Origin of the sequence: Ideonella margarita, assembly GCF_038066635.1 — a bacterium.
Classification (GTDB): Bacteria; Pseudomonadota; Gammaproteobacteria; order Burkholderiales; family Burkholderiaceae_C; genus Ideonella; species Ideonella margarita.
The window spans coordinates 1-57,671 of sequence record NZ_JBBUTI010000015.1 but is presented as its reverse complement, the minus strand read 5'-3'; the positions used below and the strand labels follow the sequence as shown (position 1 = coordinate 57,671).

The 57,671-nt window shown below is 66.5% G+C and carries 40 protein-coding genes (1 of these 40 running past the window's edge); 14 read left to right on the top strand and 26 right to left on the bottom strand.

Annotation, left to right across the window (positions count from 1 at the left end; translation table 11 throughout):
• Nucleotides 1-341 carry the 3' end of a dienelactone hydrolase family protein gene (locus AACH00_RS18105; protein ID WP_341400585.1) on the top strand. 406 nt of this gene lie to the left of the window's left edge, so 341 of the gene's 747 nt are visible here — the last part of the coding sequence; its start codon lies off the left edge, out of view; its stop codon occupies nt 339-341.
• A gap of 69 nt (nt 342-410) precedes the next feature.
• Here AACH00_RS18105 and AACH00_RS18100 read toward each other — a convergent pair whose 3' ends face one another.
• Genes AACH00_RS18100 through AACH00_RS18090 form a run of 3 tightly spaced genes read right to left on the bottom strand, consistent with a single transcriptional unit; the run spans nt 411 to nt 6,245 of the window.
• On the bottom strand, nt 411-1,808 hold the full coding sequence (locus AACH00_RS18100) for an efflux transporter outer membrane subunit (protein WP_341400584.1): 1,398 nt from the start codon (nt 1,806-1,808) through the stop codon (nt 411-413).
• Entirely contained in the window at nt 1,805-4,990 is a 3,186-nt protein-coding gene (locus AACH00_RS18095; RefSeq protein WP_341400583.1) for an efflux RND transporter permease subunit, read from the bottom strand. The genes AACH00_RS18100 and AACH00_RS18095 overlap by 4 nt, the downstream gene beginning before the upstream one ends.
• Nucleotides 4,991-5,006: 16 nt before the next feature.
• Nucleotides 5,007-6,245, bottom strand: a complete 1,239-nt coding sequence (locus AACH00_RS18090) for an efflux RND transporter periplasmic adaptor subunit (protein WP_341400582.1) — start codon at nt 6,243-6,245, stop codon at nt 5,007-5,009.
• A gap of 152 nt (nt 6,246-6,397) precedes the next feature.
• Here AACH00_RS18090 and AACH00_RS18085 point away from each other — a divergent pair, with 152 nt between their 5' ends.
• A complete protein-coding gene (locus AACH00_RS18085) occupies nt 6,398-7,012 on the top strand; it encodes a TetR family transcriptional regulator (RefSeq protein WP_341400581.1) in 615 nt (204 codons plus the stop codon).
• A gap of 3 nt (nt 7,013-7,015) precedes the next feature.
• On the opposite strand, the gene AACH00_RS18080 is transcribed toward AACH00_RS18085, so the two are convergent.
• The 18 genes from AACH00_RS18080 to AACH00_RS17995 form a co-directional block, all read right to left on the bottom strand.
• Complete coding sequence (locus tag AACH00_RS18080; protein ID WP_341400580.1) at nt 7,016-7,201, bottom strand: hypothetical protein; 186 nt, start codon at nt 7,199-7,201, stop codon at nt 7,016-7,018.
• A gap of 22 nt (nt 7,202-7,223) precedes the next feature.
• Nucleotides 7,224-8,159 carry a UDP-3-O-acyl-N-acetylglucosamine deacetylase gene (lpxC, locus tag AACH00_RS18075; protein ID WP_341400579.1) on the bottom strand — a complete coding sequence of 312 codons (936 nt, stop codon included), beginning with the start codon at nt 8,157-8,159 and terminating at the stop codon, nt 7,224-7,226.
• A gap of 345 nt (nt 8,160-8,504) precedes the next feature.
• Nucleotides 8,505-9,740 carry a cell division protein FtsZ gene (gene ftsZ / locus AACH00_RS18070; protein WP_341400578.1) on the bottom strand — a complete coding sequence of 412 codons (1,236 nt, stop codon included), beginning with the start codon at nt 9,738-9,740 and terminating at the stop codon, nt 8,505-8,507.
• Nucleotides 9,741-9,836: 96 nt separating this feature from the next.
• On the bottom strand, nt 9,837-11,066 hold the full coding sequence (gene ftsA, locus AACH00_RS18065; RefSeq protein WP_341400577.1) for a cell division protein FtsA: 1,230 nt from the start codon (nt 11,064-11,066) through the stop codon (nt 9,837-9,839).
• A 7-nt stretch (nt 11,067-11,073) separates the two neighbouring features.
• Entirely contained in the window at nt 11,074-11,853 is a 780-nt protein-coding gene (locus tag AACH00_RS18060; RefSeq protein WP_341400576.1) for a cell division protein FtsQ/DivIB, read from the bottom strand.
• A 5-nt stretch (nt 11,854-11,858) separates the two neighbouring features.
• On the bottom strand, nt 11,859-12,845 hold the full coding sequence (locus AACH00_RS18055; RefSeq protein WP_341400575.1) for a D-alanine--D-alanine ligase: 987 nt from the start codon (nt 12,843-12,845) through the stop codon (nt 11,859-11,861).
• Nucleotides 12,842-14,248, bottom strand: a complete 1,407-nt coding sequence (gene murC / locus AACH00_RS18050; protein WP_341400574.1) for a UDP-N-acetylmuramate--L-alanine ligase — start codon at nt 14,246-14,248, stop codon at nt 12,842-12,844. The genes AACH00_RS18055 and murC overlap by 4 nt, the downstream gene beginning before the upstream one ends.
• Nucleotides 14,245-15,321, bottom strand: coding sequence for an undecaprenyldiphospho-muramoylpentapeptide beta-N-acetylglucosaminyltransferase (murG, locus tag AACH00_RS18045; protein WP_341400573.1), 1,077 nt, complete (start codon nt 15,319-15,321; stop codon nt 14,245-14,247). The genes murC and murG overlap by 4 nt, the downstream gene beginning before the upstream one ends.
• A complete protein-coding gene (gene ftsW, locus AACH00_RS18040) occupies nt 15,318-16,601 on the bottom strand; it encodes a putative lipid II flippase FtsW (protein WP_341400572.1) in 1,284 nt (427 codons plus the stop codon). The genes murG and ftsW overlap by 4 nt, the downstream gene beginning before the upstream one ends.
• Nucleotides 16,598-18,403 carry a UDP-N-acetylmuramoyl-L-alanine--D-glutamate ligase gene (gene murD / locus AACH00_RS18035; protein WP_341400571.1) on the bottom strand — a complete coding sequence of 602 codons (1,806 nt, stop codon included), beginning with the start codon at nt 18,401-18,403 and terminating at the stop codon, nt 16,598-16,600. Before murD ends, ftsW begins: the two co-directional genes overlap by 4 nt.
• Before the next feature lie 9 nt (nt 18,404-18,412).
• The gene (mraY, locus tag AACH00_RS18030; protein WP_341400570.1) at nt 18,413-19,594 is read right to left on the bottom strand and encodes a phospho-N-acetylmuramoyl-pentapeptide-transferase; all 1,182 of its coding nucleotides are present in this window, start codon (nt 19,592-19,594) and stop codon (nt 18,413-18,415) included.
• On the bottom strand, nt 19,585-20,979 hold the full coding sequence (locus AACH00_RS18025; RefSeq protein WP_341400569.1) for a UDP-N-acetylmuramoyl-tripeptide--D-alanyl-D-alanine ligase: 1,395 nt from the start codon (nt 20,977-20,979) through the stop codon (nt 19,585-19,587). The genes mraY and AACH00_RS18025 overlap by 10 nt, the downstream gene beginning before the upstream one ends.
• Before the next feature lie 11 nt (nt 20,980-20,990).
• Nucleotides 20,991-22,499 carry a UDP-N-acetylmuramoyl-L-alanyl-D-glutamate--2,6-diaminopimelate ligase gene (locus AACH00_RS18020; RefSeq protein WP_341400568.1) on the bottom strand — a complete coding sequence of 503 codons (1,509 nt, stop codon included), beginning with the start codon at nt 22,497-22,499 and terminating at the stop codon, nt 20,991-20,993.
• Between the two features lies 1 nt (nt 22,500).
• Nucleotides 22,501-24,276, bottom strand: a complete 1,776-nt coding sequence (locus AACH00_RS18015; protein WP_341400567.1) for a peptidoglycan D,D-transpeptidase FtsI family protein — start codon at nt 24,274-24,276, stop codon at nt 22,501-22,503.
• Nucleotides 24,273-24,563 carry a cell division protein FtsL gene (gene ftsL, locus AACH00_RS18010; RefSeq protein ID WP_341400566.1) on the bottom strand — a complete coding sequence of 97 codons (291 nt, stop codon included), beginning with the start codon at nt 24,561-24,563 and terminating at the stop codon, nt 24,273-24,275. Before ftsL ends, AACH00_RS18015 begins: the two co-directional genes overlap by 4 nt.
• Nucleotides 24,560-25,489 carry a 16S rRNA (cytosine(1402)-N(4))-methyltransferase RsmH gene (gene rsmH / locus AACH00_RS18005; RefSeq protein ID WP_341400565.1) on the bottom strand — a complete coding sequence of 310 codons (930 nt, stop codon included), beginning with the start codon at nt 25,487-25,489 and terminating at the stop codon, nt 24,560-24,562. Before rsmH ends, ftsL begins: the two co-directional genes overlap by 4 nt.
• Nucleotides 25,490-25,499: 10 nt before the next feature.
• A complete protein-coding gene (locus tag AACH00_RS18000) occupies nt 25,500-25,928 on the bottom strand; it encodes a division/cell wall cluster transcriptional repressor MraZ (RefSeq protein WP_341400634.1) in 429 nt (142 codons plus the stop codon).
• A 315-nt stretch (nt 25,929-26,243) separates the two neighbouring features.
• A complete protein-coding gene (locus AACH00_RS17995) occupies nt 26,244-29,057 on the bottom strand; it encodes an alpha-1,6-glucosidase domain-containing protein (protein WP_341400564.1) in 2,814 nt (937 codons plus the stop codon).
• A gap of 148 nt (nt 29,058-29,205) precedes the next feature.
• Between AACH00_RS17995 and AACH00_RS17990 the strand changes: the two genes are divergently transcribed.
• Both AACH00_RS17990 and AACH00_RS17985 read left to right on the top strand, forming a co-directional pair.
• Entirely contained in the window at nt 29,206-30,921 is a 1,716-nt protein-coding gene (locus AACH00_RS17990) for an alpha-amylase family glycosyl hydrolase (protein WP_341400563.1), read from the top strand.
• Nucleotides 30,922-30,933: 12 nt separating this feature from the next.
• Nucleotides 30,934-32,706, top strand: a complete 1,773-nt coding sequence (locus AACH00_RS17985) for an alpha-amylase family glycosyl hydrolase (RefSeq protein ID WP_341400562.1) — start codon at nt 30,934-30,936, stop codon at nt 32,704-32,706.
• Between the two features lie 105 nt (nt 32,707-32,811).
• On the opposite strand, the gene malQ is transcribed toward AACH00_RS17985, so the two are convergent.
• The 4 genes from malQ to AACH00_RS17965 all read right to left on the bottom strand — a co-directional run bounded on the left by malQ (nt 32,812) and on the right by AACH00_RS17965 (nt 41,362).
• Nucleotides 32,812-34,338, bottom strand: coding sequence for a 4-alpha-glucanotransferase (gene malQ / locus AACH00_RS17980; protein ID WP_341400561.1), 1,527 nt, complete (start codon nt 34,336-34,338; stop codon nt 32,812-32,814).
• Nucleotides 34,339-34,438: 100 nt separating this feature from the next.
• Nucleotides 34,439-36,571 carry a glycogen debranching protein GlgX gene (gene glgX, locus AACH00_RS17975; protein WP_341400560.1) on the bottom strand — a complete coding sequence of 711 codons (2,133 nt, stop codon included), beginning with the start codon at nt 36,569-36,571 and terminating at the stop codon, nt 34,439-34,441.
• Between the two features lie 34 nt (nt 36,572-36,605).
• Nucleotides 36,606-38,795: a 1,4-alpha-glucan branching protein GlgB gene (glgB, locus tag AACH00_RS17970; RefSeq protein ID WP_341400559.1), complete on the bottom strand. Its 2,190-nt coding sequence runs from the start codon at nt 38,793-38,795 to the stop codon at nt 36,606-36,608.
• Nucleotides 38,796-38,851: 56 nt separating this feature from the next.
• Nucleotides 38,852-41,362 carry a glycogen/starch/alpha-glucan phosphorylase gene (locus AACH00_RS17965; RefSeq protein WP_341400558.1) on the bottom strand — a complete coding sequence of 837 codons (2,511 nt, stop codon included), beginning with the start codon at nt 41,360-41,362 and terminating at the stop codon, nt 38,852-38,854.
• A 290-nt stretch (nt 41,363-41,652) separates the two neighbouring features.
• On the opposite strand from AACH00_RS17965, the gene AACH00_RS17960 reads away from it, so the two are divergent.
• Genes AACH00_RS17960 through AACH00_RS17935 form a run of 6 tightly spaced genes read left to right on the top strand, consistent with a single transcriptional unit; the run spans nt 41,653 to nt 50,498 of the window.
• Nucleotides 41,653-42,777: an ABC transporter ATP-binding protein gene (locus tag AACH00_RS17960; RefSeq protein ID WP_341400557.1), complete on the top strand. Its 1,125-nt coding sequence runs from the start codon at nt 41,653-41,655 to the stop codon at nt 42,775-42,777.
• 4 nt (nt 42,778-42,781) lie between these two features.
• The gene (gene malE, locus AACH00_RS17955) at nt 42,782-43,987 is read left to right on the top strand and encodes a maltose/maltodextrin ABC transporter substrate-binding protein MalE (RefSeq protein WP_341400556.1); all 1,206 of its coding nucleotides are present in this window, start codon (nt 42,782-42,784) and stop codon (nt 43,985-43,987) included.
• The gene (gene malF, locus AACH00_RS17950; protein WP_341400555.1) at nt 43,984-45,582 is read left to right on the top strand and encodes a maltose ABC transporter permease MalF; all 1,599 of its coding nucleotides are present in this window, start codon (nt 43,984-43,986) and stop codon (nt 45,580-45,582) included. The genes malE and malF overlap by 4 nt, the downstream gene beginning before the upstream one ends.
• Before the next feature lie 4 nt (nt 45,583-45,586).
• Entirely contained in the window at nt 45,587-46,477 is an 891-nt protein-coding gene (gene malG, locus AACH00_RS17945) for a maltose ABC transporter permease MalG (RefSeq protein WP_341400554.1), read from the top strand.
• Nucleotides 46,478-46,479: 2 nt separating this feature from the next.
• On the top strand, nt 46,480-48,120 hold the full coding sequence (locus tag AACH00_RS17940; protein ID WP_341400553.1) for an alpha-amylase family glycosyl hydrolase: 1,641 nt from the start codon (nt 46,480-46,482) through the stop codon (nt 48,118-48,120).
• Between the two features lie 14 nt (nt 48,121-48,134).
• On the top strand, nt 48,135-50,498 hold the full coding sequence (locus AACH00_RS17935; RefSeq protein ID WP_341400552.1) for a glycoside hydrolase family 13 protein: 2,364 nt from the start codon (nt 48,135-48,137) through the stop codon (nt 50,496-50,498).
• A gap of 87 nt (nt 50,499-50,585) precedes the next feature.
• On the opposite strand, the gene AACH00_RS17930 is transcribed toward AACH00_RS17935, so the two are convergent.
• On the bottom strand, nt 50,586-52,331 hold the full coding sequence (locus AACH00_RS17930) for a tannase/feruloyl esterase family alpha/beta hydrolase (protein WP_341400551.1): 1,746 nt from the start codon (nt 52,329-52,331) through the stop codon (nt 50,586-50,588).
• Nucleotides 52,332-52,494: 163 nt separating this feature from the next.
• Here AACH00_RS17930 and AACH00_RS17925 point away from each other — a divergent pair, with 163 nt between their 5' ends.
• From AACH00_RS17925 to AACH00_RS17910, 4 genes are all read left to right on the top strand, one after another.
• Nucleotides 52,495-52,986 carry a MarR family winged helix-turn-helix transcriptional regulator gene (locus AACH00_RS17925; RefSeq protein ID WP_341400550.1) on the top strand — a complete coding sequence of 164 codons (492 nt, stop codon included), beginning with the start codon at nt 52,495-52,497 and terminating at the stop codon, nt 52,984-52,986.
• Nucleotides 52,987-53,138: 152 nt separating this feature from the next.
• Nucleotides 53,139-53,816 carry a CPBP family intramembrane glutamic endopeptidase gene (locus AACH00_RS17920; RefSeq protein WP_341400549.1) on the top strand — a complete coding sequence of 226 codons (678 nt, stop codon included), beginning with the start codon at nt 53,139-53,141 and terminating at the stop codon, nt 53,814-53,816.
• Between the two features lie 177 nt (nt 53,817-53,993).
• Complete coding sequence (locus tag AACH00_RS17915; protein ID WP_341400548.1) at nt 53,994-57,143, top strand: type I restriction endonuclease subunit R; 3,150 nt, start codon at nt 53,994-53,996, stop codon at nt 57,141-57,143.
• On the top strand, nt 57,133-57,591 hold the full coding sequence (locus AACH00_RS17910) for a hypothetical protein (RefSeq protein WP_341400547.1): 459 nt from the start codon (nt 57,133-57,135) through the stop codon (nt 57,589-57,591). Before AACH00_RS17915 ends, AACH00_RS17910 begins: the two co-directional genes overlap by 11 nt.
• The last annotated feature ends 80 nt before the right edge of the window (nt 57,592-57,671 follow it).

Below are 57,671 nucleotides of genomic sequence, written 5' to 3'. Positions count from 1 at the left end.
CGCTGGGCTTCTGCATGGGTGGACGACTGGCCTGGCAGGCCGCCGCCGCAGGCGGTGTGGACGCGGCCGTGGCCTGGTACGGCGGCGGCATCCAGCAGCAATTGCAGCTGGCCGATCAGATCAAGGTGCCGGTGCAGTTTCACTACGCCGAACACGACGACCACATTCCCTTGAGCGCCGTGGCCGAGGTGCAGGCCGCGATGGCCGGCAAGCCGCATGAGTGCCATGTCTACCCGGGCTCGAAACACGGCTTCAATTGCTGGGCGCGCGCCTCGTGGCACCCGGCCAGCGCCGCCCTGGCCAACAGCCGCAGCCTGGGCTTCTTGAGCCACCTGTTCTGAGGGGCCGAGTACCGGCCCACCATGAAAAAACCCGCCACGGTGGGCGGGTTCTGCTGGGGCACTTCAGGCTCAGCGCTGCTGGCGGGCTTCGTCGCCGCCCAGCGCCTTGTACAGCGCCATGCGGTTGAGCAGTTCGGCCAGCTTCACCTGCACCAGCGCCTGTTCGGCACTGGCCAGTGAACGCTCGGTTTCCAGCGTTTCCAGCAGGCTGGCACTGCCCACCTGCAAGCGCAGACGAGTCAGGCGCGTGCGCTCACGCTCGGCCGCCACCAGCTGTTGCTGGGCCTGCACCTGCTGCGCCCAGCTGCCCTGCGACACCAGCGCATCAGCCGCTTCACGGAAGGCCGTCTGCACCGCCTTTTCGTACTGCGCCACGGCGATGTCGCGGTTCACCTCGGACACCTTGATGTTGGCCTGGTTGCGGCCAGCATCAAACAGCGTCATGGCGGCGTTGGCCGTCATGGTCCAGGCGAAGTGGCCACCATCAAACAGCGTCGACAAGCTGCTGCTGACCTGACCCGCACTGCCCGACAGCACGATGCGCGGGAACATCGCCGCGCGTGCTGCGCCGATGTTGGCATTGGCGGCTGCGAGTTGCTGCTCAGCCTGGATGACGTCCGGGCGGCTCAGCAAGGCGTCAGACGACACACCGGCCCGCACCGGTGCCAGCCAGTCGCGGCTGGTCAGCTCGGCCGAGGGCAGCAGCTCTGCCGGCACGCCCTTGCCCACCACCAGGTCCAGCGCCAGCTTGTCCTGCGCCTTCTGGCGCTCCAGCTGCAGCGCGCTGGCCTTGGCCGCAGCCACCAGCGACTGTGCCGACTGCAGGTCGAGCGCAGAGGCGGCGCCCACGCGTTCACGCAGAGCCGTCAGACGCAGCGTTTCCTCGCGGGCCACCAGCTGTTGCCTGACGCGCGTCAGCTGCTCCTCGTCGGCGGCCAGCGTCAGCCAAGCGCCAATGGTCTGGCTGACCAGCGCCAACCGGGCGCTGCGCGCAGCGGCTTCGGTGCCCATCAGGCTGGCCGAGGCAGCGTCGCTCGCATTGCGCAGGCGGCCCAGCAGATCAATCTCATAGCTGCTGAGCTGCAAGCCGGCCTGCAAGGTGGTGGCTTGCACACCCTCGCTGTTGGGTGCACGTTGCCCAATCACGGCCGCCGACAGCGTGGGCCAGCGGTCGGCATCGGTCAGCCGCAGCTGCGCCTGGGCCCGCTGCACGTTCAGCAGCGAGACCTTCAGATCGCGGTTGTTGGTCAGCGCCAACTCAACCACCTGGCTCAGGTTCGCGTCTTGCACCACCGATTGCCAGGTGGGCTGGGCCACAGCGCCAGCCGCAGCGCCTTCCACCGCGGGCAACTGGGCCGGCACGGGCAGCGCCGGGCGCTCCAGCGTCGGTGCCAGGTTCACGCAGCCAGTCAGCCACAGGGCGGCCACCAGCGGGGTGGCGCGCATCAGGTTATGGAGCCGGTTCATGCCTGGCCCTCCTTCGAGTTCTTCAGAGCTTCAGTCGCGGCAGCGTCTGTTGCGGGTGAGGACAGCGGCGTGCCGTGTGGCAATTCATGGCCACCCGGGAACAGCTTGCGCACCACGACATAGAACACCGGCACCAGCAGCACGGCCAGGAAGGTGGCCGTCAGCATGCCCGCCACCACACCCGTGCCGATGGCACGTTGGCTGGCCGAGCCGGCACCACTGGCGATGGCCAGCGGCATCACGCCGAGGATGAAGGCGAACGAGGTCATGATGATCGGGCGGAAACGCAGGTGGCAGGCTTCCAGCGTGGCTTCCAGCAGGCCCTTGCCTTCGGCTTGCAGGTCCTTCGCGAACTCGATGATCAGGATCGCGTTTTTCGCCGACAAGCCGATGATGGTGATCAGGCCGACCTTGAAGTACACGTCGTTCGGCATGCCGCGGAACCACACGCCCATCAGCGAGCCCAGGATGCCGAGCGGCACCACCAGCAGCACGGCCACCGGAATGCTCCAGCTTTCGTACAGCGCAGACAGGCACAGGAACACGGCCAGCATCGAGAACGCCAGCAGGATGGTGGCCTGCGAGCCGGAGAGCTTCTCCTCACGCGTCTGGCCGGTCCACTCGAAGCCGAAGCCCGTCGGCAGTTGCGACACCAGCTTTTCCATCTCGATGACGGCGTCACCGGTGGAATAGCCAGCCGCAGCGTCACCGCTGATCTTCATCGCCGGATAGCCGTTGTAGCGCACCGTCTGGATCGGGCCGGTCACCCAGCGGGTGCTGGCGAACGACGACAGTGGCACCAGCTGGCCACGGCTGTTCGGCACCTGCAGCTTCAACACGTCTTCCGGCTGCATGCGGGCACTGGCTTCCGCCTGCACCACCACGCGCTGCAGGCGACCTGCATTCGGGAAGTCATTCACATAGCTGGAACCCAGCGCCGTGCCCAGTACGTTGCCGACCGTGTCGAAGGACACGCCGAGTGCGGCGGCCTTGTCGCGGTCGATGTCGAGCTGCAGCTGTGGCGCATCTTCCAGGCCGTCAGGGCGCACGCCCTGCAGCACCTTGCTCTGGCTCGCCATGCCCAGCAACTGGTTGCGGGCAGCCAGCAGCGCGGCATGGCCCTGGCCGGAGCGGTCTTGCAGGCGGAAGCTGAAGCCGGTGGCCGTGCCCAGTTCAGGGATCGGCGGCGGGCTGAGCGGGAAGGTGAAGGCATCGCGGATGCCCATCAGCGCGCCAAACGCACGGCCGGCCAGCGCCTGCGCACTGTGCTCGGCGCCCTTGCGCTCATCCCACGGCTTGAGCGGCACGAAGGCCAGCGCGGCATTCTGGCCAGAGCCGGAGAAGCTGAAGCCCAGCACGCCGACGACCTTGTCCACCTCAGGCTGGGCCAGGAAGAAGCCTTCGACCTGCTGCATCACGGCTTCCGTGCGCGACTGTGCGGCGCCCGGGGGCAGCTGCACGTTGACGATCAGGTAACCCTGGTCTTCATTCGGCAGGAACGACGTCGGCAGGCGCTGGTACATCACCGCCACCGCAGCCAGGATGGCGGCGTAGATCAGCAGGAAGCGACCGGCGCGCGGCAGGATGCGGCTGACCATCGACTCATAGCGCACGGTGCTGCGCTTGAAGCCGCGGTTGAACCAGCCGAAGAAGCCCTTCTTGTCATGGTGACCCGGAGGAATCGGCTTGAGCAGCGTGGCGCACAGCGCCGGCGTCAGCGACAGCGCCATCAGCGCCGAGAACAGCATCGACGACACCATGGCCAGCGAGAACTGGCGGTAGATGTTGCCGACCGAGCCGCTGAAGAAGGCCATCGGCACGAACACCGAGACCAGCACCACGGTGATGCCGATGATGGCGCCGGTGATCTGACCCATGGCCTTGACCGTGGCGTCGCGCGGCGACAGCCCTTCCTCGGCCATGATGCGCTCGACGTTTTCCACCACCACGATGGCATCGTCCACCAGGATACCGATGGCCAGCACCATGCCGAACAAGGTCAGCACGTTGATCGAGAAGCCCAGCGTCAGCATCACCGCGAAGGTGCCCATCAGGGCCACCGGCACGACGATGGTCGGGATCAGCGTGTAGCGGATGTTCTGCAGGAACACCAGCATCACGATGAACACCAGCGCGATGCCTTCGATCAGCGTCTTGACGACCTCCTCGATGGAGATCTTCACGAACTTGGAGCTGTCGTACGGCACGTCATAGCTCACGCCTTCAGGCATGAACTTCTGCAGCTCGGCCATCCGTTCCTTGACCGCCGTGGCCGTGGCCAGCGCGTTGCCGCCCGGCGACTGCTGGATGCCCACGCCGGTGGCGGTGACACCATTCAGGCGCGAGGAGCTGGCGTAGCTCTGGCCGCCCAGCTCGAGGCGGGCGACATCCTTCAGACGCACGGCAGAGCCGTCGGCGTTGGCGCGGATGACGATGTTGCCGAACTGCTCGATGCTGCTGAGCTGGCCGTTCACGGTGATCGACGCATACAGCGTCTGCTCGGCCGTGTTGGGCATGCCACCGATGCTGCCCGCAGAGATCTGCAGGTTCTGCGCACGGATGGCGGCATTCACATCCGCCGTGGAGAGGCCGAAACCCACCAGCTTGGCCGGATCGACCCAGACGCGCATCGCACGCTCGGTGCCGAACAGCTGTGCCTGGCCCACGCCCTGGATGCGCAGCAGTTCCGGCACGATGTTGCGGGCCGCGTAGTCACCCAGCGCCACGGGGTCGTAGGCCGGGTTCTTCGAGGTCAGCATCACGAACAGCAGGAAGTTCGAGCGGGACTTGTCGACCCGCACGCCCTGCTGCGTCACCGCGCTGGGCAGGCGCGGCGTGGCGCGGCTCAGGCGGTTCTGCACTTCGATCTGGGCAATGGACACGTCCGTGCCCGGCTCGAAGGTGACGGTGATGGTGCCGGAGCCGGTCGCTTCAGCGCTCGACTCCATGTAAATCATGCCCGGCGCGCCATTGAGCTCCTGCTCGATGACGGCCAGCACGCTGTCTTCCAGCACCTGCGCCGAGGCACCCGGGTAAGCCGCGCTGATGACGATGGCGGGCGGCGCCACCGTCGGGTACTGGGCGATGGGCAGCTTGGTGATGGCGGCTGCGCCCAGGATCACGACGAAGAACGCGATGACCCACGCAAAGATGGGTCTGTCGATGAAAAAACGGGAATTCATGCGGATGCTCCCGGGCTCAGCGGCTGGCGGCCGAGGCTGGTGCGGCGGCCGACGCTGGCGCAGCGGCTGATGCCGGCGCCGAAGCCGGCGACCACGGCACCGGGTTCACCGGCGCCTTCGGACGGATCTTCTGGAAGCCGTCGACCACCACCTGCTCGCCGGCCTTCAGGCCACCCAGCACCACCCACTGGCCGTTGCGTGAGCCGCCCAGTTGCACGGTGCGGTTCGAGGTCGTCTTGTCGGCGTCCACCACCAGCACGGTGTCACCGGCGGTGCCACGGGTCACGGCCTGCTGGGGCAGCAGGATGGCGCTGTCGCTGCGGGCCGCATCAATCCGCACCTTCACATACAGGCCCGGCAGCAGCTCGCCCTTGGGGTTGGGCAGCTCGGCGCGCAGGGTGACCTGGCCGGTGCCGCTGTCCACCTGCAGGTCGCTGAACAGCAGCTTGCCGGTCTGGGCATATTCGCTGCCGTCTTCCAGCACCACGCGCACGGCGGCCGAACCGCTGGCCTTGAGCTTGCCGGCTTCCACGGCACGCTTCAGCGCCAGGGCTTCGCTGGCCGACTGCGTGAAGTTCACGTAGAGCTTGTCGGTTTGCTGGATGGTGGCCATCAGCGTGGCTTCAGCTGCGCTCACCAGCGCGCCTTCCGACACCGTCGCGCGGCCGATGCGGCCACTGATAGGTGCGGCCACGCCGGCGTAGTCGACGTTCAGGCGGGCTTGCGTCACGGCAGCACGCGCCGCGGCCACATCGGCCTGCGCCTGCTTGTGGGCCGCCTGGGTAGCCACCCAGTCCTGCTGGCTGATCGCCTTGGCTTCAGCCAGCGGGCGGTTGCGCTCCAGCGTGGCGGCGGCCTGGGCCAGCACGGCTTCGCCCTTGGCCAGGCTGGCCTGGGCGCTGTCGAGCGAAGCGCGGTAAGGCGCTGCATCGATGTCGAACAGACGCTGGCCGCTCTGGACCAGGGCGCCCTCGGTGAACAGGCGCTTGTTCACGACGCCGGTGACACGAGCACGAACCTGGGCCGTGCGGAAGGCTTCCAGCCGGCCGGGCAGCTCGGTGGTGAGGTTCACGCCGCTTGGCTGAACAGTCACCACACCGACGGGCGTGGGCGGCATCTGCGGCGCGCCACCAGCGGCGTTGTCGCCCTTGCTGCAGGCGGCCAGCACGGCCAGGGTGGTCGCCGCGAACGCGAGGCGAAGGCCGGCACGTGCCGGGTTGGAAACGATGACAGTGGCGGTCGTCTGGTCAGACATGGGCTTCCTTTGGTGGCCACGCAAGCTCAGAGCGGCTTGCAGGTGCGCCACGAACGCGCGACAAAGAGGGTGATTGCACGAAGCGGCGAAGTATACATACAATCACGAATGTATTTAATGACACAAGGGCTTTGCCTTTGTGGCCAAAAACCATGGTTCGCAAAACAAAAGCAGAGGCGCAAGAGACACGCCAGCAGATCCTCGACGCCGCCGAGCAGGTGTTCGCCACCCGGGGCGTGGCGCGCACGTCCCTGCAAGACATCGCGGGGGCCGCCGGCGTCACGCGTGGCGCCGTCTACTGGCATTTTCAGGACAAGGCCGATCTTTTCGAAGCCATGTTGAACCGTGTGGTCATGCCGTGCGAGTCGGCGCTGGAGCAGGCCTTGGCCAACCCGCCGGAAAGCACGCTGAGCAGCCTGCTGGACATGGTGCTGGTGCCGTTTGAGGCGCTGTCGACGAACGCGCAAACCCAGCGCGTCTTCACGGTGGCCATGCACTACACCGAATACACCGGCGACATGGCGATCGCCCAGCAGCGACACAACGATTCACTGGCGGGATTCATCGAGCAGATGCACAGCGTGATGCTGCGCGGCCAGGCTGCGGGGCAGATCCGCCCCGATCTTGACGCCAGAGGCGCGGCCATCGGCCTGTTCGCCCTGGTGGACGGCCTGATGCGTCAATGGACGCTGGCGCCCGACAGCTTTGACCTGCTGCAGGTGGGCCGGCAGGCTGCCCTGAGCTATTTGTCAGGCCTGCAGCCCTGAGCTTCAGAGCATCACGGCCAGTCGCTCGAGAAACACCACGGCGAAGAAGCCCAGGCCGGCCAGCACCGTCCATTTGACGAGCACCACACCGCGGGCGCGCCAGCGGGCGTCGCGCGTCACCACATAGACGCCGAAGCAGAGGATGCCGGCCAGCAGCAGCAGGCCGAACACGAGTCGGAAAATCAGCATCGCAGCCTCCCGGTGCCTTGGGTTACCAAGCCGGCGCGAGTTGCGCGAACCCGGCCGGTGCACGGGCTTCGTCGTCGAAGCTCACCAGCTCCCACGCTTCCTTGTCGGCCAGCAGCACGCGCAGCAGCTTGTTGTTCAGTGCGTGCCCGCCCTTGAACGAGGTGTAAGCCGCCAGCAGGGGGTGGCCGGCGATGTAGAGGTCGCCGATCGCATCGAGGATCTTGTGCTTGGCGAACTCGTCGTCATAACGCAGGCCGTCGTGGTTGAGCACGCGGTAGTCGTCGATCACGATGGCGTTGTCCATCGAGCCACCCAGCGTCAGCCCGCGTGAACGCATGGCTTCCACGTCCTTGGTGAAGCCGAAGGTGCGCGCCCGGGCAATCTCCTGCTTGTAGGTGCCGCTGCCCATGTCGAAGGTGACCTGCTGGCCCGTGGCGTCAAGGGCCGGATGATTGAAATCAATCTCGAAGGTCAGCTTGTAGCCGTGGAAGGGCTCCAGGCGCGCCCACATCAGGCGGCTGCCCTCGCCTTCACGCACCTCGACCGTTTTCTTCACGCGCAGGAATTTCTTCGGCGCGTTCTGCAGCTCGATGCCGGCGCTCTGCAGCAGGAAGACAAAGCTGGCGGAAGAGCCGTCAAGGATCGGGACTTCATCAGCCGTGATGTCGACATACAGGTTGTCGAGCCCGAGGCCGGCACAGGCCGACATCAAGTGTTCGATGGTCTGCACCCGCGGGCCGTCCGGCACGCCACCGGGGGTGATGGTCGAGGCCATACGCGTGTCGCTGACCGAATCAAAGCGCACGGGAATATCCACCGGCTGCGGCAGATCAACCCGCCGGAAGACGATGCCGGTGTCGGGCGCCGCCGGCCGCAGGGTCAACTCCACCCGCTGGCCGCTGTGAAGGCCCACGCCGACGGCGCGGGTCAGGGACTTGAGGGTGCGTTGCTGGAGCATGTGAAAGCGGTGATGGGGGCCGGAAAAACGACCGGGGCGGGCACTCCCTCGGTCGGTGACGACGAGTCGGGATTGTCTGCGAAACCGGTAAATCTTGCAGGGCGGTGGTCAATGGCAGGCAATGGCTGCTCCGCCGGGCACCGTATTTCCGGAAGCGCGGGTCCGGTTTCGAGCACCGGTAAAAACCCCCGCCGCATCAGCAAACGAGCGAAAGGTGCAAACCCGAATCGCCTGTGGACAACCAGGATTCGCGATATTCAACCTGTGGAAAAGATGTGAAAAACTCGCGCCCACGAAAAAGGGGCCCCGAAGGGCCCCTGAAAAATGCAATCGAAACTGGCGGGCTCAATCTGCCTGCTTGCGCAGGAAAGCCGGAATCTCGATTTCGTCCATGCCGTTCGAGCTCAGGGCTTCGACCTTGGCCGCGGCCTGGGTGCGACCCGTGCGCCAGACGCTCGGCGTGGCCATGGAGCTGAAATCTTGCTGGGGCATGGCGGCCGAAACCACCGGAGCCGCCGACATACCACCTGCCGCAGCCATCGGCTGGGTCATGATGGGCATATTGTCGGTACCGGTGCGCAGCACCTGGTGGGTTTGAATCACGGTCAGCGGTGCAGCAGCACGGCGGGCCGACGACAAACCGGTGGCAATCACGGTCACGCGGAGCTGGTCGCCCAGGCTGTCGTCATAAGCCGTGCCGTAAATGACGTGCGCGTCTTCAGCGGCGTAGCGACGGATGGTATTCATCGCGTTCTTGCTTTCGGCCAGCTTGAAGGTCGAGCGCGCAGCGGCGATCAGCACCAGCACGCCACGGGCGCCGGACAGGTCGATGCCTTCCAGCAGCGGGCAGGCCACGGCTTGCTCAGCCGCCTTGGTGGCGCGGTCCGGGCCAGAGGCCATGGCCGTGCCCATCATCGCCTTGCCAGGCTCGCTCATCACGGTCTTGACGTCTTCGAAGTCGACGTTCACCAGGCCCGGGATGTGAATGATGTCCGAGATGCCGCCAACGGCGTTCTTCAGCACGTCATTGGCATGCGCGAAGGCTTGATCCTGGGTGACGTCGTCGCCCATGACTTCCAGCAGCTTCTCGTTGAGCACCACGATCAACGAATCAACGTTGGCTTCGAGTTCCGAGACGCCCAGATCGGCTTGCTTGCTGCGGCGACCGCCTTCGAAGTCGAAGGGCTTGGTCACGACACCCACCGTCAGGATGCCCATTTCCTTGGCCACGCGGGCAATCACGGGGGCAGCGCCGGTACCGGTACCGCCGCCCATGCCGGCGGTGATGAACAGCATGTGCGCGCCGGCGATGGCGTCGCGGATGCGGCCTTCGGCTTCTTCGGCGGCTTGCTTGCCCACATCAGGCTTGGAGCCTGCGCCCAGACCCGTCGCGCCCAGCTGGACCAGCTGTGCGGCGGCGCTGCGGTTCAGCGCCTGGGCGTCGGTGTTGGCGCAGATGAATTCCACGCCCTGGACACCCTGGGTGATCATGTGCTCGACGGCATTGCCACCGCCACCACCCACGCCGATCACCTTGATCTGGGTGCCTTGGTCAAATTCCTCGATCATCTCGATGGGCATGTGGAACCTCCTAAGTCTCGATTGCAGTTGCCGTGTCTGGACCAGAACTCAAAAAAACGCTGGAATTTCGGTCGAATTCCTGAGTTCGTATTGTCGCTAGAAATTACCCAAAAACCAGTCCCTGGCCTTACCAAATAACGTTTTTACTGAGCCGGCTTGTTGCGCCGCCTTGTGGCCGCGGGTGTGTGCGACCCGGGCTTCCTCCAACAAACCCATCACGGTGGCCGACCGGGGATTGGCGACCATGTCGAAAAGCGGGCCGGAATACGTCGGCAATCCCTTGCGCACGGGCTTGAGGAAAATATCCTCGCCCAACTCCACCATGCCCGGCATGACGGCCGTTCCACCGGTGATGACAATGCCCGACGAGAGCAATTCCTCGTAGCCGGATTCCCGAATCACCTGGTGCACCAGCGAATAGATTTCCTCGACCCGCGGCTCAATCACGCCGGCCAAAGCCTGTCGGCTGAGCATCCGGGGTACCCGGTCGCCCAGACCGGGCACTTCCACCTGTTCGTTGGGATCTGCCAACAGTTGTTTGGCCACCCCATATTCCACCTTGATCTCTTCGGCGTCCTTGGTGGGGGTGCGCAAGGCCATCGCGATATCGCTGGTGATCAGATCGCCGGCAATTGGAATCACCGCAGTATGGCGAATCGACCCACCGGTGAAGATGGAAACGTCGGTGGTGCCGGCGCCGATGTCGACCACCGCCACACCCAGGTCCTTCTCGTCGTCGGTCAGCACGGCGGCGGCGGCGGCGGTGGGCGACAGGCAAAGCTGCTCCACTTCCAGGCCGCAGCGGCGCACGCACTTGACGATGTTCTCGGCGGCGCTCTGCGCGCCGGTGGCGATGTGCACCTTGACTTCCAGGCGGCTGCCGCTCATGCCGATCGGCTCTTTCACCTCATGGCCGTCGATGACGAATTCCTGGGACTCCACCAGCAGCAGGCGCTGGTCGTTCGGAATGTTGATGGCCTTGGCGGTTTCGATGACGCGGGCCACGTCGGTCGGCGTCACCTCGCGGTTGTCGCGCACGATGACCATGCCGGTCGAGTTCTGGCCGCGGATGTGGCTGCCGGTGATGCCCGTATAGACCCGCTCGATCTTGCAGGCGGCCATCATCTCGGCCTCCTTCAAGGCCTGCTGGATGCTCTGCACCGTGGCGTCGATGTTCACCACCACGCCGCGCTTCAGCCCATGCGACGAGGCTACGCCGAGGCCGGCCACCCGCAATTCGCCGCCGACGACCTCGGCCACCACCGCCATCACCTTGGCGGTACCGATGTCGAGCCCGACGACGAGATCCTTGTAATCCTTGGCCATGTCTTCCTCAATTCAAAGCTGTGGCGCCATTGGCAGCCGGGGTGACAGGGCCTTTCAACCGCAGCGCGTAGCCGTCGGCATGGCGCAGGTCGGCGTGGTCCCAGGCCCGGCGCTGACGCGCTGCCACCTGTGTCACCGTTCGGACAAAGCGGGCCGTCCGGGCCAGCACTTCTTCATCACTGCCCCGACCCAGCGCCAGTTGCGCGCCGGTGTCGAGTTCCACATCCCACGATCCGCGGCCTGACAGGCTGATGCGCACCGGGGTGGCGTCGAGGGGCCCGAGCAGCGGCACCAGGCGGCGGTACATCGCCAGCATCTGGGCTGCCTCTTCTTCGGGCCCGTGAAATTCAGGCAGGCGGTCGTCGTCCACGTCGCCCAGGTTGGCTTCGAAGATCTCCCCGAAGCTGTTGACCAGACGATCGTTGCCTTCGTCACCCTTCCAGACCGCAGCCGGCCGGTGCTCTTCCAGCCGCACCACCAGGCGATTCGGCCAGACGCGGTGCACCACTGCATGGCGCACCCAAGGCACGGCTTCGAAGGCCGACCGGGTGTTGCGCAGGTCAAGGGTGAAGTAGTTGCCGGCCAGCTTCGGGGTGGCATTGGCCCGCACCGTGGCCACGCTGTTGCGGCTGACGTCGCCTTCCAGACGGATGCTGGCGATGGCGAACTTCGGCTGGCGTGTCACCCAGGCTGCGCCTGCCGCCAGCAGCACGCAGCCGCTCAGCGCCAGCACCGCCACGGCGGTGGCGTTCATCACGCGGACATCTGGGGGCAGCGACACGGCCATGTGTTTCAGTCTTGCGCAGCGCGGGTGCTGTCGAGGCGAGCGCCGGCCAGCAGGTGCAGGCACAGGTCTTCGTAGCTCAGGCCGGCGGCCCGGGCCGACATCGGCACCAGCGAGTGACCGGTCATGCCCGGCGAGGTGTTCATTTCCAGCAGGAAAGGCTTGCGGTCGCTGGCGCGGATCATCAGATCGGCGCGGCCCCAGCCGCGGCAGCCCAGCAGGCGGTACGCCGCCACCACGATGCGCTGGATGTTGAGTTCCTCTTCCGCGGGCAGGCCGCTCGGGCAGAGGTATCGGGTGTCATCCGAGTGGTACTTGTGCTCGAAGTCGTAGTTGCCGTCGGGCGCCTGGATGCGGATGACCGGCAGGGCGACGGCGTCGTCCCCGTCTCCCAGCACCGGACAGGTCACTTCTTCGCCATCGATGAATTCTTCGCACAGCACGTCGGGGTCGTATTGTGCCGCGTGGGTCACGGCTTCCAGCATCCCGGAATACCCCGCCACCTTGGTCACGCCGAAGGACGAGCCCTCACGCGCCGGCTTGACGATCAACGGCAGACCCAGCGCATCGGGCACGTTGCGCACCACGGTGGCACCGTGCTGGCCGAGGGGCAGCAAGCGCCACTGCGGCGTCGGCAGGCCTTCTGCCACCCAGACGCGCTTGGTCATCACCTTGTCCATGGCCACGGCCGAGGCCATGACACCCGAGCCGGTGTACGGGATGCCCATCAGCTCGAGGGCGCCCTGCACCGTGCCGTCTTCGCCGTGGCGGCCATGCAGTGCCACGAAGCAGCGGCTGAAGCCTTCAGCCTTCAGGTCTTCGAGCGGACGTTGCGACGGGTCGAACGCATGCGCATCCACGCCCTTGGACAGCAGCGCCTTGAGCACGCCGTCGCCCGACATCAGCGACACCGGCCGCTCGGCCGAATCACCGCCCATCAGCACGGCGACCTTGCCGAGTGCCGCCACGTTCACATTGCGTTGCTTGATGTTCATGCTGCTTGTCCTGCCAATTCCACGATGCGGCCCGGCACCGCGCCGATCGAGCCTGCGCCCATGGCGATCACCACATCGCCCGGCCGCACGAAGTCGAGCACCTGCTGTGCCAGCTCGCCCACGTCGTCCACGAACACCGGATCCACCTTGCCAGCCACGCGCAGGGCGCGGGTCATGGCGCGGCCGTCGGCGGCCACGATGGGCGACTCACCGGCGGCGTACACCTCGGTCAGCAGCACGGCATCGGCCTGGCCCATCACCTTGACGAAGTCTTCGAAGCAATCGCGGGTGCGGGTGTAGCGGTGCGGCTGGAAGGCCAGCACCAGGCGACGGCCCGGGAAGGCGCCACGGGCCGCGGAGATCACCGCCGCCATTTCCACCGGGTGGTGGCCGTAGTCATCGACCAGCGTGAACTGGCCATCCGCGCACGGCACTTCGCCCCAGCGCTGGAAGCGACGACCCACGCCGCCGAACTTCATCAGCGCCTGCACGATGGGCTCGTCAGGCAATTCGAGCTCGGTGGCCACCGCGATGGCCGCGAGCGCGTTCTTCACGTTGTGCTCGCCGGGCAGGTTCAGCGTGATGTCGATGTCGGGCATCACCACGCCGTTGCGGCGCTGGCAGGTGAAGCGCATCTGGCCGCCTTCCAGCGCCTGCACGTTCACGGCGCGCACCTGGTTGCCTTCGTCGAAACCGTAGGTCACCACCGGGCGCGACACCATCGGAATGATGCTCTTCACGCCGGGGTCGTCTCCGCAGATGATGGCCGCGCCGTAGAACGGCATGCGGTGCAGGAAGTCGACAAACGCCGACTTCAGCCGCGCGAAGTCATGGCCGTAGGTGTCCATGTGGTCGGCGTCGATGTTCGTCACGACCGACAGGATGGGCATCAGGTTCAGGAAGGACGCATCCGACTCGTCCGCCTCGACCACGATGAAGTCACCCGACCCCAGGCGCGAGTTGGCGCCGGCCGAGTTCAGCTTGCCGCCGATCACGAAGGTCGGGTCGACACCGGCTTCCGCCAGCACGCTGGTCACCAGCGAGGTGGTGGTCGTCTTGCCGTGCGTGCCGGCAATCGCGATGCCGCGTTTCAGACGCATCAGCTCGGCCAGCATCACCGCACGCGGCACCACCGGGATGCGCTTGTTGCGCGCCGCGATGACTTCCGGGTTGTCGCCCTTCACCGCGGTGGAGGTGACCACGGCTTCGGCGCCGCTGATGTGCGCGGCGTCATGGCCGATGTGGATGCGGATGCCGAGCTCGGCCAGGCGACGCGTCACCGCGCCGTCGGCCTGGTCGGAGCCCGACACCACGTAGCCGAGGTTGTGCAGGATCTCGGCGATGCCGCTCATGCCGGCGCCACCAACGCCCACGAAATGGATGTGCTTGACGGCGTGCTTCATGGTTTCACCATCTTCTCGATTTGATCGGCCACCGCAGCGGCAGCCTTGGGACGCGCCAGCCCACGTGCGGCCTGGGCCATGGCCAGCAACTGCTCACGCGTCATCTGTTGCAGCAGCTGCGCGAGCTGCTGCGGGTTCATTTCAGCCTGCGGCAGGTGGCGGGCGGCGCCGCGCTCGGCCATCCAGGCGGCGTTGTCACGCTGGTGCGAGGTGGTCGACACCACCAGCGGCACCAGCACGCTGGCCACGCCTGCGGCGCACAGCTCGCTCACGGTGATGGCGCCTGCGCGGCAGACGATCACATCGCAGTCCGCCAGGCGCTGGTCCATGTTGTCGATGAACGGCAGGATCTCGGCCTGCACGCCCAGCGTGGCGTAGCGCGCACGCACGTCATCGAGGTGGGCCATGCCGGTCTGGTGCGTCACCAGCGGGCGTTGGTCTGCGGGCATCTGGGCCAGCGCGGCGGGCAGCGTTTCGTTCAGCACCTTGGCGCCCAGGCTGCCGCCCACCACCAGCAGGCGCAGCGGGCCACTGCGGCCTTCAAAGCGCTGGGCGGGTTGGGCCATCTGTTCGATCTCGGCGCGCACCGGGTTGCCAGTGACCAGCGACTGGCGTACGCGCGACACCGCCGGACCATCAAAACCGAAGGCAACCTTGTCGGCCACCGGCAGCAGCGCCTTGTTGCTCATCAGCAGCGCGGCGTCGGCGTTCACCAGCATCAGCGGGCGGCCCATCAGCTTGGCCACCAGGCCACCCGGGAAGCACACATAACCGCCCATGCCCAGCACGGCATCGGCGCGGCGCGCGCGCAGCACGCGGGCGCTGTCCCAGAAGGCCTTCAGCAAACGGAAGCCGCCTGAGATGGTGTGCGTCAGGCCCTTGCCACGCAGCCCCGAAAAGCCGAGGCGGTCGAGCGGAATGCCGGTCGGCGGCACCAGCCGGTTTTCCATGCCACCTTCGGTGCCGAGCCAGCTCACGGTCCAGCCGCGCGCCTGCATCTCACGGGCCACGGCCAGGCCGGGAATCACGTGGCCGCCGGTGCCGGCCGCCATCACCACCAAATGCCGGCTCATGCGCGGCCTCCCCGCATCAGTTGCCGGTTTTCCTGGTCCACGCGCAGCACGATGGCCAGCGCCACCAGGTTCATCAGGATGCCGGAGCCGCCGTAGCTCAACAGCGGCAAAGTCAGACCCTTGGTCGGCAGCACGCCGAGGTTCACGCCCATGTTGATGAAGCTCTGCCCGCCAAACCAGATGCCGATGCCCTGGCTCATCAGGCCTGCGAACACGCGGTCGAGTGCAATGGCCTGGCGGCCGATCACGAAGATGCGACGGGTCAGCCAGAAGAAGGCGACGATCACGCCGACCACCGCGACAAAGCCGAGCTCCTCGCCGATCACCGCCAGCAGAAAGTCGGTGTGGGCTTCAGGCAGGTAATGCAGCTTCTCGATCGATGAGCCCAGACCCTGACCAAACAACTCGCCCCGGCCAAACGCAATGAGAGAGTGGGTGAGCTGGTAGGCCTTGCCCTGGGCGTATTCCGGGTTCCAGGGGTCGAGGTAGGCAAAGATGCGCTGGCGACGGAATTCGCTGAAAACGATCATCAGCACGAAGGCGCCCACCAGCACGGCCACGCTCAGGAAGAACATGCGGCCGTTCACCCCACCGAGGAACAGGATGGCCAGCGCCACCGCAGCAATCACCATGAAAGCGCCCATGTCGGGCTCGGCCAGCAGCAGCACGCCGATCACCATCAAGGCCACGGCCATCGGCCACACCGCCTTGAAGAAGTTTTCCTTCACGTCCATCTTGCGGACCATGTAACTGGCGGCATACATGGCCATGGCCAGCTTGGCCAGCTCGCTCGGCTGGAAGTTCATGATGCCCAGTGGCACCCAGCGGCGTGCGCCGTTCACGCCCTTGCCGATGAAGGGCACGAGCACGACGATCAGCATCGCGAGCGAGGCCGCGAACAGCCACGGCGCCCACTTCTCCCAGACGCCGATCGGGATCTGCAGGGTCACCAGCGCCGCCACGAAAGACACGCCGATGAACATCGCCTGGCGGTTCAGGAAATAGGTGGCCGAGTACTTGGCGAACTTCGGGTTGTCGGGCAGCGCCACCGATGCCGAATACACCATCACCAGGCCCAGGGCCAGCAGGCACACCACCACCCACACCAGCGCCATGTCGAAGCCGGCCACTGCGGTGGGCTTGCCACTGCCGGTGTTGACCCAGTCGCGCACCGGCACCGCACTGGCGTTTTCTTCGCTGCGCCCCAGCAGGCCACGCAGGCGCGACCAGCTGCCTTGCAGGCTGTCGCGCCAGGCGGATGCGGCGGTGGACACGCTCATACCAGCAGCTCCCCGCGCTCAGCGGCCAGCGCATGCACCGCGTCAACGAAGACCTGCGCACGGTGCGCGTAGTTGCGGAACATGTCGAGGCTGGCGCAGGCCGGGCTGAGCAGCACGGCGTCGTGCCCTTGCGCCTGCGCGAAGCACCAGGGCACCGCGGCTTCGAGCGTGTCGTGACGCTGGATGACCACGCCTGTGCCGGCCAGCGCTGCTTCGATCGCGGCGGCGTCACGGCCGACGGTGGCCACGGCGCGCACATGCCGCGAGACGGGCTCGGCCAGCGGCGCGAAATCCTGCCCCTTGCCGTCGCCACCCAGGATGACGATGAGCTTGGAGGTCAGCTTGTCAGCGCCCAGGCCGTTCAGAGCCGCCACGGTGGCGCCCACGTTCGTGCCCTTCGAATCATCAAAGGCTTCGATGCCGCTGACCTGGCCGATGAGCTCGACCCGGTGCGGCTCACCGCGGTATTCGCGCAGGCCGTGCAGCATCGGCGCCAGCGGGCAGCCGATGGCGGTGGCCAGTGCCAGCGCGGCCAGCGCATTGCTGGCGTTGTGGCGGCCGCGGATGCGCAGCGCGTCGGCCGGCATCATGCGTTGCAGGTGAATTTCCTCGACCTCGTCCTTGCGGCGCTTGATGGTCTCGTCAGCCGGCAAGGCGCGCACCAGCCAGGCCATGCCGGCTTCGGTCACCAAGCCAAAGTCACCCGGCCGCTGCGGTGCATCGAGGCCAAATCGAACAACCGCCCGACCCACCGCCTTGCTCGGACGACCACGACCGCCCTTCACCATCACCGGGGCCGGGATCATCGCCTCGACCATCGCGTCATCGCGGTTCACCACCATCAAGCCGTGCTGGCCAAAGATGCGGGCCTTGGCTGCCGTGTAGGCGGCCAGGTCACCGTGCCAATCGAGGTGGTCCTGCGAGATGTTCAGCACCGTGGCGGCGCTGGGCTCGAAGCCTTGCACCTCGTCCAGCTGGAAGCTCGACAGCTCCAGCACCCAGACTTCGGGCAGGGCTGAAAACACGGCGGCCTTCGGGGGCGGGGGGGCCAGCTTCACTGGCTCGGCGGCGGTGGCGTCGTCGTCGGCTTCGAGGGGCAGCGCAGCTTCAGAAGCTTCAACGGCCTCGCTCGCCATACCAACCTCGGCTTGCGCCTCGTCATCAGCAGCCTGCGCAGCTGCCTCACCTTCGTGGGCCGCGGCGGCATCTTCCGACACGGTCTCCAGGTCGTGCGCCTGCGCATCGGCGTCAGCCACCGGCGCTTCGTCGTCGGCCGTCGGCCAGGTTTCGGCACTCAGTGCGTCGCTCAGCGTGTCGAGCAAGGTCGGGCCGATGTTGCCAGCCACGGCCACGCAGCGGCCGCAGCGCTCCACCAGCATCGCCGTCAGCGAGGTGGTCGTCGTCTTGCCGTTGGTGCCGGTGATGGCCAGCACCTTCGGCTCGTACCGGCGCTCTGCAGCCAGGTCCTGCAGCGCGCGGCTGAACAGGTCCAGCTCACCCGCCACCGCAATGCCGGCAGCGCGGGCGGCGTTCAGCAAGGGTAGCAGCCGCTCGTCCAGCGGCGACAGACCCGGGCTCTTCAGCACCAGGCGCGTCGTGCCCAGGGTCTCGGCCGTGAGCGCACCGCTGAAGAACTCCGCGCCCGGCACTTCGGCGGCCAGGGCAACCGCCTGCGGCGGCGTGGCACGCGAATCCCACACGCGGATGTGCGCCGCGCCGTGGCGGGCGCACCAGCGGGCCATCGCCAGGCCGGAATCGCCCAGGCCCAGAATCAGAACGTGCAGATCGCGCAGGTGGTTCACGGTGCTCTCTCAGCGCAACTTCAGGCTGGCCAGGCCAATCAGGCACAGCAGCATGGTGATGATCCAGAAGCGGATGACCACCTGGGTTTCGTTCCAGCCCGACTTCTCGAAGTGGTGGTGCAGCGGCGCCATCTTCAGGATGCGCCGGCCCTCGCCGTACTTCTTCTTCGTGTACTTGAACCAGCCGACCTGCACCATCACTGACAGCGCTTCAGCAACGAACACACCACCCATGATGCCCAGCAGGATTTCCTGGCGGGTGATGACCGCCACGGTGCCGAGCGCACCACCCAGCGACAGCGCGCCGACGTCGCCCATGAACACCTGCGCCGGGTGCGCGTTGAACCACAGGAAGGCCAGACCGGCGCCGCACATGGCCGCGCAGAAGATCATCAGCTCACCGGCGCCCGGGATGTAGGGGAACAGCAGGTACTTCGAATAAACCGCGTTGCCGACCACGTACGAGAAGATCGCCAGCGCGCCCGACACCAGCACCACCGGCATGATGGCCAGGCCATCCAGACCGTCGGTCAGGTTCACCGCATTGCTGGCACCAACGATGACGAAGTAGGTCAGGCCGATGAAGCCGAACACACCCAGCGGGTAGCTGACCGACTTGAAGAACGGCAGCATCAGACCGGCCTTGGGCGGCAGGTCGTTCGAGAAGCCGCTCTGCACCCAGCGCAGGAACAATTCCAGCACGCGCAGGTTCGAGGTTTCCGACACGCTGAAGGCCAGGTAGAGCGCCGCGACCACGCCGATCAGCGACTGCCACAGGAACTTCTCCTTCGAGGCCATGCCTTCCGGGTTCTTGTCGACCACCTTGCGCCAGTCGTCGGTCCAGCCGATCGCGCCGAAACCGAAGGTGACGATCATGACGATCCACACGAAGCGGTTGCTCCAGTCGCTCCAGAGCAGCGTGGCCACCCCGATGCCGATCAGGATGAGCGCGCCGCCCATCGTCGGCGTGCCGCGCTTCGCCAGGTGGCTCTGCATGCCGTATTCACGGATGGGCTGGCCGATCTTCAGCTCGGTCAGCCGGCGGATCACCCATGGCCCGAAGGCCAGGCCGATCAGCAGCGCCGTCATCGCCGCGAACACCGCGCGGAACGTGAGGTACTGGAAGACGCGCAGGAACCCGAATTGCTCGGGGTACAGGCCTTGCAGCCATTGGGCCAGGCTCAGCAGCATCCCGTGTTCTCCTTGGTTGGCGCCGCGCGCAGGGCCGCGACCACCTTTTCCATGGCCATGAAGCGCGAACCCTTGACCAGCACCGCCTTGAAGGCAGGCTCGTTGGTCAGGGCGGCGATGACAGCCGTGTTGTCCGCAAAATGTTGTGCGCCGGCGCCATAGGCGCGGGCCGCATCGGCCGCCAGCACGCCGGCACACCAGACATGCTCGATGCCGCGTGCGCGGGCATAGCTGCCCACTTCCGCGTGGAAAGCCGGGCCCTGGTCGCCCACCTCACCCATGTCGCCCAGCACCAGCCAGCGCGGTGCCGGCAACGCGGCCAGCACGTCGATGGCGGCGCGCACGGAATCCGGGTTGGCGTTGTAGCTGTCGTCGATGAGGGTGACCGGCACACCTGCGCGCGTCAGCGGCTGCACTTGCGAGCGGCCCTTGACCGGCTCGAAGGCCGTCAAGCCCGCCACTACGGCGTCGAGGCTGATGCCCGCACCCAGTGCGCTGGCCGCAGCGGCCAGGGCGTTCTTCACGTTGTGCAGGCCGGCAATGCGCAGGGCCAAGGTGGCCGCACCGGCCGGGGTACGCAGTTGCACCTGCCAATGGTCAGCCACCCAGTCGGCGTCGGCGGTCACATCAGCACCGGCGTCATTGCCCAGCGCAAAGGTGATCACGCGGCGGCCTGCCGCCAGCTCGCGCCACAGTGCGGTGTAGGTGTCGTCGGCCGGGAAAACCGCCACGCCATCGGCGGGCAGCGCAGTCAGCACGGCGCCGTTTTCGCGGGCCACGGCTTCCACCGTATGCATGAATTCCTGGTGCTCGCGCTGGGCGTTGTTCACCAGCGCCACCGTGGGCATCGCGATGGCGGCCAGCTCGGCGATCTCGCCCGGATGGTTCATGCCCAGCTCGATCACCGCGACGGCATGCGCATTCAGGCGCAGCACCGTCAGCGGCACACCGATGTGGTTGTTCAGGTTGCCCGCCGTGGCCAGGGCCGCATCGCCGTGCGCAGCGCGCAGGATGCTGGCAATCATCTGGGTCACGGTCGTCTTGCCGTTGCTGCCGGTCACACCAATCACTGGCAGCGCCTGCGTGGCGCGCCATGCGGTGGCCAGTTGCTGCATCGCCAGCAAGGTGTCGGGCACTTCCAGGCCGCTCAGGCCAGCCTGGGCCAGGCCGTGGTGGGCCAGGGCTGCCGCCGCTCCGGCATCACGCGCCTGCGGCAGAAAGTCATTGGCGTCGAACTTCTCGCCCTTCAAGGCGACGAACAAGTCACCGGCCTTCAGGCTGCGGGTGTCGGTGTGCACGCGAGCAAAGGCCAGCGCACCATCACCCACCAGCACCGCGCCGGGGATCATCACCTGCGCCTGGGCCAGCGTCATCAACGAAGACATGCCGAGACCGCTCACTGCACACCTCGGGCTTGCAGCGCAGCCAAGGCCTGTGTCACATCCGAGAACGGGTGACGCACACCCTGCACTTCCTGGTAATCCTCGTGGCCCTTGCCGGCCACCAGGATGACGTCGCGCGCCTCGGCTGCCGCCACGCATTGATGAATGGCCAGCTGGCGGTCCACCTGCTGGCTCACATGGGCGGCCGCGCCGGCAGGCACACCGGCTGCAATCTGCGCCAGGATCTGCTCGGGCGCTTCGGTGCGCGGGTTGTCGCTGGTGATCACCACCTGCTGCGCCAGACGGGCCGCAATGCCGCCCATCAAAGGCCGCTTGGTATTGTCGCGGTCGCCGCCGCAGCCGAACACGCACCACAGGCGGCCACCGCGGCTGGCGGCCAGCGGCACCAGCGCGCCCAGGGCCTTTTCCAGTGCGTCCGGCGTGTGGGCGTAGTCCACCACCACTTCGGGGCCGGCGGCGTTGTCGGCCACGCGTTGCATGCGGCCGGGCACCGGCGTCACGCCGGCTGCGGCCTGCACGGCCTCCAGCAGCGGCACGCCCAGAGCGCGCAGGCCGCCGATCACCACCAGCAGGTTGCTGACGTTGTAGTCGCCGATCAGGCCGGTTTCAATGGCAGCCTCGACGGTGCCTTCCATCACGCTGAAGGCCAGACCGCCATGGCGATAACCCACGTTCACGGCGCGCAGACGGGCTTCGCCCTGCACCGACACGGTCCACAGATCAAGGCCCTTGCCAGCCAGCTCGCCCACCAGCGCAGCGCCCTGCGAGTCGTCCACATTGATGACGGCGCTCTTCAGGCCGGGCCAGGCGAACAGCTCACGCTTGGCCGCCCAGTAGGCGTCCATGCTGCCGTGGTAATCGAGGTGGTCTTGCGTGAAATTGGTGAACAGCGCCACATCGATCTGCGTGCCCACCAGACGCTGCTCGACGATGCCGATGGACGAGGCTTCCATGGCGCAGGCCTTGAAGCCCTGGTCCAGCATGGCGCGCAGGCCGGCCTGCAGCACCACGGGGTCCGGGGTGGTGAGCCCGGTGTAGCGGATATTGCCTTCGGTGATGCCCGGCCGGGGCGGCTCGCCCACGCCCAGCGTGCCGACCACGCCGCAGCGCTGGCCCAGCTCGCTCATGGCCTGAGCCACCCACCACGCAGTCGACGTCTTGCCGTTGGTGCCGGTGGTGGCCACCACGCGCAGCGCCTGGCTCGGGTGCCCGTAATAGGCGTCAGCGATGCGGCCCGTGGCGGCCTTCAGGCCGGGCAGCGTGGCGATGCGCGCGTCCTCAAATCCGAATTCTCCGACACCGTCGTCTTCCACCAGGCAGGTGGCCGCACCCGCAGCCAGCGCGGCCTGCACGAAGCGGCGGCCATCGGTGCCGTAACCGGGCCAGGCGATGAACGCGTCGCCGGGTTGCACCTGGCGGCTGTCGGTGCGCAGGGCGCCGGTGACCCACGAGGTCAGCCAGCGGGCTGCGGCGTCGGAACTCTTCAGACGGGTGAGCGGCATGTCAGTGCTGCGCCTTGATGGCGGCGGGCGTGGCTTGCGCCATCACCTGCGGCTTGATTTCGAGATCCGGTGGTTCACCGAGCGAGCGCAGGGCCTGCTCCACCACCACCTTGAAGACGGGCGCGGCCACGAGACCGCCGTAGTAGACGCCCGTGGGCTCGTCCACCATCACCGCCACCACAACCCGCGGCTTGCCAATCGGCGCAAAGCCGGCAAACCACGCGCGGTATTTGTTGCTGTTGTAGCCACGGCCTTCCATCTTCTCGGCCGTGCCGGTCTTGCCGCCGGCCGAGTAGCCCACCGGCTGCGCCAGCGGTGCGGTGCCGTCCTTGCTGACGGTGCCGCGCATCATCTGGCGCATCTTCACGGCCGTCTGCGGCTCGAAGATGTGGGCGCCGGCCAGGGGCTCGCTGCCCTTCACCAGGGTGATCGGGGCCATCTCGCCGTCACGTGCGAGCGCCGTGTAGGCCCGGGCGATCTGCAGCAGCGACGCCGACAGGCCGTAGCCGTACGCCATCGTTGCCTTCTCGACCGGCTTCCAGGTTTTCCAGGGGCGCAAACGGCCGGTGGCGGCACCGGGGAAGCCGATCTGCGGCTTCTGGCCAAAACCGAGCTGGGCATACAGCTCGCCCATCGTGCGGTCATCCAGCTTCTGGGCTATCTTCACCGTGCCGACGTTGCTCGACTTCTGCACCACCTGCGACACCGTCAGCGACGGATGGCCGTGCTCGCCGTCATTCACCGTCAGCGGGCCGACCTTGAACGGGCGCGTGTCCATCACCAGGTCCGGGTTGATCATGCCGAGCTCCAGCGCCTTGGCCACCACGAAGGGCTTGACCGTGGAGCCCGGCTCGAACACGTCGGTGATGGCGCGGTTGCGCAGCTGCGCGCCCGTCAGGTGCTTGCGTTCCGCCGGCACATAACTCGGGTAGTTGGCCAGCGCCAGGATATCGCCGGTCTGCGCGTCGAGCACCACCACGCTGCCGGCCTTGGCCTTGTGGTCGACCACGGCGTCACGAATGCGCTGGTAGGCCAGCGCCTGCACCTTGGAGTCGATGGTCAGCTGCACATCGCGTCCATCGTGTGGGTCCACCGGTTCACCCAGCTCTTCCACCACGCGGCCCAGGCGGTCCTTCACCACTTCGCGTGAACCGCCACGGCCTTGCAGCATCCGCTGGTAGGTCAGCTCGATGCCTTCCTGGCCGAAGTCCTGGATGTCGGTGAAGCCGACCACGTGCGCTGCCGCTTCGTTTTCAGGGTAGCGGCGCAGATAGCCCGGCTCCAGCGTCAGGCCCTTGATACGCAAGGCGCGGATCTGCTGCGCGATGCCGTCGTCGATCTGGCGGCGCAGCACGGTGTAGGCGCCGCCGTCGGCCAGGCGCTGCTCCAGCTCTTTCGGCTTGAGCTTGAGCAGGTTCGACAGCTCGCGCTTGTTCTCGTCGGTGGTCTTGAACTGCTGCGGGTTGATCGACACCGTCGGTGCGTTCACGCTGATCGCCAGGATCTGCCCGTTGCGGTCAAGGATGCGGCCGCGGCTGGCCGACAAGGTCAGCGTGGAGGCATAACGCTCCTCGCCCTTCTTCTGGAAGAAGTCGGCTTGCAGCACCTGCACGTACAGGGCGCGGCCGATCAGCAGCGCAAACGCGGCGCCCACCAGAAACACCAGAAAGCGGCTGCGCCAGGGCGGCGTCTTAGAGGCCAGCAGCGGGCTGGTCGAGTAATTCACGCCGCGCACCGACTGGGCGGCTGCGCTTTGGCGACGCGGGAACAGACTCACGGCTGGCTTCCTGATGCGGCGCCACGCGCCTCGGACACATACACCGTCGTTTCGGGGCTGGCCATGCGCATCTGCAGGCGCTGGCGTGCATCACGTTCCACGCGCAGCGACGTGCCTTCGCTGCGGCGTTCGGCTTCCAGGCGCTTGGTGTCGGCCTGCAGCTGCAGCTCTTCAGCCTTGGCGCGTTCAATCTCGACAAACAGGCGGCGCGCCTCGTAGCTGGTGTTGACGAGCACCAGCCCGCTGCCCACCAGCACGATCATCATGAGGAGCGCCAGACGGTTCATTCAAGCCGCTCCGCCACACGCAGCACCGCCGAGCGTGAGCGCGGGTTGGCGCGGATCTCGCCTTCACTCGGCTTGATGCGGCCGAGTGCCGCGAGGCGCAGCGGCTTGACCGGCGGCGCAAACGGCGCGCGACGGTCCACTTCCGCCTTGCTTTCGCGGGCGATGAAGGTCTTGACGATGCGGTCTTCCAGCGAGTGGAAGCTGATGACGGCCAGGTGGCCGCCGGTGCCCAGCAATTCCAGCGCTGCGCTCAGCCCTTGCTCCAGCTCTTCAAGTTCGGCGTTGACGAAAATCCGTAGAGCTTGAAAGGTGCGCGTGGCTGGGTTTTGCCCCGCTTCGCGGGTCTTGACGACACCAGCCACGAGTTCGGATAGCTCAGCGGTGGTGCGAGGGGTGCGTCCTGCCTCACGGCGAGCAACAACCGCCTTTGCAATCTGGAAAGCAAACCGCTCTTCTCCATAGTCGCGTATCACCTGTGTGAGAAGGCGCTCATCGGCGCGGGCCAGGAAGTCCGCGGCACTTTCGCCGCGGGTAGTGTCCATGCGCATGTCCAGCGGGCCGTCGAAACGGAAGCTGAACCCGCGCTCGGGGTTGTCGATCTGTGGCGAGCTCACGCCCAGGTCCAGCAGCACGCCGGCCAGCGGCAGGCAGCCCTCGGCGCGCAGCACCTCGGCCATGCGCGCGAAGCTGGCATGGCGGATGGAGAAGCGCGGGTCGGTGATGGCGGTGTCGCCGGTGGTGGCTGCAGCCACCGCCTCGGGGTCTTTGTCGAAGGCGATCAGGCGGCCCTTCGGCCCCAGCTTGGCCAGCAAGGCGCGTGCATGGCCGCCGCGGCCAAAGGTGCCGTCGACATAAACGCCATCGGGGTCGCTCAGGGCGCCGTCGACGGTTTCGTCGAGCAGCACGGTGACATGGGAAAAACTCATGGCGAAGGCCTCACATCACCATGTTGCGCAGGCCATCAGGCATGGGCTGCGACAGGGTCAGGTTCTCATTGGCGAGATAGCGCTCGCGATCCCAGATTTCCATCCGGCTGCCCATGCCCACCAGCATGAGGTCCTTGCCCAGCCCGGCCCAGGCGCGCAGCTCGGGCGAGAGCAGCACGCGCGAGCCGGCGTCGATGTCGACGTCCATCGCGCTGCCCAGGAACAGGCGACGCCAGGCTTCGGCGTCCATCGGCAACTGCAACAGCTTGCTGCGGAACTCGACCCAGGCGGGGCGCGGAAACAGCAGCAGGCAGCGGCCGGGGTGCTTGGTCACGGTCATCTGACCCGTGCACAGGGCGCTCAGGGCGTCGCGGAACCGAGCTGGCACGGTGACCCGCCCCTTCCCGTCCAGCGTCAACGCTGATTCGCCCTGAAACACAAAATCTGACACGTGACCCCACAAAAGTGCACTTTCCCCCACTTTAGCGCACGAGGTTTGTAACGTCAATGAACAGGATTGGAAAAAATCAATGAAATCAAATACTTACGCCCGGTTTGAAATAATCATTCCGGAAAATAAGCTTTAAAAGCAAAGACTTGCGGAGGGCTTCAAAAGTGAACCCTCAACAGCTCACCGGGATTCAGGCGCATCTGGCCTGTCCGCACGGTGGCTGGGCGGGCCCGGGAGGGCCGCCGATGAAACCTGTTCGGGGGCAGGCCGCGATTGTCGCCTACACCCAGCCGAGGGCCGGTTTCAACGCTTGATCACGAAGACCACCGCCGTGCGCGCCGGCACACTGAGCTGGCCGGCGCTGTCCAGCACCGCCTCGCGGGCGCGGGCATCGGCCGCCCCGGCCGCCAGGTGCACCGGGTGCAGCTGCCAAGGCAACCCGGCCAGGGCCGGCAGAGTCAGGCGCTGGGCCTGCTTGTCCACATTGATGACGTACACCAGCTGCTCGAAGCCGGCACCCGCACCCCCACCCGCTTCGAGCGGCAAGCCGGCACCATCCAGCTGCCCCACCAGCACGGTGGCCTGCTGACCGGGGCCGACATTCAAAAAGCGCAGGCGCCGCTGCACCTCGTCCGCGGTGCGCAGGCGGAACAGCGACGAGCTGGCCCGGATGGCGAGCAGGTCACGGAAAGCGTCGCGGGCGAAGGCGATGTCGGCCGGCGTGGGCGCAATGCCCGGGTCAGCCAGCAGCGGCTGCATCAGCGGCCAGTCGTTGCGGTTGTCATCGGCCGACGGCAGGCCGGTGCCGAAGTGGTTGGTCTGGTAGCTCCAGTCGAGGCGGTTGAACCAGTCGCCCGAGTTGAAGCTGTTCCGGTCGAGCGACTTGCTGCGCAGGATGTCCTGGCCTGCATGGAAGTACGCCACACCCTGGCTGAAGGCATTGATGGCAGAGGCCAGCACCTGCACCCGGGCGCGGTCGTGGCGTGAGGTGCCGCGCGGCAGCTTCATCACGTTGTTGTCGAACAGGGTCTGGTTGTCGTGGTTCTCGACGTAGCTCACCACCTCGGCGGGCTGGCTGGCGTAGCCCGCCGGCTGGCCCGCATAGTCGATCTGCGAGAGCGGCTTCACCGTGCCGTCCCAGGTGGTCATGCGGTAGTCGCGCAACGCGCCGGCCAGGCCCACGCGCACCAGGTCGGCGGTGCGCATCAGGTCGGCCATCGTCGCCGGCGCGGCGCGGTCGTTGGGGTCGTAGTGCTGGCCGTTCACATAGCCTTGGCGGGCGATCATCGCCACACCGCCATCACCGGCGCCGCCGCCGCGCACGGCGTCGCGCGCACGGTCGCTGAAGGTGCCGATGCCGGTGCCGTTGAGCGACAGCTGCGAAGCCTGCACGAAACGCGCGCCATTGGCCACCTCGCCGAAGTTCCAGCCCTCGCCGATGAAGGGCACGTCGCGGCCCAGTTCGCGCTTCAGGCGCGCCTGCATCGCCACCATCGCGGCGCGCGGCTGGTGGCCCATCAGGTCGAAGCGGAAGGAATCGATGTGATGGTCACGCGCCCACAGCAGCACCGAATCGCTCATCAGGCGGCCCATCATGCGGTGCTCGGTGGCGGTGTTGTCGCAGCAGGTGGAGCGCTCGATCACGCCCTCGCCGTTCAGGCGGTGGTAGTAGCCCGGCACGATGCGGTCGAGCACCGACTTTTCATGCTGGCCAGCGGCCAAGGTGTGGTTGTAGACCACGTCCATGCCCACGCGCAGGTCGGCGCGGTGCAGCGCCATCACCATCTGGCGCAGCTCGCGCACCCGCACGGCACCGTCGTCGGGGTCGGTGGCGTAGCTGCCTTCCGGCGCGTTGTAGTGGAAGGGGTCGTAGCCCCAGTTGAAGCAGTCTTCTTCCTTCACCGCCTGCACCGCCGCCTGCTGGCTGGTGGCATCAGGCGCCCCGGCGGGCTGAGGCACGGCGCAGCCGCGTTCGGGCACCGAGCCGATGTCGTAGACGGGCAGCAGGTGCACGTCGGTCATGCCGGCGGCGGCCAGCGCGCGCAGGTGGCGCATGCCGCGCGAATCGGCCTGGGTGAAGGCGAGGTACTTGCCGCGCTGGGCGGCGGGCACGCTGTCGTCGGTGGCGGAAAAGTCGCGCACATGCAGTTCGTACACCGACATGTCGGTGGGGGCCTTGACCGTGGCGGGGGCCCGGTCAGTGCGCCAGCCTTCCGGCTGCAGCGCAGGCGCATCCGCGCGGGTGATGTAGGTGCGGCGGCTGTTGGTGTTGACGCTGAAGGCATACGGATCCGTCACCCGGTTGCGCACCAGGCCCACGCCCGGCACCACCACGTCCACCAGCCAGGTGGTGCTGGCACCTTGCAGGTCACGGCCCTCGCGAGCCTGCCAGACGCCGGTGGCGGCATCCATCTTCGCCGCCAGCAGGGCCGACGCCTTCTGACGGCCATCGGGGTACACGCACGCCGACACCGACTGCGCCGTGGGCGCCCACACGCGGAAGGTGGTGCGGCCAGCGGCCGGCACCACGCCCAGCTCGGGCACCTGTTCGGCGGCGGCGTAGCGGTCGTCCAGCGCACCCGGCAGTTGCAGCGCGGTGGCCCGCAGCACCTTGCCTTGAGCGCTTTCTTCCAGCAGCCACACCTGACTGCGCCACAGCGCGGGCAGGCGGGCCTGATCGGCCAGGCTGGCGCGCAGGCGCACGCCGGCCGGCACGAACTTGAAGCGCTCAGCCACCTCGGGCGGCAAGGTGGACGCATCCGGCGTCAGGCGCACCGAGGCATCAACCCCCTGCACCACCCCGCCCGGCTGCAGCTTCAGCTGGGCCTGCGCCGACGACACCAGGCGCCAGCGGCTGCCGGCTGACGCCTGCACACCCGGCCACTGAATGCGTGAGCGGTCGAGCCAGTAGGCCTGCGCGGGCAAGGCGGGCGCAGCAGCCGGCACCAGCACCTGCTGATGGCTGGGTGCGTCGCACTCCGCCAGTGTGGCTGCGGGCACCGAACTGGCGCCGGCCGAGGTGGCACCGATGGCAACAGACGGCCACGCGCCCAGGCAAGCCGCCCCCACGACGCTCAGCCAAACACCCCGAACCGCACCACTTTTCAACGCCGCCATGGCTCCACCATCATCCAAGATTGACCCCTCAAATGTAATCAAACTACAAATTCAAGACACACAGGAATTCCCCACTGACTGCGCAATCAGCCTGATGATGCAATGGTAATAGGCCAAATCGGCCGGAATTAGGTATTCAAATTACAGAATGAAAACTGCACCCGGCGCGCCAACCACCCCAACTTGCAAGCCCCGCACCAGCCGCCCGTTCACGGCCGCGCCGTGGTCGCTGGCTGTTGCCCTGGCACTGGCCCTGCCTTTGAGCGCCTGCGGCGGTGGCGGGGGCAGCGGCGTAGACACCCCTGCCCCGCCCCCAGCCACCGGCCCTGCCCTGCCAGCCGTGGATGTGAGCACGGTGGCCGCACAAGATACCGGCAGCCCGCTGGCCGCCGACTGGCACCGCGGCGCCTTCATGCAGATTTTCGTGCGCAGCTACCAGGACAGCGACGGAGACGGCAAGGGCGATCTGCAAGGCCTGATCAGCCGCCTCGACTACCTGAAGGACCTTGGCGTGACCGGCCTGTGGCTGATGCCCGTGGCCCGCAGCCAGGACCACGACCACGGCTATGCGGTGACCGACTACCGCAACATCGAGGCCGACTACGGCAGCCTGGCCGACATGGACGCGCTGATCACCCAGGCCCACGCCCGCGGCATCGGCGTGGTGCTTGATTACGTGATGAACCACAGCGCCGCCCAGCACCCGCTGTTCGCCAATGCCAGCAGCGCCCGCACCAATGCCTGGCGTGATTGGTATGTGTGGCAAGACAGCGTGCCGGCCGGCTGGTCGGTGTGGGGCGGCAACCCGTGGCGGCCGCAGGCCACCGGCGCCTACTACGCCCCGTTCTGGGACCAGATGCCCGACTTCAACCTGCGCTCGGCCGCAGTGGAAAACTGGCACGCCAGCAACCTGCGCTTCTGGCTGAACCGCGGTGTGGACGGCTTCCGTTTCGACGCAGTGGGCGTGCTGATCGAAAACGGACCCGACGCCTGGAACAACCAGCCCGAGAACAAGGCACTGATGAACCGGATGCAGGCCGTGGTGCAGTCGTACACGCGGCGCACCATGGTCTGCGAGGCGCCCGATGACCCGCTCGGCTTTGCGGCCAGCACCGGCTGCGGCAACGCCTTCGCGTTTGATCTGGCGCCCAAGCTGCTGAACGCGGCGCGTGGCAACACCACGGCCATGCAGGCTGTGCTTGATTACGCCAGCAGCGCGCCGGCCGGCATGGCCACCTTCCTGTCGAACCACGACGGCTTTGCCGGCAGCCGCGTGTGGCAGCAGCTTGGCGGCAACGTGCCGCAGTACAAGCTGGCTGCGGCCATTCACCTGATGCTGCCGGGCACGCCGTATGTGTATTACGGCGAAGAGATCGGCCTGGGACTGGGCCAGGGCCTGAGCGGCGACGCGGCCCTGCGCAGCCCGATGAGCTGGACGGCCGACACCTCGCGCGGAGGCTTCACCACCGGCCAGCCCTACCGGGCCCTGGCCGCCAATGTGGCCAGCCAGAACGTGGCGGCCCAAACGGCTGACAGCCAATCGCTGCTCAACCACTACAAGGCCTTGCTGAACCTGCGCAAGGATCGAGCCTCCTTGCGCACCGGCGCCTTCGGCAATGCGCTGGTCAGCGGCAACGTGATGCAGTGGCAACGCACCCAGGGCACCGAGCGCAGCCTGGTGCTGATCAACACCGGCACGTCAGCCAGCACGGTGAGCGTGGCCGGCCTCGGCGCGAACGCCGTGCTGACCGCATTGCAAAACCCGGCCGGCGCGAGCATGCCGGCCACCGCCAGCGCCAGCGGCACCGCCAGCATCACCGTGCCCGCACAGAGCCTTTTGCTGCTGGATGTGGCACAACCCTGACTGGACCCACGAATGACCCAACACACACGCCATCGCTCGACCAGCACCATGGACAGCTTCACAACGCCCTTGCTGACGCGCCTCTGCCTGGCCACCCTGATGGCCCTGAGCGGCGCTGGCCTGGCCCAGGCCGCTGACAGTGCTGCAACGCCTGCAACCGCAACCACTACGGCCACCACAACCCCGCTGGTACCCGCAGCCGCCCCCCGCCTGGCACACATCGACGTCAGCCCGGTGCCCGCCCGGCGCAGCGCCAGCCCCTTGAAGGCCGGTTGGGAAAAGGGCGCGTTCATGGAGATCTTCGTGCGCGCCTTTGCGGACGGCGATGGTGACGGCGTGGGTGACCTCAAGGGCCTGACCCAACGCCTGGACGATCTGAAAGACCTGGGCGTGACGGGCCTGTGGCTGATGCCCATCACCCGCAACGCCGACGGCGACCACGGCTACGCCACCTCGGACTACCGCAGCATCGCGCCCGAGTACGGCACGCTGGCCGACTTCGATGAGCTGATCAAGCAGGCGCATGCACGCGGCATCGGCGTGGTGATGGACTACGTGGTGAACCACAGCGCGGCGCAGTTCCCGCCCTTCATGGATGCGGCCAAGAACCCGGCCAGCCCCTGGCGCTCGTGGTTCGTGTTCTCGGATGCCGAGCCCAAGGGCTGGGACATCTGGGGCAAGAACCCCTGGTACCTGACCGCGGCCGAGCACTGGAACAGCAAGCTGGAGCCGAAAGACCTGCCGCCCGCGCCAGCCGGCTCGCGTGACTTCTACTTCGGCACCTTCGGCCCGCACATGCCGGACTTCAACCTGCGCAACCCGGCCGTGGTGGCGTACCACGAAGACAGCCTGCGCTTCTGGCTGAACCGGGGTCTGGACGGTTTTCGCCTTGATGCCGTGCCGCACCTGATCGAGCGCGACGCCGTGGCCTGGAACGACCAGCCGGAGAGCCGCGCGCTCACGCTGCGCCTCGCCAAGCTGATCCGCAGCTACGACAAGCGCTGGGTGGTGTGCGAGGCCACCGCCAAACCCGAGAGCTGGGCCGCGCCGAACGTGTGCGGCAGCGCCTTCGCCTTCGGCTATGTCGAGAACTATGTGAAGGCCGCCAAGGGTGACACCGCCGCGGTGGAAAAGCTGGCCAGCTTCTGGCGCACGGCCCCCAAGGGCATGTCGACCATGGTGCACAACCACGACATCTTTGCCGGCGACCGACTGTGGGACCAGCTGCAAGGCGACGAAGCTCGCTACAAGCTGGTGGCGGCCACCTACCTGCTGCAACCCGGCACGCCCTTCATCTACTTCGGTGAAGACATTGGCCTGGCCGGCGCGCTGGGTGTGACGGGCGACCTGCCCCTGCGCAGCCCGATGAGCTGGACCAGCGACCCGCGCACCGCCGGCTTCACCACCGGCACGCCGTTCCGCCCGCTGGCACCGAACCTGGCCAAGCAGAACGTGGCCAGCCAGAAGGCCGACCCCGGATCGATCCGCAGCTTCTACAAAGCCATGCTGAGCCTGCGCAATGGCCACCCCAGCATCGCGCGGGGCAGCTTCGAGCACAGCTTTGCCAAGGGCAACGTGCTGGGCTTCCAGCGCGCGCTGGGCAAAGAGCGCACGCTGGTGGTCATCAACTACGGCGCATCCACCACAGTGAAGGTGCCGGGGCTGTCAGGCAAGGCTCAGTTGGTGAGCCTGTTTCCGGCGGCGGGCAGCGCTGAGACGGCGTCAAAAGCCACCGGTTCGATCGACTTGCCGGCCCAGTCGGTGCAGGTGTGGCGGGTGAAGTAAGCCTGGTTAATGCACAACAGCGCCAACAGCGCCAACAACACAGGCAACTCGCACCATGAACAAGGGCCGCATCAGCGGCCCTTGTCACGTCTGGAGACGCCTCGCTCAGCCCGGCTGGCCCGGCAGGTTCAGCAGCTTGAACGGGCCACGGCCGCTGGCGGCGGTGATCACGCCCAGCACGCGGCCGGGCTCGCTGCCCACCATGTGCCAATCAAAGCGCCACGCCCAGTTGCCCTCCACCGACCCAGGCAGGTTCATGCGGTGGCTGCCGTCCAGGCCCAGCACGTCCTGCAGCGGGAAGATCGCCATGCTGGCCACCGAATTGGCGGCGGCGCGGATCATGCCCCAATGCACATCGTGTTCGCCACACGCCAGGTAGGTACCGGCGTAGATGCGCTCGCGCTCAGGCGCGTTGTGCCACCAGCCGCGCACGGTTTCGTTGTCGTGCGTGCCGGTGTAGACCACGGTGTGCGGCACGTAGTTGTGCGGCAGGAATTCCTGGTCGCCGTCGGCACCAAACGCGAACTGCAGGATGCGCATGCCGGGGAAGTTGCAGCCGTCACGCAGCGCCACCACGTCCGGCGTGATCACGCCCAGGTCTTCCGCGATGATGGGCAGGCTGCCCAGCTCGCGCTCGATGGCCTCGAACAGCGCCTGGCCAGGGCCGGGCACCCACTGGCCGGTCGCCGCCGTGGGCGCACTGGCCGGCACTTCCCAGTAACCGGCAAAGCCGCGGAAGTGGTCAATGCGGAACACATCGGCCTGCTCCAGCGCGCGGCAGACGCGGGCCGTCCACCAGGCGAAGTTTTCTTCGGCCATGCGGTCCCAGCGGTACAGCGGGTTGCCCCAGCGCTGGCCGTCCACCGAGAACACATCGGGCGGCACGCCGGCCACCACGGTAGGCTGGCAGTTGTCGTCGAGGAAGTACAGGTCCGGGCGGGCCCAGCAATCGGCGCTGTGGTGGGCGATGAAGATCGGCAGGTCACCGACGATGCCGATGCCGCGCTCATTCGCATACGCCTTCACGGCCGCGCACTGGGTGTCGAAGCACCACTGCACGAATTCCCAGAAACGTATCTCGGCGGCGTGCGTGCGGCGGGCGGCCTTCATCTGCGCGGCGTCGCGGTCGCGCAGCTTGGGTGCCCAGGTCCACCAGGGCTGGCCGCCATGCACGGTTTCCAGCGCCATGAACAGGCCGTAGTCGTCGAGCCAGGAACGCTGCGCATCGGCCCAGGTTTCGAAGGCCTTGTGGTCGGCCTTGCTGCCGCGTGCGAAGAATCCCTCTGCCGCCAGGCGCAGCTGCGCCATGCGCCACGGCACCACCTTCTCGTATTCGACGCGGTAGACATTGAAGCCGCCGTCCGGCAGTTGCGGCGCGCTCATCCAGCCCTTGGCCACCAGCGGCTCGAACGCCACCATCAGCGGGCTGCCGGCAAAGGCCGACACGCTCTGGTAAGGCGAGTTGGCCGGGCCGATCGGCGTGGTGGGCAACAGCTGCCACAGGCTCTGACCGGCCGATTGCAGCCAGTCGACGAAGTGGTAGGCGCCGGGGCCGAAGTCGCCGATGCCGTGCGGGCTGGGCAATGACGTGACGTGCAGCAGGACGCCCGAGGTGCGCGGAGGAAGGTGCATGAAGGTCTCCGGATCGTGTTGTTGGGTGAGAAAAATCGGAACGAGAGGGCAGAAATGGGTCTTGATGCTTGTGTCGGATACGCGTGTTCGGCCAGGCCCGTCAGGCCTGCGCCCGCAACACCACCAGCGCATGCGAGGGCACCATCAGCACGTGTGACTCCGCAGGCAGCGGCCCGCGCAGCAATTCGCCGCTGCTGTCGAACACCAGCTCCCAGGCGCAGGCGCCCAGCGTGAAGCGCGTGGGCAGGCTGTCGGGGTTGAAGGCCAGCATCAGGCGCGGGCTGCCGGGGCAGTCGACGTCGCAGGTCAGGTCATCGGCCGGGCCGGCGATCAGGTGGCAGGCAAAGGCGTGCTGGCTGCCGTCATGCCAGTCGTTCACCTGCATCTCGCGGCCGGCCGGCGTGAACCATTGCAGGCCGCGCTGGCCCTGCTCACCGGGCTGCGGGTGGAACCAGTGGTCGTAGCGCAGTGAAGGCTCGGCGCGGCGCAGCGCCAGCAGCTCACCAACCAGCGCGGTCAGGCGCAGGTCGGCCTGCGGCCAGCCCAGCCAGCCGGTGGCGTTGTCCTGGCAATAGGCGTTGTTGTTGCCGCCCTGGGTGTTGCCGATCTCGTCGCCCGCGCACAGCATCGGCGTGCCCTGGGCCAGCAGCAAGGTGGCCAGCATGGCGCGCCGCACGCGGTCACGGGCCAGCACGATGCCGGCCTCGTCGGTCGGGCCTTCCACACCGAAGTTGTGGCTGGGCTCGCCATCGCGGCCGTCGCGGTTGCCTTCGCCGTTGGCCTCGTTGTGCTTGTGCTGGTAGGTGACGAGGTCGGTCAGCGTGTAGCCGTCATGGGCGGTGATGAAGTTCACCGACGCGCTCGGCCGGCGCTGGCCGTGGTGGAACAAATCACTGGACGCGGTGAAGCGCCGCGCCAGCTCGCCCCGGCCCACGGCGCGGTGCAGCCAGTAGCGGCGCACGGTGTCGCGGAACTTGTCGTTCCATTCCACCCAGCGGCCGGGGAAGCGGCCCACCTGGTAGCCGTCGTACGAGGCATCCCAGGGCTCGGCGATCAGGTGCACCTGCGCCAGCAGCGGGTCTTGCCGCATCGCCACGAAGAAGGCGGCGTTGGGGTCAAACCCGTGGCGGGTGCGGCCCAGCACCGGCGCCAGGTCGAACCGGAAGCCGTCGACGCCCATCTCCTGGACCCAGAAGCGCAGTGAATCAAGCACGAACTGGGTGACGCGCGGGTGCGCCACGTTCAGCGTGTTGCCGCAGCCGGTGAAGTTCTCGTTGCGGCTGGGGTCATCCGGCGCCAGGCGGTACCAGCTGGCGTTGTCCAGGCCACGGAAGCTGAGCGTGGCGCCGGCTTCGCTGCCCTCGGGCGTGTGGTTGTAGACCACGTCCAGCACCACCTCCAGGCCGGCGGCGTGCAGGTCGGCCACCATCTGGCGGAACTCCGCACGCACCAGCGCCGGATCTTGCCGGTGGTCGGGCAGCGCATAGCGCGGGTCCGCCGCAAAAAAGCCCAGGGTGTTGTAGCCCCAGTAGTTGGTCTGGCCACGTTCCACCAACCCCGGCTCATCGAGGTGGAACTGCACCGGCAGCAGCGCCAGCGTGGTGATGCCCAGCGCCTTGAAATGCGCAATGGCAGCCGGGTGCGCCAGCGCCGCATAGCTGCCGCGCAGCTCGGGTGGAATGCCCGGGTGCAGTTGGCTGAAGCCCTTGACGTGCACCTCGTACAGCACGGTGCGCGACACCGGCACCCGCGGCGCATTCAGAAAGCCCGGCGCCGTGCCGATGGGCTCGGCCACGCGGGCCTTCAGCGCATGCGCGGCGTTGTCCCGGCGATCAAACGAGCGCGTGCCTTCGGGGTGGCCGATCTCGTAGCCGTGGTGCTCGGGCAGCCAGCGGTGGTGGCCGACGATGTCGCGGGCGTACGGGTCCAGCAGCAGCTTGTTCGGGTTGAAGCGGTGGCCGGCTTCGGGCTGGTACGGGCCGTGCGCGCGCAGGCCGTAGACCAGGCCCTCGCCCACGCCGGGCAAGAAGCCGTGGAAGACCTGGTCGTGCGGGCCGTGCAGCTCGTAGCGACGCAGCTCACGGCTGCCGGAGGCGTCAAACACGCATAGCTCCATGCGCTGGGCATGCTGCGAGAACACGGCGAAGTTCACGCCGTTGTCGCGGGCCAGCGAGCCCAGGGGGGCGCTGCGGCCTTCCTGCAGCGCGGCAGGCAGTCGGGTGGTGATGCTCATGCCGGTGCCGTGAGCAAGGTTCGGGCCGCGCGCATCATGCCGGCACCAGGAACACGGTGGACAGCGGCGGCAGCGTGACCACCACCGACTGCGCACGGTCATGCGCCACCACGTTTTCGGTCGCCAGCACGGCGCCGGCATTGCCCATGTTCGAGCCGCCGTAGATCGCCGAATCGGTGTTGAGCACCTCGCGCCAGCCGGCGGCACCGGCGGGCACACCCAGCCGGTAACCATCACGCGGCACCGGCGTCATGTTGCACAGCACGATGACCTGCTGGCCCGTGCCGTCGCGGCGCACCCAGGCGAACACCGAGGTTTGCGCCTCGGTGCTGACGAGCCACTCGAAGCCTTCCGGCTGGCAATCCATCGCATGCAGCGCAGGCTGGCTGGCATAGAGCCGGTTCAAGTCACCCACCAGCTGCATCACGCCGGCATGCTGGGGCTGCTGCAGCAAATCCCAGGGCAGCTCGACGTCGTGGTTCCACTCGGTCGGTTGCGCAAATTCCTGGCCCATGAACAGCAGCTTCTTGCCCGGGTGGCCCCACATGAAACCGTAATAGGCGCGCAGGTTGGCGAACTGCTGCCACTCGTCGCCCGGCATCTTCTTCAGCAGCGAGCCCTTGCCGTGCACCACCTCGTCGTGCGAAAGCGGCAGCACGAAGTTCTCGCTGTAGGCGTAGACCATGCCGAAGGTCATCTTGTCATGGTGCCAGCGGCGGTGCACCGGGTCCTGGCTCATGTACTCGAGCGTGTCGTGCATCCAGCCCATGTTCCACTTGTAGTGGAAGCCCAGGCCGCCCGCAAACGTGGGCGCCGACACGCCGGGAAATGACGTTGACTCTTCAGCCAGCGTGATGGCACCGGGCGCTTCCGCCCCCAGCACCTCATTGGTCCGGCGCAGCAGCGAAATGGCTTCGAGGTTCTCGCGGCCACCGTGCACGTTGGGCAGCCATTCGCCTTCGGGGCGGCTGTAGTCGCGGTACAGCATCGAGGCCACGGCGTCCACGCGCAGGCCGTCCACACCAAACGCCTCGACCCAGTACAGCGCATTGCCGACCAGGAAGTTGCGCACTTCGGTGCGGCCGAAGTTGTAGATCAGCGTGTTCCAGTCGCGGTGGAAACCTTCCTTCGGATCGGCGTATTCATACAGCGACGTGCCATCAAACTGGCCCATGCCGTGGGCATCAACCGGGAAGTGCGCAGGCACCCAGTCGAGCAGCACGCCGATGCCGCGCTGCTGGCAGGCCTCGACAAACCGGGTGAAACCATCGGGCGAGCCGAAGCGAGACGTGGGCGCGTACAGGCCCAGCGTCTGGTAGCCCCAGGAGCCATCAAACGGATGTTCGCTGATGGGCATCAGCTCGACGTGGGTGAAGCCCAGCGCCTGCACGTGGTCAGGCAGCGTCTGCGCCAGCGTGTCCCAGTCGTTGTAGGTGCCGTCAGGGCGGCGCTGCCACGAACCCAGGTGCACCTCGTAGATGCTGACCGGGGCCTGGCGGCTGTTGGCACCGGTGCGGCCGCCGGGCCGGGCGCGGCGCGGGCGGGCCGCGGCCACGATGCTCGCCGTGCCGGGGCGGAACTCGGCCGCGCGGGCATAGGGGTCGGCCTTCAGCGGCAGCAGGCTGCCGTCGCCGGCAATGATCTCGAACTTGTAGTGATCACCGACCGTGACATGGGGAACGAAGATCTCCCAGATGCCGGAGGCGCCGCGGTGGCGCATCGGGTGGCGTCGGCCGTCCCAGTTGTTGAAGTTGCCGACCACGCTGACGCGGCGGGCATTCGGCGCCCACACGGCAAAGCGCACACCGGCCACGGCCGCCGCGCCTTCGCCCAGCGTCATCGGCATGGCACCCAGCGCCTGCCAGGGGCGCAGGTGGCTGCCCTCCGCCAGGTAGTGCAGGTCGGCGTCGTAAAGCAGCGGGCCGAACTGGTAGGCGTCGGCCAGCTCGGTGGTTTCGCCGTGCGGCCAGCTCACGCGCAGCCGGTAGTCGAAACGCTGCTTGCGGCGCGACAGCTTGCCTTCAAAGAAGCCAGCCGGGTGACGCCGCGTGAGCGTGGCCACCTGGCGGCCGTTGGTGGCGTCCAGCACGCTCACGTCCAGGGCATCGGGCAACAAGGCCCGTACCCACAAGGCGCCGTCGGCGTCGGCATGCTGGCCCAGCACCGCGAACGGATCTGGATGAGAAACCCCGATCAGGGCGGTCACTTCTGCGTCGGTCAACAACAGACCACCTGCTCTTTTCCTGCTACCCAAGGGAACGCAACGATCGGGACACGGCTTCAGCGCTTGGCCGGTGCCGCCCAGACCTGCTGCACGTACTCGCCGATGGTACGGTCAGTGCTGAAGAAACCCATGCCTGCGATGTTGCGAAGTGCGCGCTCTGCCCAGGCGGTGGGCTCGTCATACAACGCGTCCACGGTCTTCTGGCACTCCACGTAGGCGGCGAAGTCGGCCATCAGCAAGTACGGATCATGTTGCAGCAGCGGCTGCACCAGCGCGCGGTAGCGGTCCGGGTCGCCCCAGCTGAACACGCCGCCGGTGATGGCGTCGAGCACGGCCTTGAGCTGGCGGTTCTCTTCCACGTACAGGCGCGGGTCGTAGCCCAGGGCCTTGATGCGGGCGACTTCCTCGGTCAGCAGGCCGAAGACGAACATGTTGCTGGCGCCGTCCTTGCGCGGGCTGACCGCGTCCATGCCTTCGGCCATCTCGATGTTCGCGCCGTCCCAGGTGCCGATGGTGCAGGCGCCGTTGAGTGCGAACTTCATGTTGCCGGTGCCCGATGCCTCGGTGCCGGCGGTGGAGATCTGCTCGCTCAAATCAGCGGCGGGCAGGATGATCTGGGCCAGGCTGACGCTGTAGTTCGGCAGGAACACGACCTTGAGCTTGTCGCCCACGCGGGGGTCACTGTTCACCACACGGGCCACGTCGTGGATCAGCTGGATGACCAGCTTGGCGGCACGGTAGGCCGAAGCCGCCTTGCCCGCGAAGATCACGGTGCGCGGCGTCCAGTGGGCGCTCGGGTTGGCGATGATGGCCTGGTAGCGGGCCACCACATGCAGCACGTTCAGCAGCTGGCGCTTGTATTCGTGGATGCGCTTGATCTGCACGTCGAACAGGCTGTGCGGATCGACGTTGATGCCCAGCTCGCGGCGAATGTGATCAGCCAGGCGCTGCTTGTTGGCCAGCTTGACCTTCATGAACTCCTGGCCCAGGCGCTTCTGCCCGGCCTTGGCGCCCAGCTCGGAGAGCTGCGACAGGTCAGCACGCCAGCCGTCGCCGATGGTCTTGTCGAGCAGCGCGCTCAGGCCCGGGTTGGCCTGCTCCAGCCAGCGACGCGGCGTGACGCCGTTGGTCACGTTGATGAAACGCTGCGGCCAGAGCTTGGCGTAGTCGGCGAAGATGGTTTCCACCATCAGGCGCGAATGCAGGGCCGACACGCCGTTGACCTTGTGCGAGGCCACGATGGCCAGTGCGGCCATGCGCACGCGGCGCTCACCGCCGTGCGCGCCTTCGTCGATCAGCGACACGCGGGCGGCCATGGCGTCGTCGCCCGGGAAGCGCGCACGCACCTCGTCGAGGAAGCGCCGGTTGATCTCGTAGACGATTTCGAGGTGGCGCGGCAACAGCGCCTCGAACAGGCTGACCGGCCAGGTTTCCAGGGCCTCGGGCATCAGCGTGTGGTTGGTGTAGCTGACGGCCTGCGAGGTGATCTTCCAGGCTTCGTCCCAGCCCAGGCCGTGCTCATCGAGCAGCAGGCGCATCAGCTCGGCCGGGGCCATGGCCGGATGGGTGTCGTTCAGGTGCACCGCGTTGAGGCGGCCGTAGCTGTGCACGTCACCAAACTCGCGCAGGTGGCGGGCCAGGGTGTCTTGCAGCGAGGCCGACACCAGCAGGAATTCCTGTTTCAGGCGCAGTTCGCGGCCGGCCGGGGTGCTGTCGTCGGGGTAGAGCACCCAGTTCAGGGCTTCGGCTTCCTGCAGGTGCGCGCCGGCAGAGGCGAACTCGCCGCGGCAGAAGGTGGGGAAGTCGATCGGGCGGGCGGCTTCGGCCTGCCACTGACGCAGGGTCGACACGCGCTCGGTGCCGTGGCCCGGCACGATGAAGTCAACAGCCTGGGCCACCACGGCTTGAGCCGGCACCCAGCGGCGCTGGCCACCTTCGTTCACCACCGTGCCGCCGAAACCGACGGGGTAGCGCAGTTCATGGCGCGGCAGCTCCCAGGCGCTGCCGTGGCGCAGCCATTCGTCGGGCTGCTCCACCTGGCGGCCGTCTTGAATGTGCTGGGCAAACATGCCGTGCTTGTAGCGCAGGCCATAGCCGAAGGACGGGAGGCCGAGCGAGGCGAACGAATCAAGGAAGCAGGCGGCCAGGCGACCCAGGCCACCGTTGCCCAGCGCGGCATCGGGCTCGTGCTCCAGCACTTCACCCAGGGCCGGTGCGCCCTCGGGCAGCGCGGCTTCCACCTGCTCATGCATGCCGATGGCGGCCAGGGCATTGCCCAGCGCACGGCCCATCAGGAACTCCATCGACAGGTAGTGCACGCGGCGCACGCCCTTGCGGCGGGCATCGGCCTGCTGGGTCAGCGCCCAGCGGTCGGCCAGCAGGGTGCGGCTGGCGATGGCCACGGCGTTCAGGCAGGCCTCGGCGCTGTGGCCGTCGCTGCGTTGGGCCAAGGCACGGGCGGCCAGCTGGCGGAAATCAGCCGCGGCGTCATGGCTGCGCGACTTGGCGGCAGCTGCGGGGCGGGAAGAAGCCGGCGCGGCAGCGCGGGCGGTGGACGTCTTGGTCATGGCAGGGTCTCCTGTCAAAGCCGGAAGAACGCCACCACGGCGACCCGGCACAGACGCAAGTATCGCCTGATGAACTTGTTTTGTGTAGTTCTACTACATCAAGAAAACCACTAGAGGCGCAAAAAATGTTGATTTACATAGGTAAGACCCAGTGAAACCCCCAACGCTTCCGGGTAGAAACCCGGCGTAGTTGAATGTATATTATCTACATCCAAAGGGGCCCGAAAGCGCCCTGACTTGACCCAACACCCCCGAGACAAGGCCACATTGGTGGCCAGAAGGACAACACCGTGGCAGATGTTCGACTGGTAAAGGTTCAGAAGGCCTATGGCGAAGCCAAGGTCCTCAAAAACATCGACCTGGAAGTGCGTGACGGTGAGTTCATGGTGTTCGTCGGCCCGTCGGGCTGCGGCAAATCCACCCTGCTGCGCACCATCGCGGGCCTGGAAGACATCACGGGCGGCGAGCTGAGCATCGGCGGCAAGGTGGTGAACGACGTGCCGCCGGCCGAGCGCGGCGTGGCCATGGTGTTCCAGTCGTATGCGCTGTACCCGCACATGGATCTCTACGAGAACATGGCGTTCGGCCTGAAGCTGGCCAAGATGCCGAAGGACGAGATCGACCGCCTGGTGCACCACGCCGCCAAGATCCTCAACATCGAGCATCTGCTGAAGCGCAAGCCGAAGGATTTGTCGGGCGGCCAGCGCCAGCGCGTGGCCATCGGCCGGGCCATCGTGCGCAAGCCGGCGGTGTTCCTGTTCGACGAGCCACTGTCGAACCTCGACACCGCCCTGCGCGTGAAAATGCGCTACGAGTTCGCCAAGCTGCACGAAGATCTCAAGACCACGATGATCTACGTGACCCACGACCAGGTGGAGGCCATGACCCTGGCCGACCGCATCGTCGTGCTGTCGGCCGGCCAGATCGAGCAGGTGGGCTCGCCGCTTGATCTGTACGAGCACCCCGACAACCTGTTCGTGGCTGGCTTCATCGGCTCACCCGCCATGAACTTCATGCCCGCCACCGTGGTGGAGGCGAACGGCACGCAGGCCGTGGTGAAGCTCTCGACGGGCGAGGTCGTGCGCTGCGAGGTAGACGCCAGCCGCGCCAAGCCCGGTGACGCCGTGACGCTGGGCATCCGGCCCGAGCACTTCCAGGTGAACGACGGCGACAACCGCCTGCAGGCCACCGTCACTTTCGTGGAGCAACTCGGCAGCGCCACCTTCGCCTACGGCACCCTGCCCGGCACCGATACCACCCTCACCTGCGAGCTGCCCGGCCACCTGCGCCTGAAGAGCGGCTCGGCCCTGACGCTGGGCGTGGCCTCGGCCGCCTGCTACCTGTTTGACGCCGCTGGCCTGGCCTTCCGCCGCCTGGCCGTGCCCGCGCACCACCTCGACAGCCAGGCTGCCTGACACCATGCCGATGCTGTTTCAAAAGGTCGGGCGCTTGAGTCTGGCCGCGGCTGCCATCGCCGCCTTGTGCACCCCTTCCGTCCTCGCCCAATCTGCACCGCCCAAGCTGCTGGTCTGGATCAATGGCGACAAGGGCTACAACGGCCTGCAGAAGGTCGGTGATGCCTTCACCCGCGCCACCGGCGTGCCGGTGGTGGTGCAGCACCCGGAAGGCGCCCCTGACAAGTTCCAGTCGGCCGCTGGCGCCGGCAAGGGCCCCGACATCTTCTGCTGGCCACACGACCGCGTGGGTGAATGGGCCAAGTCCGGCCTGATCGTGCCCGTGACGCCCGGCAAGGCCGTGCGCGAGGCGATCGACGATGCCGCCTGGAAGGCCTTCGGCTACAAGGGCCGCACCTGGGGCTACCCGCTGGCCATCGAAGCCGTGGGCCTGATCATCAACAAGGCGCTGGTGAAGACGCCGCCGGCCACGTTCGACGATGTCATCCGCATCGACAAGGCACTGTCTGCGCAAGGCAAGAAGGCCCTGCTGTGGGACTACAACAAGACCTTCTTCACCTGGCCGATGCTGGCCGGTGCCGGCGGCGAAGTGTTCGCCCGTGGCCCGAACGGTGACCTCGACCCCGCCCGCGTGGGCGTGAACTCCCCCGGCGCCCTGGCTGGCGCCCAGATGCTGGCGAAGCTCATCAACGACGGCCACATGCCGCGCGGTGCGCGCTACGCCGAAATGGAAGCCGGCTTCGCCCGCGGCGAGGTGGCGATGATGATCTCCGGCCCCTGGGCCTGGGACAACGCCCGCAAGGCCGGCATTGATTTTGAAGTGGCACCCATCCCGGCCGTGGTGGCTGGCAAGCCGAGCAAGCCGTTCGTGGGCGTGCTGGGTTGCATGGTGGCCGCGCCCAGCCAGAACAAGGACATCGCCCGCGAGTTCATCGAACAGCACCTGCTGAAGATCGAGAGCCTCAAGACCATCTCGGCGGATGTGCCGCTGGGCACGCCGGCCAACAAGGCGTACTACGCAGAACTCTCCTCGGATGTGAACATCCGCGCCACCTTCAACAACGCGCGGGCGGGTGAGCCCCTGCCCAACATCCCTGAAACCGGGCGCTTCTGGCCCGCGATGGACGCCGCCCTGGAGGCCATCTCACAGGGCCGGCAGACCCCGAAGGAAGCGCTGGACGGCGCAGCAGCCCGGATGCTGGCGAAATGAGCATGAACAACAACAACGCATCCTCGTCGGCCGCCAAAGACCCAAGCCCCACCGGCCTGCTGGGCCGCGCACTCGCCGCGGCTGCCGTGCTGGCCCTGCTGTGGGTGGTGTACGGCATGGTGGCAGCCGGCAACCCGCTGTGGGCGGTGGCGGCACTGGTGATTGGCGGCCTGGCCATCTGGGTCTACACGGCATCCACGTCGCTGGCCTGGCGCTATCTGTTCCCGGGTGTGGCGGCGATGATCATCTTCATCGCCTTCCCGCTGCTCTACACGGTGCAGATCGGCTTCACCAACTACTCGGCCAGCAACCTGCTGACCGAAGACCGCGCCCGCGCCTACCTGCTCGACCAGGCCGACATTGATGAAGCTCATGCAATGAGCTACACGGTGCACCGTGCCGGCACGCAGGTGCGGCTGGCATTGCAGTCAGACGTTGAAAGTGGTGCCCAACGCTGGGTGTCCCCGCCGCTGGATTTGAGCAAGCCACTGCCCGCAGATGCCACCGCCGATGCCGCCGCCGTGGCGCTGGCCCCGGCCAATGCCAGCTCCGAGGCCGAACTCGGCGAAGCCCTCGACATCCGCGGCGTGATCGCCCTGCGTGACGGCCTGCGCAGCCTGAAGCTGCAAGTGCCCGGCGGCGCCGTGCTGGCCTATGCCGGCCTGCGTGAGTTCGGCCCCTTCACCCCCGTGTGGCAAGCCCAGCCGGATGGTGGCCTGAAGCAAGTGGCCACCGGCCTGATCTTCACGCCTGACCGCGACACCGGCTACTTCACCAACGCCCAGGCCGGCCGCCTGCAACCGGGCTTCAAGGTGGGCGTGGGCCTGGCCAACTACACCCGCCTGTTTGGTGACCCCGACATGCGCGGCCCCTTCGCGTCCATCTTCATCTGGACCGTGGTGTTTGCCGGCCTGACGGTCGTGTTCTCCACCGCCATCGGCATGACGCTGGCCGTGCTGCTGAACTGGGAAGCGCTGAAGTACCGCACGCTCTACCGCACGCTGCTGTTCCTGCCGTACGCCGTGCCGGGCTTCATCTCCATCCTGGTGTTCAAGGGTTTGTTCAACCAGAACTTCGGCGAGATCAACGCCATCCTCGACGCCGCCTTCGGCATCAAGCCCGCCTGGTTCGCTGATCCGACGCTGGCCAAGTCGATGCTGCTGATCGTCAACACCTGGCTGGGCTACCCGTACTTCCTGGTGCTGTGCACCGGCCTGATCAAGGCAATTCCGGCAGACCTGTACGAAGCCTCGGCCATTGCCGGCGCCAAGCCGCTGACCAACTTCTTCAAGATCACCGCGCCGCTGATCGTGAAGCCGCTGACGCCGCTGCTCATCAGCGCGTTCGCCTTCAACTTCAACAACTTCGTGCTGATCAGCCTGCTCACCGACGGCCGGCCTGACTACCTCAACACCAAGTTGCCCGCCGGCACCACCGACATCCTGGTCAGCTACACCTACCGTATCGCCTTCACCGACGCGGGTGCGAACTTCGGCCTGGCTGCCGCCATCTCGACCGTCATCTTCTTCCTTGTGGCCCTGCTCTCGCTGGCCAACCTGAAGCTGACCCAGTCCAACGACCAACGGAAGGCGTGACACCATGGCCATCGTGACCGGAAAGAGCCAGCGCTGGCGCATTCTTGGCGCCCACCTGGGCTTGTGGCTGCTGATCGGCGTGACGCTGTTCCCGCTGCTCGCCATCATCAGCATCTCGCTGCGGCCGGGCAATTTCGCCACCGGCTCGCTCATCCCCAGCACCATCAGCCTGGAGCACTGGAAGCTGGCGCTCGGCATCCCCGTGACACTGCCCGATGGCACGGTGAAAGTGCCGCCGTTCCCGGTGCTGCTGTGGCTGTGGAACTCGATCAAGATCGCCACCATTTCGGCGCTGCTGATCGTGGCGCTGTCCACCACCGCGGCCTACGGCTTCGCGCGTCTGCAGTTCCGCTTCAAGAACGGCATTCTCAACAGCATGCTGCTGCTGCAGATGTTCCCGGTGGCCGTGGCCCTGGTGGCCATCTACGCCATCTTTGAAGGCATCGGCCGCTACGTGCCGTGGCTGGGTGTTGAAACCCACGGCGGCCTGATCGTGGCCTACCTCGGCGGCATCGGCATGCACATCTGGACGATCAAGGGCTACTTCGACACGGTGCCCACCGAGATCGAGGAATGCGCGAAGGTCGACGGCGCCACCAGCTGGCAAGCCTTCTGGCGCGTGCTGCTGCCGATGGCCGTGCCCATCCTGATGGTGGTGTTCGTGCTGGCCTTCATCGGCACGATCATCGAGTACCCGGTGGCCTCGGTGCTGCTGCGCGAAGAGCCCAACCTCACGCTGGCCGTGGGCTCGAAGTACTACCTCTATGAGCAGCGTTATCTGTGGGGCGATTTCGCGGCGGCTGCCGTGCTGTCGGGCCTGCCGATCACGCTGGTGTTCCTCGCTGCCCAACGCTGGATCGTGTCTGGCCTGACCGCCGGCGGCGTCAAAGGCTGACCATGCGCACCAAAACCTCATCGCGCCGCGGTGTCGCCTCGGTGCTGGCTTCGCTCGCCCTGGCTGGAACCACCATGACCCATGCTGCGCCCGCTGCCTCTGCTTCCCCTGCTGCCTCCGGCAGCTCGGTGTATACCGCCCGCGAAGCCGACTGGCGCGTTGGCCCGGTGGTTTACCAGGTGTGGGTCGACCGCTACGCGCCACCGGCTGACCGCGCCGCGCAGCAAGCCCTACTGCCGCCGCCCAAGCGCCTGCGTGAATGGCATGAGCTACCCACCACCGGCACCTACCTGCCTGACGCCAAGGTGTGGAGCCACGAGATCGACTTCTGGGGCGGCAACCTGGCCAGCCTGCGCACGCGCCTCGGCCATGTGCAAACGCTGGGCGCAGACGTGCTCTACCTCAACCCGATTCACCTGGCCTACACCAACCACAAGTACGACGCGCTCGACTACCAGCAGGTGTCGCCTGAATACGGCACGCGCGCTGATGTGAAGGCGCTGGCTGGTGACCTGCACCAGCGCGGCATGAAGCTCGTGCTCGACGGCGTGTTCAACCACATGGGCCGCAACTCTGCCGCGTTCCGCTCGGCCGAGGCCAGCCCGCAAAGCCCGTACCGCAGCTGGTTCCACATCGGCCCCGAGTTTGCTGCCACTGGCAATGCGCGGGTTTGGTGGGGCGCGGTGAACCTGCCCGAGCTGAACCTGGAGAACCCGGCCGTTCGCGCGCACCTGTACGAAAGCCGTGATTCGGTGGTGCGCAGCTGGCTGCGTGACGGCGTGGACGGCTGGCGTCTGGACACCGCCTTCGAGCTGGGTACCACCTACCTGACCGACCTGACCCGCGCGGCCCACGCCGAGCGCAAAGACGCATTGGTGATCGGCGAGATCGTCAACTACCCCGCGCAATGGGTGGGCACCGACGGCCCGCTCGACGGGGTGATGAACTTCACCTGGCGCCGCGTTCTGCTCGACATGGCCGAGCGCAAGCTGAGCCCCGCCTTGGCCCAGCGCATGATCGAGCGCACGATTGCCGACACCGGCATCGAGCCCCTGCTGCGCAGCTGGACCCTGCTCGACAACCACGACCTGCCCCGCCTGGCCAGCCGCCTGCCCGATGAGCGCCAGCGCCGCCTGGCCCAGGTGCTGCAATTCACCCTGCCCGGTGCGCCCAACCTGTGGCAGGGCGGCGAGATTGACACCCTGGGCGACGGTGACCCGCAGCAACGCGCCCCGATGCGCTGGGACGTCATCGACGCCGGCCACCCCACCCTCACCTGGACGCGCCAGCTCATCGGCCTGCGCAAAACCCACCGCGCCCTGCGCGTGGGTGACTACCGCGCCGTGGTGGCCGAGCAGCTGTTCGCCTTCGAGCGCCACACCGACCGCGCGCTCGACAGCGTCATCGTGCTGGCCAACCCGCACGCCCACGACGTGACCGAAACCGTGCTGCTCACCAACCGTTCACTGATGAACGCGACGCAGTTCAAGGACCTGGTGGGCACCCCGCCGGCCAGCGAAACCCAACGCCCCTCACTGGACGCCGGCTTGCTGCGCGTGCTGGTGCCCGCCGGCAGCGTGCGCGTGCTGCAACCCGTGTTCGAGCCTCTCAACGGTTATTCGCCCTACAAGCGCACCCCATGAAACATCGTCTGCTCATGTCCTTGATCTCGTCTGCCTTGTCTGGCGCGGCGCCGCTGGCTTCGGCCGCTGATGCCCGCTGCACCCCCGCCCCGCTGGGCACCACCGAGCTGTATGTGCGCGGCACGATGAACAACTGGGGGGCGATGGACGACTACGCCTTCCAGTACCAGTGCGACGCCTACTACCTGAACATCGACCTGAAGGGCCGGCATGAGTTCAAGGTGGCCGATGCCGCCTGGACCGACGCCACCACCTTCGGCAACGGCAGCCACACCGTCAACCATGTGATGGTGTTTGACGGCGAGCACACCCTGCGCCTGCAAGTAACCGGCGCCGGCAAGCCCGCCACGCTCACCCTCGGCCCGCGCAGCTTCGTGGACCCGCATGCCGCGCCCATCACCAACCCGGTGGCGCTGAGCCTGCGTTTTGACTCGCGCAATGCCGCCCACAAGAAGCCCTTTGGCGCGGCCCCCAAAGGCAGCCAGATCGACTTCAGCGTGACCGCCCTGCCGGGTGTGAGCAAGGTGACGCTGGTGATCGAGCGCCGCCGCCTGGAAGGCAACCAGGAAGTGCTGGAGTACACCGAAGCCCAACGCGTGCCGCTGAAGCGCGGCGCCTCGACCAAGGCGGGCGAAGAGCGCTTCACCGCCAGCCACCGCTTCGACGAGATCGGCGTGTGGGGCTACTGGTTCGATGTGGAAATTGACGGCCGCCACTACGCGCTGCAGAACAACCGCGACACCATCCACTGGACGCGTGAGCGCGGCTCGATGGGTGCGGCCACGGTGGAACGACAGCCCGAAGCGCTGCGCCGCGTGCGCCGCTTCCGCCAGACCATTCACGCGGCTGATTTCAAGGTGCCCGAATGGGCGGCCGATGTGGTTTGGTACTACATCTTCCCTGAGCGCTTCCGCAACGGCGACAAGCGCAACGACCCCCAGCCCGGCGTGGCCCGCTACCAGAACAAGGCCGTGGAAAAGCACCCGAGCTGGATCGGCAAGCCCTATGTGCCGGGCAGCGGTGACGGCTCGGACGACACCTACAACAACGACTTCTTCGGTGGTGACCTTGAAGGCATCATCCAGAAGCTCGACTACATCCGCGAGCTGGGCGCCAACACCATCTACATGACGCCGGTGTTCCGCGCGGCCAGCAACCACAAGTACGACACCGCCGACTACCACCAGATCGACCCCGCCTTTGGCAGCAACGCCGACTTCGAGCGCCTGTGCGCCGAGGCCGCCAAGCGCGGCATCCGGGTGGTGCCAGACACCTCACTCAACCACGTGGGCAGTGACTCGGTGTACTTCAACCGCTTCGGCAACTTCCCGGCCGGTGGTGCGTTTGACGGCGCCCGCGCCAACACCGCCTCACGCTGGGCCGACTGGTTCAGCCTGGACCCCTCACAAGCCAACCCCGACCTGCAATACAAGGGCTGGGTGGGCGTGAAGGACCTGCCGGAAATCAACAAGCAGTCGCCCGACTTCCGCAAGTTTGCCTACGGCGCCAAGACCGGCCTGATGCAAACCTGGCTGGACCGCGGCGCCTCTGGCTGGCGCATGGACGTGGCCCCGTGGGTGCCCGACGACTTCTGGCGTGAGTGGCGCGCCGCCATCAAGGCGCACAAGCCTGATGCGCTGACGGTTGCGGAAACCTGGTTCGATTCATCGAAGTACTTCCTGGGCGACAGCTTCGACTCGACCATGAACTACATCTTCCGCAACGCGCTGCTGGAGTGGGCCAATGGCGGCGAAAGCCGCGCCCTGGTGGCCAACCTGGAGCTGATGCGCGAAGCCTATCCGCCGCAGGCCTTCCATGCACTGATGAACCTGCTTTCAAGCCACGACCAGGCGCGCTCGGTGCACCACTTCGGCTGGCACCAAGACAACGACGACGCGGCCGTGGTGCGCACCGCCAAGCAGAAGCAATCGCTGGCCTGGTTGTTCCAGATGAGCTACCCCGGCGCGCCCACCATCTACTACGGTGACGAAGTGGGCCTGGCCGGCGGCGACGACCCCGACAACCGCCGCCCCTACCCCTGGGCCGACGAAGGTGGCCAGCCTGACCTGGCCCTGCTGGCGCAGATGAAGCAACTCACCACCATGCGCCACGCCCACCCGGTGCTGCGCCGCGGCACGCTGTTGGCACCGCTGCAGGTGGGCACGCACACCCTGGTGCTGGGCCGCCAGCTGGGCAAGGACTGGGCCATCACCGCCTTCAACAACGCCGACCACGCCATCGACGTGCAAGTGGACGTGCCCGCCGGCGCGCCGCAAGCCTGGAAGGACGCCCTGGGCGGCGCGGCCGTGAAGGCCAGGAACGGCCAGCTGACGCTGACGCTGCCGGCGCGGTTTGGGGTGGTCTTGACGGGGCGGTGAAGTGCGTGGGCTGCGGCGTGGCGGGCCTGCAACCAGCCGTGGTGCGCCCGCTGAGCGCGAGCGCCACGCACGGCCGGCCCGCCGGGCTCAGCGGCGGCTGCTGACGGCCGCCGTACTCAGCACCTTGGGCGACTGGCAGGACCAGTTTTCGGCGCGCTCCACATCGCCGTTGCCCTTGTAGCGTGCCACTTTCGGGAAGGGGCACAGCGGGCGGGTGCGGTCAGCAGCCCAGCTGGCGGGCACGTCGGCATTGACACCACCGGCGTTGCCGGCGCCACGTGCCGTGGCCACCAGGGCCTGGGGCGCCACGCCCTGCTCCACCCAGGCCACCAACGGGCTGAGGAAGTCCACCTGATCGGTGGCGGGGCCACCCGAGCAGTGGCCCATGCCGGGCACGCGGTACAGGCGCGCAAAGGCCGAGGTCTTGCCGCCCGAGCTGCTCAGCAGCTTGCGGTACCAGGCTTCGGTGTCCGTCACCGAGAAGATGGGGTCGCTCACACCGTGATAGACCATGATCTTTCCACCGCGGTCACGCAGCTCGCCCAGGTCCTTGTCGCTGGGCGGGGTCATGAAGTCCATGGCCGACTCGGTGTAAGTGGCGTTCGTGGCATAGAGCTCAGCCAGCGCCTGGTCCACATCCAGCGTCATCGAGAAGGTGGGGCCGTCGCTCAGGGCCAGCGGGCTTGGCGGCACCTTGAAGATCGCACCCACGGCGCCCGAATCGCGGGTCAGCGGCGCGCCAAACTCCCAAGACGCGATACCCGATCCGCTCGTGCCCCCGTCATACGGGAAGCCCGCATAGAAAGGCGTGCCGTTCTTGGTGGTGGCACCCTTGAAGATCGAGGCCACGACCGACTTCTGGTCTTTGGTCAGGCAGCTGCCATCGCGGCCGGTGGCGGCGGTGCAGGTGGGCACGTCTTGCCGCAGCCGGAAGACCTTCTGGCAGGCCGCGGTGTCTTGCACCATGCCGTCGGCGGCGCCGTCCAGCGCGTCACAGCGCGCCAGCACGGCGTTGGCAACCAGCCTGCGCTCGGCCGAGGTGAAAGCGGTTTCCAGCCCGGCGGCCGTCTTGGTGTCACCGGTGGCCACGGTGGCATAGCGCTGCGCCCCCCAGATGTTGGCCAGTGCGGCCAGCGGCAGGCGGTAGCCCGGCGCACCGGCCAGGAAGCCGTCGTACTCTTGCGCCGCGCGCACGGCGGCCACCAAGGTGTGGCGCCCGCCGTTGGAGCAGCCGCCAAAGTAGCTGCTGTCCGGCCCCTTGGCATAGGCGGCAGTGATCAGCTGCTTGGCCATCGGCGTGAGCGAGCGCACCGCCTGGTAGCCGTAATCCAGCCGGGCCTGGGGGTCCAGACCAAAGGCCGGGCCGCCCTGGGCCAGCGTGTGGCCGGCGTCTGACGACAGCACGGCAAAGCCCTGCATCAACGCCCCGGTGCGCGGGCCACCACCCAATGCGCCAGTGGCGGTGACGACCGAGCCGTCGATGCCGCCATTGCCCTGGTGGAAGAAGCGGCCGTTCCAGCCCTTCGGCAGGCGCATCTCGAAGGCGATGGCGTAGGTCTTGCCATCCACCGGACTGACGCGTGTGTTCATGGCGCCGGTCACGCGGCAGTGCTCGGCCACCGGCTGGCCCGCAAGCGTCAGCGTGCCGGCGGCCACGGTGGTGCTGGCCGTGATGACCGTGTTGGCCAGGCCGGTCAGGCGCGCGGGCAGGTCTTCGCAAACGCCCTGGAAGGTGGCGGGCTGGGCGGGTGCCGCCTGAGCCGCCGCGCTCAGGGCGCAGCCAGCCAGCGCGGCGATACTTGCCCGTCGAACGGGGAAGCGGTGTGCGTGCATGGAGTCTCCTCGTGTCGTGTGGTGAGTGCCGGGGCGCCCTGATACCAGGCGAGGCGAAACCGGCTAATAGTTATTTTGCTTATCTATTTAAGATCAATACACCGGGCTTTCACTGAGTAAAAGCACAAGAACTAAATCAATCTTTGAACTGAATTGCACCCTCATGCCCCGCAAAGCCCATTCCTCCAGCCCGGACCAGACCCCGCGCGGCCACCTCGCCGAGCCGGAACTGCACAACATCCTGGGCTACCAGCTGGCGCAGGCCACCGTGGTGACCAACCACATCTTCAAGCGCCTGGTGGCCACACCCGAGAGCCTGAGCAAGGTCGAGTTCAGCCTGCTGTCGCTGGTGCGCAGCAACCCCGACGTGAGCGCCAAGCAGCTGTCGCAAGCGCTGGCGATGACGCCGCCCAACATTGCCATGTGGCTGGACAAGCTGGAGGCGCGTGGCTGGGTGGCCCGCACGCGCAGCACCCAGGACGCAAGGGTGCAGTTGCTGCGCCTGACCGACGAGGGCCAGGCCGCCGTGGCCCGCTGCGTGGCCGCGCTGCACACGGCCGAACAAGAGGCCATCGACACCCTGAGTGGTGCTGAGCGGGCCATGCTGATTGAGCTGCTGCACAAGGTGGCCCGCGCTCGCAAGGCCGGGCGGTGAGGCTGGCGAGCTGATTGGCAAGAGCTCGCCAGAGATCGCACGAGTCGAAGGCTGCAGAACCAACCGCCCACCCCGTCACCACCCCCATGCAGCAGTCGCCGGCCCCACCGTTTCCATTCCGCCCGCGCATCAGCCCTGCCGCCCTGTGGGGCGTGATCGGGCTGGGGCTGCTGTTCGCGGCGATGCGCGCGGTGGGCACCTTGGGGCCTGCTGGCTGGCGCGCCCTGCTGCCACTGAGCTTCGTGCTCATGGTCATCACGCCGTGGGTGCTGCTGAGCAAAGACGGCCGCGCGCAGATCGGGCTCAAAGCGCCCTCACGGCCGCTCATCAACTACGGCTGGGCTTTGGTGCTTGGTATCAGCGCGGCCACCGCCTGCTTCCTGCTCGGCGTGGCCCTGTTCGGCACCACGGCAGACAACTGGTTCGCCAGCTACCAGCGCGCGATGAACACCACGGGCTTCTCACTGCCCATGCTGCACCTGGCCTTCACCCTGCCCGCCGCCCTGTTCAGCCCCATCGGCGAAGAAATCTTCTTCAGAGGGGTGCTGCAGCGCACGCTTGAAATGCGGCTGAGCGAGAGGGCGAGCACTGCATGGGAATGCGGTGCGTTTGGGGTGGTGCACCTTTGCCATCATGGGTTGTTCTGGGGCGCTACCGGGCTGAGCATTCACATGATGTCAGGGGCGATGTGGGTGGGGCTGATGGCGGCGACTGCCTGGGAGTTTGCGGTGATTCGCAAGCGCAGCGGGTCGGTGTTCCCGGCGGTGGTGGCGCATGCGGGGTTCAACGTGGCGATGAATGTTGGGGTCTTTGGGGTGTTGCGGGGGTGAGAAACTTCTAGTACGAGGTCCGAGCGCAGAGCCACCGCCAAGCGCCAGTGCGCGTTCCAGACGCACAATAATTGATGCGCTAACGACGCTGTATGCATGGACGCGCGGCCACAATCTAGACCCACAGTCGGCGCCCGCATGGCCTTCCGGCCCAAAGACAACGCAAGCTTCTCTCTTATGCCCTCATCCAAAGCCAGTTACGACCAGTTGCCCGACGCACCGCGCTCGGTCGTCAAGGAAGAGCAAATCGAATATGGCTTCATCGGGAAACTTCAGAATCTGAAGTACGAGTTTCGTGAGGACATCCGCGATAGAGCCGCACTAGAAAAGAATTTCCGCGAGAAGTTCGAGGCTCTCAACCGAGTCAAACTGACCAACACAGAGTTCGCCCGGCTGCTGGATGAAATCGTCACCGGGGATGTCTACGCAGCCGCCAAGATTCTGCGCAGTGTCAACGCCTTCACCCGCGACGACGGCACACCGCTGAACTACACGCTGGTGAACATCAAGGACTGGTGCAAGAACCACTTCGAGGTCATCCACCAGCTGCGCATCAACACTGACTACAGCCATCACCGTTACGACGTTCTCATTCTCATCAACGGTGTTCCCTGTGTTCAGATCGAACTGAAGACGCTCGGCGTCAATCCGCGCCGGGCCATGGAGCAGATCGTCGAGTACAAGCACGACCCAGGCAACGGCTACACCAAGACGCTGCTGTGCTTCATGCAGCTATTCATCGTCAGCAACCGCGACCGCACCTACTACTTCGCCAACAACAACGCCCGTCACTTCGCGTTCAATGCCGACGAGCGCTTTTTGCCCATCTACGAGTTCGCCAGCGAAGACAATCGCAAAGTCACCCAGCTCGACGAGTTCGCTGACGCCTTTCTGAAAAAGTGCGACCTCGGCCGCACCATCAGCCGCTACATGGTGCTGCTGGCGGGCGAGCAAAAGCTCATGGTCATGCGGCCGTACCAAGTCTATGCCGTGCAGCACATCGTCAAGTGCATCAACGAAGACAATGGCAACGGCTACGTCTGGCACACCACAGGTAGCGGCAAGACCCTTACGTCTTTCAAAGCGTCTACGCTGCTGAAAGAGAACGAACACATCCACAAATGCGTGTTCGTGGTCGACCGCAAAGACCTCGACCGCCAGACTCGGGAAGAATTCAACCGGTTCCAGGAGGGCTGCGTCGAAGAAAACACCAACACCGCTGCGCTGGTGCGCCGCTTGCTGTCGGAAGACTACGCCGACAAGGTCATCGTCACCACCATCCAGAAGCTGGGCCTGGCGCTGGACGAAAGCAGCAAGCGCAACAAGCAGCGGGCCAAGAACGGCCAGGCCACCTACAAGGAACAGCTCGAAGTGCTGACGGACAAACGCATCGTCTTCATCTTCGACGAATGCCACCGTTCGCAGTTTGGCGACAACCACAAAGCCATCAAAGCCTTCTTCCCCCACGCCCAGCTCTTCGGCTTCACCGGCACGCCCATCTTCAAGGACAACGCCACTGTCGCCAGAATCGAATCGAAGGCCGGCGCAGACGACGCAGAAAAGACGCTGGTCACCACCCAGGACCTATTCCAGCAGCAGCTCCACGCCTACACCATCACCAACGCCATCGAAGACGGCAACGTTCTACGCTTTCACATCGACTACTTCAAGCCGAAAGCCAAGAACGAGAAAGAAGCGAACCCGGCTGGCAAGGGCGCGCCCAAAGGCATTGAGCCCAAACCCCCTTTTCCCAAAGCAGCCATCGTGGGCGAAATCCTGGCCAAGCACGACGCTGCCACCGGCGGGCGCCGCTTCAACGCCATCCTGGCAACCGCGTCCATCGTTGATGCCATCGAATACCACGAGCTGTTCAAGGACCTGCAAGCGGCCAAGCTGGCCGCCGACCCCGACTTCAAGCCGCTGAACATCGCCTGCGTCTTCTCACCGCCCGCCCAACTGGCGGAGAACGAAGAAGCCCGGAAAGACATCACCCAGCTGTCCAGCGACCTGCTGCAGGAGCAGGAAGACAACCAGGTCGAGCCGGAGAAGAAGAAGCAGGCGCTGGAGGCCATAGTGGCCGAATACAACGCCCGCTTCGGCACCAACCACCGTCTGAGCGAGTTCGACCTGTATTACCAGGACGTGCAAAAGCGCATCAAAGACCAGCAGTGGCCGAATGCTGACTACCCGGCCACGCAGAAGATCGACATCACCATCGTGGTGGACATGCTGCTCACCGGCTTTGATTCCAAGTTCCTGAATACGCTCTATGTGGACAAGAACCTCAAGCACCACGGCTTGATCCAGGCCTTCTCGCGCACCAACCGCGTGCTCAACGGCACCAAGCCCTACGGCAACATCCTCGACTTCCGGCAGCAACAAGAAGCGGTCGATGCCGCCATCGCCCTCTTCTCTGGCGAGAAGACCGCCGAGCAGGCCCGGGAAATCTGGCTCGTGGACAAGGCCCCCGTGGTCATCCAGAAGCTGGAAACCGCCGTGCAGAAGTTGGGCGACTTCATGCAGTCCCAAGGCCTGGCCTGCACGCCCTCCGCCGTGGCCAACCTGAAGGGCGACGCGGCCCGCGCCGCCTTCGTCACCCACTTCAAGGAAGTGCAGCGCCTCAAGACCCAGCTGGACCAATACACCGACCTGACCGACGGCCACAAAGCCGCCATCGAACAGGTGCTGCCCGACGAAAACCTGCGCGGTTTCAAAGGCCAGTACCTGGAAACCGCCAAACAGCTCAGAGACCAGCAGAACAAGACCGGCGACAAGGGCGGCGCCACCAACGACCCGCTGGACCAACTCGACTTCGAGTTCGTGCTCTTCGCTTCCGCAGTCATCGACTACGACTACATCATGGGCCTCATCGCCAAGTATTCAGCGGGGGAGATGGGCAAAGGCGCAGGCAAGGCCAAGATGACCCGCGAAGAACTCATCGGCCTCATGAGCGCCGATGCCAAGTTCATGAACGAGCGCGACGCGATTGCCGAGTACATCGCCACGCTCAAGGCCGGTGAAGGCCTGTCTGAGGCCGCTATCCGCGATGGATACAAACGCTTCAAGGCAGAGAAGAGCGCCAAGGAACTTGCCGACATCGCCGCCAAACACGGCCTGGCCACCGCCGCCCTGCAAAGCTTTGTAGACAGCATCCTCGACCGCATGATTTTTGATGGGGAGCAGCTCAGCGACCTCATGGCCCCGCTCGACCTGGGTTGGAAAGCACGCACCCAAGCTGAACTGGCCTTGATGAGAGACCTGCATCCCTTGCTCACCCAACGCGCCGGTGGCCGCGACATTTCAGGACTCAGCGCGTATGAGCAGTAAGACGAAACTCACCCCAGCGCTGCTGCCGAAGCTGCGGTTTCCTGAGTTTCGCGGAGCAGAGGCTTGGAAACCCATCACCCTTCATGAAGCATCCACGCCAGTGACGGAGCGGGTCGGCGAAAAGAAGCTGATGCCAGTCAGCATCTCCGCTGGCATTGGATTCGTCCCGCAGGCCGAGAAGTTCGGCCGAGACATATCTGGCAACCAGTATCAGCTCTACACATTGGTTAGAGATGGCGACTTTGTTTTTAACAAAGGAAATTCGCTCAAATTTCCTCAGGGCTGTATATACCTATTGCAGGGATGGGGGCAAGTCGCAGCGCCCAATGTGTTCATCTGCTTCCGACTTAAGGGCGACTATTCAAATGGTTTCTTTCAGCAGTGTTTTGAGCAGAACCAACATGGCAGGCTGAAGCGCCCCGGGTTTTCAGGAGGCTCCAACTCTTGAGAAGATGGAGCCATGAACAAGTCGAACAAGTTCTCACCTGAGGTCCGCGAGCGCGCTGTGCGCTTGGTGCAGGAGCATCG

Bases quoted from the DNA above. Each gene is read 5' to 3' on its own strand.
- AACH00_RS18100 (WP_341400584.1), bottom strand. From the start codon at position 1,808: ATGAACCGGCTCCATAACCTGATGCGCGCCACCCCGCTGGTGGCCGCC.
- AACH00_RS18095 (WP_341400583.1), bottom strand. From the start codon at position 4,990: ATGAATTCCCGTTTTTTCATCGACAGACCCATCTTTGCGTGGGTCATC.
- AACH00_RS18090 (WP_341400582.1), bottom strand. From the start codon at position 6,245: ATGTCTGACCAGACGACCGCCACTGTCATCGTTTCCAACCCGGCACGT.
- AACH00_RS18085 (WP_341400581.1), top strand. From the start codon at position 6,398: ATGGTTCGCAAAACAAAAGCAGAGGCGCAAGAGACACGCCAGCAGATC.
- AACH00_RS18080 (WP_341400580.1), bottom strand. From the start codon at position 7,201: ATGCTGATTTTCCGACTCGTGTTCGGCCTGCTGCTGCTGGCCGGCATC.
- lpxC (WP_341400579.1), bottom strand. From the start codon at position 8,159: ATGCTCCAGCAACGCACCCTCAAGTCCCTGACCCGCGCCGTCGGCGTG.
- ftsZ (WP_341400578.1), bottom strand. From the start codon at position 9,740: ATGCCCATCGAGATGATCGAGGAATTTGACCAAGGCACCCAGATCAAG.
- ftsA (WP_341400577.1), bottom strand. From the start codon at position 11,066: ATGGCCAAGGATTACAAGGATCTCGTCGTCGGGCTCGACATCGGTACC.
- AACH00_RS18060 (WP_341400576.1), bottom strand. From the start codon at position 11,853: ATGGCCGTGTCGCTGCCCCCAGATGTCCGCGTGATGAACGCCACCGCC.
- AACH00_RS18055 (WP_341400575.1), bottom strand. From the start codon at position 12,845: ATGAACATCAAGCAACGCAATGTGAACGTGGCGGCACTCGGCAAGGTC.
- murC (WP_341400574.1), bottom strand. From the start codon at position 14,248: ATGAAGCACGCCGTCAAGCACATCCATTTCGTGGGCGTTGGTGGCGCC.
- murG (WP_341400573.1), bottom strand. From the start codon at position 15,321: ATGAGCCGGCATTTGGTGGTGATGGCGGCCGGCACCGGCGGCCACGTG.
- ftsW (WP_341400572.1), bottom strand. From the start codon at position 16,601: ATGAGCGTGTCCACCGCCGCATCCGCCTGGCGCGACAGCCTGCAAGGC.
- mraY (WP_341400570.1), bottom strand. From the start codon at position 19,594: ATGCTGCTGAGCCTGGCCCAATGGCTGCAAGGCCTGTACCCCGAGCAA.
- AACH00_RS18025 (WP_341400569.1), bottom strand. From the start codon at position 20,979: ATGTCTTCGTTGATGACGCTGGCCCAGGCGCAGGTGATGATCCCCGGC.
- AACH00_RS18020 (WP_341400568.1), bottom strand. From the start codon at position 22,499: ATGCCGCTCACCCGTCTGAAGAGTTCCGACGCCGCAGCCCGCTGGCTG.
- ftsL (WP_341400566.1), bottom strand. From the start codon at position 24,563: ATGAACCGTCTGGCGCTCCTCATGATGATCGTGCTGGTGGGCAGCGGG.
- rsmH (WP_341400565.1), bottom strand. From the start codon at position 25,489: ATGAGTTTTTCCCATGTCACCGTGCTGCTCGACGAAACCGTCGACGGC.
- AACH00_RS17995 (WP_341400564.1), bottom strand. From the start codon at position 29,057: ATGGCGGCGTTGAAAAGTGGTGCGGTTCGGGGTGTTTGGCTGAGCGTC.
- AACH00_RS17990 (WP_341400563.1), top strand. From the start codon at position 29,206: ATGAAAACTGCACCCGGCGCGCCAACCACCCCAACTTGCAAGCCCCGC.
- AACH00_RS17985 (WP_341400562.1), top strand. From the start codon at position 30,934: ATGACCCAACACACACGCCATCGCTCGACCAGCACCATGGACAGCTTC.
- malQ (WP_341400561.1), bottom strand. From the start codon at position 34,338: ATGCACCTTCCTCCGCGCACCTCGGGCGTCCTGCTGCACGTCACGTCA.
- glgX (WP_341400560.1), bottom strand. From the start codon at position 36,571: ATGAGCATCACCACCCGACTGCCTGCCGCGCTGCAGGAAGGCCGCAGC.
- AACH00_RS17965 (WP_341400558.1), bottom strand. From the start codon at position 41,362: ATGACCAAGACGTCCACCGCCCGCGCTGCCGCGCCGGCTTCTTCCCGC.
- malE (WP_341400556.1), top strand. From the start codon at position 42,782: ATGCCGATGCTGTTTCAAAAGGTCGGGCGCTTGAGTCTGGCCGCGGCT.
- malF (WP_341400555.1), top strand. From the start codon at position 43,984: ATGAGCATGAACAACAACAACGCATCCTCGTCGGCCGCCAAAGACCCA.
- malG (WP_341400554.1), top strand. From the start codon at position 45,587: ATGGCCATCGTGACCGGAAAGAGCCAGCGCTGGCGCATTCTTGGCGCC.
- AACH00_RS17940 (WP_341400553.1), top strand. From the start codon at position 46,480: ATGCGCACCAAAACCTCATCGCGCCGCGGTGTCGCCTCGGTGCTGGCT.
- AACH00_RS17935 (WP_341400552.1), top strand. From the start codon at position 48,135: ATGTCCTTGATCTCGTCTGCCTTGTCTGGCGCGGCGCCGCTGGCTTCG.
- AACH00_RS17930 (WP_341400551.1), bottom strand. From the start codon at position 52,331: ATGCACGCACACCGCTTCCCCGTTCGACGGGCAAGTATCGCCGCGCTG.
- AACH00_RS17925 (WP_341400550.1), top strand. From the start codon at position 52,495: ATGCCCCGCAAAGCCCATTCCTCCAGCCCGGACCAGACCCCGCGCGGC.
- AACH00_RS17915 (WP_341400548.1), top strand. From the start codon at position 53,994: ATGCCCTCATCCAAAGCCAGTTACGACCAGTTGCCCGACGCACCGCGC.
- AACH00_RS17910 (WP_341400547.1), top strand. From the start codon at position 57,133: ATGAGCAGTAAGACGAAACTCACCCCAGCGCTGCTGCCGAAGCTGCGG.